Here is a 46,922-nt window from a genome sequence, read left to right as displayed (position 1 = left end):
TTATTATCAGAAAAGAAAAAGTTTATTGCTCGCCTTTGAACTTTGAAATTCATCTCTGGGCTAAAGCCCAGAGGTTTCTTTCAAAGGCTCGCCCTAAACGTGCAGATGATGGAATGAGATGCGCCCCTTCCTGATTGCCGACATGGCCATTTTCCATGACAGCAGGCTTTTTTTCGCGCCCTTGTGCGTCAGGACAGCCTCTGCATTAACCATGCCGACTTTCATGGCTGTCTTGAAATCACCTGTCTTGATAAGCCCGGAAACAAAGCCTGATGCATACGCGTCACCAGCCCCGGTTGTCTCAATAATCTTAACTGGCCGTGACGGGACAAACCATGCTTCCTTCCCGTCATAAGCATAAACGCCGACCTTTCCGTCTGTAATGATGACATACTGCGGGCCGAGCAGATGCAGCCCGCGCAAAAGCATGTGATAATCCGCATTAACAAGGCCAAGGACAAGGTTTGCCTCTTCCTTGTTCAGGACCAGGGCAGTTGTATTGTCAATCACCTTTTTCAGGAAATTCTTTCCCTTGCTTGCAAGGTAATTGCTTGGATTGAAAGCCACTTTAATTCCGTGCTTCTTCGCAAAGTCTGCAAGCTGCTCAAGCGTCCTGTAGGAATCGTTCATCATGCTGGAAAAATAAAACCATTTTGCGCGGAGCACAGGCTTCCTTATTTCAGAAAAATGAAGATGGTCGTTTGCGCCCTTGTAAGTCAGGATTGTCCTGTCATCCTCAATGCTGTCAAGGATAATCGAATATCCCGAGATTTCTGAACCGCGGGTCCCAATGAACTTTACTTTTTCCTTTGCCAGCTCCCTGAGGATCCTGTCGCCACTCTCATCCCTGCCGACTTCCCCGAGGTATCCTGTTTTCAGGCCGAGCCTTGAAAACGAAACTGCAGTGTTTGTGCCGCCGCCGCCAGAAGAGAAGGTAAGGTTCTTGACAATGAGCTTTGCGCCTGCCGGATAGGCAAGGAAGTCTTCCTCGCTGTGGGAAGTCTTGATCTTGATTAATTCAGAGTCCGTGTCGGCAAACACGTCCATTGTGGCTGAGCCGACTGTGATGATGTCGAACATGATATTGTTTCGAGCATTAATTATATAAAAATATGGATTAATTAAGGTGTAGTTACAAGAAAAGTTGATAATTTCGACCCGAGCTTCATTTTTCTCTTTTTTTCCTACTTGTTTTTTATATTAAATTTCAGGTTTAATTGGATTTATTTTCTATAGTGAAATTAATAGCTTTTCGTTACCGTTATAAATGATGAAAACTTACAGAAGATAGCCGGGAACGGCTTAAATTGGACGTCGGTGAATGGATAATTCGGTTCATTTGCCTTCGGATTCTGGAGGAAGAAAATGGCGGGAAAATTTGTAAGGCTCAACCAGGCGGCATTTATCAGCATGGTCAGCTCCTGCCTTGAGACTTACAAAAAGGAAAGCTACGGGGTCCTGCTCGGCCTCAGCTTTAATGGAACAAGCCTTGTCAGGAATTCCGTCAATTACCAAACCGCAACAAGGACTTATGATTATGTTGATGTTGATTCGCACCGCGAAAGAAAAATGAAAAAGGCATTGAAGTACCTTTCAAATCACAAGATGATAGGCGACTTCCATTCGCATTCTGATTTTCCCGACAAGCTCAGCAGGCATGACAGGAAGGACCTTTTGGCGCAGGGAAACAAATGGGTCAGCATACTTTTGGTAATCTGGGACACCAGGAAAAAAACCCCCTGGGCTTACAATAAGAAGGATAAATACCTTTCCGGGAGCGTCAGCAACCGCTTTTTTGTGAAGATGCATGCCTACAAAAACATCGACGGCAAAATAGAAAAGGTCAGGATAGACTGCCCGTATGTCAATAAGTTAAATGAGGCTCATTTCTGAAATTGTGCGCTGCATGGGAGAACAGCGGTGAGAATAGTGGCCTGAGACAGATTATTGATTATTGCTATTGATTATTGCGCAGAATCATCATTGCCAGAGATATAGCCCCTGAAGATTGCATAATCGCGCAGCAGGTTTTTGAGCGGCGAAAGGATTACGCCGGAATAAAGGGCTGCGCTTACAAGAGCCCCCGGAGCAGTGTTTATTGCAAAATGGTCTACCAGGGCATCAATGCTATTGGCTGTATTTTCGTCAAGGATTAATCTTGAAGCCGGCTTAGCGACAATGGGCAAAGACGCGCAGAATGCTGCAACAGCCCAATAGCCAAGGTTTTGCTGCCGTGCATCGTGGTAATCGCCAACCCATTGCTGCATCATCCTGTCCGATTCAACTGACCGGGAAGGCCTGGCCTCGGATTTTCTAAGAAATTTTGGCAGACTGGTAAAAACATGAGAAGGCTTGGATTCTGCCACATGGTCCCTGCTTTGCTGTAATCCCTGCATGGAAAGAAAAAAATGGCTTAATATAAAAGTTTTTGCACGCTGAGAATCAGTGAGTTATATAATGAGTCATATTGGCATATTCTGATATGTTAATCCTAGTCAATTCTGTGCAGCCATTTTTTGCTCATGCCACTGCGGCCTGATATAACTGTGCTCATAGGCATAAGCCCTGATGTCGCCCAGCTTGTCGAGCGCCTGATTGACAAAGGCAAGAGTAAAAGGAATCAATAAAGCCCCCAATACCGCGGATGCTGCATTTGTCGCGCCATCCAAAGTCGCATAAACACCGTCTGGATTGATGAGATGCGCTGCATATTTAACAGCCTGTGGAAGAACTACTGCTGCGAGATGAGAAAGCGCCATAAGCTTGGCCTGATTGACTGCATGGGAATGATTGCTTACACGCTCCATGAAGGAGGGATCGTTAAGCATGGCATCATACATGTTCTGGGCATAGGGAAAAGCGTTACCCAGGTTAGGCAGTGTGGCATTTGCTGTTCTCACTAAATCAGCTATCCCTTCGGGGGAATTCATTTTATCACTATGCTGTTGCACCATAGGGGGGATTGGCAATTCCACAACATTTTTAAAGCGTTGCCTTTTCCACGAGAGTAGCTTAAGGTGATGATTAATGGTCATAAAGATAGGCGGATCCAGGAAAAGGACAAGGCACAAGTTCAAGAAGCATATCAGGAGAAAGGGAAAAATAAGCCTGAGCAAATACTTCCAGACTTTTGAGAATGGCGATTTTGTTTCTATCAAGGCAGAGCCGGCAATCCAGACCGGAAGCTATTATGTAAGGTTCCACGGAAGGAAAGGAAAGATTGTGGGCAAGAGAGGCAGGCACTACCTTGTGCAGGTCATGGACGGCAGTGTTGCCAAAAAGCTGATATTGCACCCAGTGCACCTCTCCAAGATTCAGGTCACAAAGGCGGCTGCAGCCAGCAAATAATTGAGACCCATATTTGAAATAATTGAAGAGATAATAGTTGAATATAGTTCAATGCGAAAAATTGCCAATAAAGCATCCAAGAAGGTGAATGAGAAATGACCAAGCCAGAAATTTTGTCCGAAACCCCAATCAACACAGTAGATTTGAAAAAGGAAATTGAGAATATCAAGAAAAGGGACAAGGAGCTGAACTTCAGAGCAGAGAGGACAGAGGAATACCTTCAGCACATTACCCATCTTACACCACAGAAGGGCAAGGAATTGTATGAAAAGCTGGAAAAGCTTGCGGTGCCGAGAATAAAGGATGCCCATATTCACAAGATAATTGACACCATGCCGGACTCTGCAGAAGCGATGAAGGCAGTATTGCAGGGCTATGTGATAACAGTTTCCCAGGAAAACATAAAAAAGCTGGTCGGCGTGGTTGCGGAATTCTCCGGAAAGAAAAAATAGCTGTTTGCGGGCAGGGCAAAATAATCCAAAATATGCCTATAAATTAACAGCTTGAACTCCGGATTTCAGCATAAACTTTAAATATTACTTAATCCAATGGAATTGTGGGGATGGTAAAGGTCGTTCACAATGGAATTAGTGCAAGATACAAACCAACAACAGAGAGCAATCAAGGAAGAGAATGTGATTGTATTGGATTTCTTGCCAAACGGCTATCCATTTGACTCAAGGCCAAGCCACAAGAAAACCCCGATTGTGCAGGCCATTGGAAAAACCCATTTTGTGCTTCTTGAATTGGTTCCCAAGAAAGATGTATTCCTGCAGCCGTTCAAGGAGGTATACATAGGCGACGGAAAGCGCGACCAGATCCACCATATAATCGGCAGGCTTGCCTTTGACAAGCTTACCCAGACCGCGAGAAGCGAGCTGGAATTTGTAATTGCGGACATTGTCAAGAAGCATGAGAGCAGGTTTGTGGACTTTTTCAACAAGTCAGCGCCACTGACCACAAGGATGCACCAGCTGGAATTGCTGCCCGGCCTGGGAAAAAAGCACATGTGGGAAATAATTGAGAGCAGGGAAGACAAGCCATTCGCGTCATTCGATGACCTGAAAAAAAGGGTTAAATTGATGCCCGACCCTGAAAAAGCAATAATCAAGAGAATCCTGCTTGAGATTGAGGGCGGGGAAAAGCACCACCTTTTTGCGGACAAGTGAACAGGTTAAATTTTTTCTGAATTTTCATTAATCACTTGAAGATATTGCCGGTTTGCATGCTCCAGAAAAGCAAATCAAGCTCGTCCATCGGGATTTTGACCTTTTCTGCAAATTCCAGGAATTTTTTTTCAATGGCAAAGTACTCTTTCCTGGTCATTGCTTTTGGCATTTTGCCTATTGCGCCATAATGCCTGAGGTTTTTGAGTATATGCCTGTCAAGGATGGCAAGATTCCTGTGACCGACATTTCTCAGGAAATGCGAGGCCTCCTTATACCACATCCCCTTTACATTTTTAACAAGGTGCTCCCTGATTTCAGCTGAATTCTTTTTGGCCTTTAATTCCTCCAGCAGCCTTTTGTGGCTTTTCTTCCATTCAAGGAGGTATTCGCCCTTGTGGTTGTGGAACCTTGTCCTTCTGTGCAGATATGCTGACGGGTGAAAATCCTTATTTTGGAAGTCATCCATTTTCAGGCTGGTAACGGCTTCCCAGCACTTATGCGCATTGCTCTGTGGAGTGAGAAGGCAGAAACAGAGCTCATAGAAATACTCACTTTCAGGGACTTTTGCAAATTCCGCAAGCCGTTTCTGGATGCTGGCCTTCCGGGTCCTGTATAAAGCATGAAGCTGCTTCAGCCCGGCCGGGCTTTCCATATTTGCCATATTAATTGGAAAAAATAGGATAATTAAAATTTAACCGTCAATCACTCGCGACCACAGCCGGTCACAGGCCGGCTGCATGCTCGCTCACTTCGTTCGTCGGTTTGCTAAAGCAAACGACTGGTGGAAAATGCAGATTTTATCCCCAAAAGTGTGGAAATCTGCTCCCTGTCAAATCCTATGATGATATTGCTGCCAATCTGGATTACCGGCACGCCAAGCTGGCCTGTTTTCTGTATCATCTCGTCCCTTGCTTTTGCATCCATGGCCACGTTATGGTCTGTAAAGTCCACATTATTCTTCCTGAAAAAATCCTTTGCCAGCATGCACCAATGGCATGTCGGCGTGGAATATATGTCCACCTTTTTTGTCCCGGCTGATTTTGAAGCTCCCTTGCTTGAATCTGGCATGACATTCACCTCGTGTCTTATCGTCCACAATTGCCTTTGTTTATATCCCTTTGTTTATATTGATACTTAAACTTTTTGCAAGTTTACAGCAGGCCGCAATTGCCTGTTAGCTGAAGCAACTCGTGAGAGAGATATAATGATAGTGTAAAAGGCTTAAAAAAAGTGTTTAAGGGTTTAAGGATTTGGCGCGGAAATCCTATCTGAGCCTCTGATGCACCAATGTGTTCAGTTGAAAATCTCGGCTTTCGCCTCGGTCGCCATAGGCTTCGGCATTTATGTGGATTATCAATAGGTCTCGGTGAAAGAATATCGATTTCTGAGCATGCTCAAGAACTGCTCACTTTTTAGGCAGTATCCAAACACGCTGCCTGCTTTAGCAGGCAGTTCTTGACATCCCCGTAAGGGACATCCCCCTGTCAACCTTGTTTGTTTAATGGAAAGCCTGCGCGAATTTATGGCGACGGTATTTTCAACTGAGCAGCACCAATGTTTAGTGTTTTTACTGCAAGGGGTAGACCAAGTATTAAATAATAAGTTAAGCTGTGCACTGATATGATAGCAAACTACCCTTTGTGGCATGAATACCAGGGAAAGGCAAGAAAACACAGGCCGAAACTTAAGGGCAGGGAAAAGGCTGACATTGCAATCATTGGCGGCGGCCTGACCGGGATGTCCAATGCATATTTCCTTTCCAAAGCAGGCTACAAAGTTGTTGTCCTGGAAGCGCATGAAATAGGGGCAGGGGCAACTGGCGCAAGCTCCGGCATATTCTCAATTGGAGGGGGTGGCTATTTCTGGCAGGCTGAAAGGGATTATGGCAGGCAAAGGGCAAAAGCACTGTGGGACCTATCCTTGTATTCCATTAAATTGGCCGAAGAGATTGTCGCCAAGGAAAAGATAAAATGCGACTGGGCAAAGCAGGGTAGCCTGGATTTGGCTGCAAAGCCATCGCACACTAAAATGCTGGAAAAGGAGCATGAGGCAAGAAGGCAGGTTGGCTACTCATGCGACTTCCTTGATGCAAGGCAGGTTAAGGATGAAATCGGCTCGTCAGCGTTCCATGCTGCAATCCAGTCGCCTTATGACAGGTCTGCTGACCCATTGAAATTCCTGCATGGCCTGGCAGATGCCGCCATAAAATCAAAGGCAGTCATCCATGAGCATTCACAAGTCAAAAGCATATATCCGACATCGCACAAGGTCTTCCTGAGGACAGATTTGGGCGAGTTGGACGCAGACCATGTAATAGTTGGCACAGATTCACAGACATACGCCCTCGGCATGGAGCATGATGTTTTGCCGATGACAAGCTATACAGCTGCAACCGAGCCCCTCACAGAAGGAAAAATGCAGGCAATTTTCAAGGAAAAAAGGCAAATGCTGTGGGACAGCTACGATTTCTATGATTACTTCAGGCCAACTGAGGACAACAGGATTGTAGTTGGCAACGGGAATATCTTTGTCGGGCACGGCCATGAGAAGCCAAAGGATTTTGAAGGGCAGGGAAAGGCAGTCCTGCAAAATATCAAGGATAGCTCAAGAAAAATTTTCCCGGAGCTGATGAACGTGGAGTTTACGCATTTCTGGAAAGGCACTGTTGGATTCACAAAAAATGACCTTCCGATTATAGGGCATGACCAGAGGCACAAGAATTTGCTGTATTCCATGGCTTACTCAGGGCACGGACTGGCAATGGCATTCCTGTCAGGCAAGCTTATGCTGGACTACATGAAGCACGGGGACAGCAGGATTTTCAATGCATTCAGAAAGCCGGGAACGCAGGGAAGCATAATCCCCAGGGCAATTATGCAAAAAGCTGTTGACGCTTACTTTGACTACAGGAAATTCACGGAACGATTATAGCCCCGATAAATTTTGTTATTATTGTATTGTTATTATCCCTTTCTATAATCCAATGGCCATTCTAGCCAAAATTACCTGAAGCTTTGCCCGCAGCCGCAGCTGTCAACTGCATTTGGGTTGGTTATCTTGAATCCTGAGCCTTGGAGAGTGTCGACGAAGTCCAGCTTTGAGCCCTTAATCATTTTCAGGCTTTCATTGTCAATTATGATTTTTACGCCGTTTTCCTTCAGCACCTTGTCTTCCTTGGTCTCCTTATTCTCAAATTCCAGGCCGTAGCTGTAGCCGGAACAGCCGCCAGGGACAACGCTTATCCTCAATCCATAATTTTCCTTTTTTTCCTTCATGAAAAGTTCCCTGAGCTTTGCAGCTGCCTGTTTGGTCACAACAAATTCCTTGTTGTTTTCGCCAGGAGCCTCGTCATCTGCAACAACCTTGTTAAGCTCGGACAGCACAAAATCAACCTGCTCGTCTGTCATCCCATGGCCCTTAAAGCCGCCTTCCAGGCTTTCCCAGTATTTGACATGGCACCCCACACAGTGAACGCCATTGGCCTGCAGGACTTCCGCTGTCCTTGGATATTTTGAAATGACATCGCCGATTGTCATGTCTTTTGTAATCTTGACGCCAATGACCTTGCCAGATTTTCTTTGTATAGTCTTTGCCTGCTGTGTTTTTTGTGTCCTTGCCATTTTGCACCTCATTGTAAATAGGATTATAAGATAGGATTATAAAAGTGAAAGCACCTCTTCTACATGGCCTTCAACTTCAACCTTCTTAAATATTTTCTTGATCATGCCATCCTGATCGATTAAAAATGTTGTCCGGTCAATTCCCATGAATTCCCTGCCATGCATTTTCTTTGGGACATAAACCCCATATTTCATGGATATTTCCTTTTCAATATCGCATAACAGGGGGAAATTAAGCTTGAATTCATCCCGGAATTTCTTGTGTGATTCGCAGTTGTCGTGGCTCACACCGAGCACAATTGCCTGCCTTTCCTTGATTGTCCTCATGGCATCCCTGAAAGCGCAGGCCTCCTTGGTGCAGCCAGGGGTATTGTCCCTTGGATAAAAATAGAGCACGACGCTGGATCCAAGATAATCCTCCAGGTGTATTGTGTTTCCGTCTGTATCCTTCAGGATAAAATCCGGGGCTTTGTCGCCTTCCTTCAGCAAAAGTCTCACCTATTTTTTGTGGGCCGCGGCAAAATTAGCTGCAACCTGCTCCCAATTTATCACATTGAAGAATGCCCCAATATATTCTGGCCTCCTGTTCTGGTATTTCAGGTAATATGCATGCTCCCATACATCTATTCCGAGTATAGGCGTTTTGCCCTCGCTCATTGGGTTGTCCTGGTTTGCAGTGCTCATGACCTCAAGCCTGCCGTTGTGCACAACCAGCCATGCCCAGCCAGAGCCAAACCTTGCTGCTGCTGCATTTGAAAATTCCTCCTTGAATTTGTCAAAGCCCCCAAAAGCCTTGTCGATTGCTGCTGCAATTTGCGATGATGGCTTTCCGGCATCCTTTTTCAGCAGTTTCCAGAAAAATGAATGATTGACATGGCCGCCACCATTGTTTCGCACAGCCACCCTTATATTTTCAGGAACCTTGTCCAGGCTCTTTATCAGCTCCTCTGCGCTCATTTTCTCCAGTTCATGGCTGCCCTGGATTGCTGCATTCAGCTTGTCAATGTAAGCCTGGTGGTGCTTGGCGTGATGAATTTTCATTGTTTGCTCGTCTATGAAAGGCTCAAGCGCATTGTATGCGTATCCCAATTCAGGTAAAGTGTGTGCCATTTTGTCCACCTCAAGATTGTTTTGTTATTCGAAAAAAAGATTAAAATTAACAATGGTTTAGTATGGCAAAAATAAATGCTATTCCATATTTAAATGTTGGCTTTAAGGGAGCGCTGTGGAAAATCTCGGCTGGCGCCTCGGTCTTGCCATCGGCTCGCATTCTCTGATTTGGCATGAAGATGCAAATTCCTCTTGCCATCTCCTTTGCATGTGCCTTTGTGAGAATAAAATGCTCGCACAACTGATGGCAAGACTTACATTTTCCACAGCGCCCTTTGCCAATCCAATTACCACTCTTCCGTAAGATATTTAAAGATGAAGGTTATTTCTCCAGGCATGGCAGGGGTTGATGATAGAAATATTGCAAAGCAGGTCCGGTTTGCCCGCTTAGGGAATGCTGATGGCCTTGATAAAAAAGTGGAAGCGCTTTATCCGCATGGTAAAATTGTTGTCACGACCAAAAAAGGCCAGTGGGGCATTAATGTAAGAGACAGCAACCCCGTAGAGTATTTTGTCGAGCCGGATAAAAATGTAGTAAGCGAAAAGGGGATTTCTGCGTTATATATTGATAAAGATGGCGAGCTCCAGGGAATATTCATTGCAGACAATGACAATGTCGATGTAGCCAAGGCAACATCAGGACACCTTTCTGAAAAAATCCTTGAACAGAGGAAATATTTTGCATGGCCTCCGAGATCCATAGGTGAAGGGGTCAGCGGCAACACTATTGGGATGGGCTTGGCGGTTCCTACTGTGGGTGGGCTTGCGTATTCATTATTTGGTACAGAATACGTGCAATCACTTTCAGAAGTTGCACAAGCATTTTACCTCATAGGTGGTGTAATGACAACTGGTGTAGCCCTGTCCATGGGTCCATTAATTTTAAGTGACCCACTCGGCAGGATAGCTGACAGGGCAAGACTAAAAGGATTGCCTGAAGAAGCACGATCGGGCACTTACAAGTATGGTGATGATGCATTGTCATCTGTTAACCTGCACTATGGAATACTCCAGAATGAAAACGAGAGATTCAGGCTGGAGAAATTCTTCAAGGAAGCCGGCTATACGCCGCCGAGAGATTTCACTGTAGAATTTCTGGATGCAATGAGGAGCCTGGAAACAGGGAATGGAAAGCCATTTGCACAGCTTGCCAGGGTTGACCCAAAACTTGGCGGCACTGTCCCAGTTCATGTTGCATTGAATGCTTATGATGCATTTAAAACCACACAGCCCGGAAATTCTTAACCATCATGATTATTTACGTTTATTTCATCTTTATATGTGGCAGCTATCCAATCCTTTCTTCTCAAGATACCTTTGGTGGTATTCCTCGGCGCGGTAGAATGGCTTCGCCGGTTCGATTGAAGTCACAATCGGATTCCTGAACTTTCCGGATTTGCCCAGCCGCGCCCTGATTTCCTCGGCTGTCTTTTTCTGCGATTTATTGTGGTAGAATATAACCGAGTGGTATTGCGTCCCCATGTCCAGCCCCTGCCTGTTCGGCGTTGTTGGGTTGTGGATGGAAAAAAATACTTCAACCAGCTTTGCATAGCTTACAATTTTCGGGTCAAACTTTACTTCAACCGCCTCGGCATGCCCTGTTTTGTCCGTGCAGACATCCTCATATGTCGGGTTTTTCATGGCGCCGCCGCAATAGCCTGATACAGCGTCAATTACGCCGTGGATTTTCCTGAATTCTGATTCAACGCCCCAAAAACAGCCAGCGCCAAAAGTTGCCAAGCTATAATTTTTGTCGTGGTTTCCATCATTAGCTTGTTTCTTTTTTATGGTAGGCATGTCAAACACCCCTGTCAAACACCCTGTTTATTCTTAAACAAAGAAGGATAAATACTTTATGTTTTGGCTTCAAGAATTTTTTTAACTTCGCCATAGACAACTGGGTAAAGGCTGGGGTCAAGCATGTCCATGTGCAAAGAATTCACTCCTGTGCATGCCCCATCGATAAAGGTGATGTTTGCATAGGCGAGGATGCTGCTATTTACAGTGACAACCCCGTCGCCGTCATTTCCTTCCATGTCGCAGCCTTTTCCGATTATTTCATAGATGCTTATGCCGGGCCTCAATGTCAAGTCTTGAATCATTCACAATAGGATAGTCCAGATTCTCGTATTCAAGGCTGATTGGCCAGAGCAATGTGACCTTATTTTCCTGCTGCTCAATGCATCGCCCATTGATTTTTTGGATTACCTCAAGGCTAGGGGCAAAGATTGGATCAAACAAAAGGGCAATGCTTTCATTAATTGAGGAATAATATGACACGCTGACATTTGGCTTTTCCTCCAGGATGGCATAAATCAGCCGTGCATAAGCCTGGGTCCTGCCCTGCACGCCCGAAATATTTTTCTCGGACATTTGAAGCTCAATCTTACCGAGGATGGAAAGGACTGCCAATAATTTTTCCCGGCCAATTGATCCCTTTTCATCAGATGTCAGGTTTGCAACTGAAGAGTTCCTGGCCCGGCTCATTTCCTCCGCAGTTTTGAGGATTGCGCCGGCGTCCCTGCATTTTTCAATTGCCATGGCGTTTGCATCAGCCACGCTTTGGATTTCTTGCGCAGAAGCCATGGATGAAACGCCTATGCTGCAGCTGCCATTCGCAGCTGAAATGCAAAGAAGGGCCTTGGAAATTTCCAAATCAATGTAATCCCGGGAAGAGCCCGTGAAATCATCCAGGAATGCATTTGTTATCAGTGCCCCTGCCTGCCCGGCCTTGCCAAGCCTCTCAAGCAATTCGGCATAGTCATAAAAATCATGGACAGCAAGGGAATTGCTCACTTCCAGGATTTCCCTGCCCATTCCATCATATTTGCCAAGGACAGCCTTGCTTTGGTTGCCCGTGAAAATAAGCGTGTTCAGGAACAATCCCTGCTCAGACACATCAGTAAGCTGTTCTATGGTCTGGTTATGCTGGCTTACAAGATTTGCAGTTTCGCCAGGCAGCTTTGCCGCTTCAAGCGCTGCTGCATTCGCCTTTTCAAGCAAGGAAGAGGACTCGAGTATTTTTGCGGCATTGGCATAATTATGCCTTTCATATTCTGAAATTGATTCATGCACCATTTTTTCATAATCAAATAATGAAGCATTGATTAACACCAAAGACATGGTCAGGCGGGCAGTGTTGGCATTCCTTAAATGCTCAATTGCGCTCCGCGAATTCGCAAATTCAAGGGTTGCATTGTTCAGCTGCCTTGCTATGCCGGCATAGCTTTTCTTGAAAGATTCAATCTGCGCCTGTTCGCCAGGATTTGGGCGGTAATTCACTGTAAAAATCGCTGACCTTTCAATGGGGATTGTAGAGGAAGGGCAGAGCCTTGAAGGGATGTTGCTGCAGACAAGGCTCAGCGTGTAGACAGACTGGCCGTATCCAAGCTTGTCCGCGCCCAGGATGGCAGAGAATATATCCTTATGATGATTGCTGTAATTGAATGTGCCGGCCTGCAGGATTGTATTTTGCGATACGTCCTTAAGGAAGTAGCTGCAATGCGCCCTGCATAGCCAGTAGTTGTCAAGCTGGGATTCAACCTCAAGCTGTGCCTGCTCGCCATGCGCAAGACTGAAGGACTGGTAGGTTGGTGCCAGGCGAATGACCATCTCTTCCTTAAGAAGGAAATTAACCTTGAGGCTGAACATGAAAAGAATGATTATCAGCAAGACAACTCCGGCGGCAACAGAAGATATCAGCAGCCTGCGCCGGTGCTTATTCCTGGCTTTCTGCAGGGCATCCCGGCTGGCTTCAGTGCTTGGCTGGTCTTTTGCTGGCATAATCAAATCCCCGGGCTTTGCCCTCTAAATGCATTTAACAGCATGGATCATATGGCACATTGATTGGGCAGGCAATGACATACATTTGGCAAGTCATCAATGCGAAAATTTTTGTTGGATGCCCTCACTGCCTCTTTTTTGCCAGTTTCTGCATAAACTCATAGACTTCAACAGGCAATGCCATTACCACAGTATTGCTTGCAGTTGGCCCCAGGCCATCCAGGGTCTGCAAAGTTCTCAACTGCATCGCGCCCCTGGACTTGGACATTGTGGTGGCTGCAGCTGCGAGATTTTTTGCTGCTTCCCTGTCGCCTTCGCTCTTGATGATATTGGCCCGCTTTTCCCTTTCTGCAGCTGCCTGCCTGCTCATGATTCTCTTGAGGTCATCGGGGACTTCAATGTCCTGCAACTTGATTACCTGGATGTCAAGCCCCCACTGGTCTGTTTCCTTGTCAACTATTTTCCTTATCTCATCGCCTATTTTCTGCCTTTCCACAAGCACGGTGTCAAGGCTCATCCCGCCAATGACATCCCTTAATGCTGTCTGCGCATACTGCGAAAGTGCGTATTCATAGTCCTGCACCTTTATGATAGCGTCATCCACTTTATGCACCTTGAAGAAAACCACGCCATTCACATGAACAGGAACATTGTCCTTGGTCATCACCTGCTGCTTGTCAATGTCTATCGTCCTGACGCGCATGTCCACGATTACGATTTTCTGGATGACCAGGAATATGATGTTGAATCCCGGCTCCCTTATGCTTGTGAATTTTCCGAGTGTAAAGATAATTGCCTTCTCGAACTGGTTTATGATCCTGATGCCTGACAAGATGTAGATTACAAAGAATACCGTTAAAATAATAAGCCATAGCTCCATTTTCACACCCCCTGATTGCAATATCAGTGATTGCAATATGATAGAGCGATTAAAGGGCAGGCGTTTATATAGTTTTACAAAAATAATTGCCTGGAAATCTATGCCCATAATCTATGCCCGTGCAAAACCGGCCGAAGTGCAGATTATCCAGATTCAAAAAGAAAATAAGGGCATGGAAATGCAAACAACAAAGATTTTTAAACGATAGCCGGATTTCTTGGCATGGTGGTGCTTATGAAAATAAAAAAATTACACATTATGCTGATTGCGCTGATTGCAATTTTTTCAGTTTCTGCAATAGTCATGTTTGGCATTGAAAACAAGGCAAGCAAAACGCCAAGCACGGAAGCTGTGCCGTTAGAAAACAAGGAAGGTGAAACTATGCATGCAACAATTGAAACAAGCATGGGCACAATCAAGGTCAAGCTGGATTCAGCAAAGGCGCCATTGACTGTGAAAAATTTTGCAGATTATGCAACTGCGGGATTTTACGATGGGACAATATTCCACAGGGTCATTCCCGGATTTATGGTCCAGGGCGGCGGGTTCACTGCTGATGGCACGCAGAAGGAGACCAATCCACCGATCAAGAATGAAGCCAAGAATGGTCTCCTCAATAGGCGCGGCACAATTGCAATGGCCAGGACCAATGTGATTGATTCCGCGACCAGCCAGTTCTTTATCAACCTGGCTGACAATGGGTTCCTGAATTACCAGAATGACAATAACTATGGCTATGCTGTGTTTGGTGAAGTTGTTGAAGGGATGGATGTTGTTGACAAAATCGCAGGTGTTGCCACTGGCAGCAATGGGCCTTACCAGGATTGGCCATTGGATGATGTTGTTATTGAGAAGGTTACAGTGGAGTAACAGCGCAATAATTGCACGGGATTAGAATGGGGCTCTGCCCCGGATCTCGGCATACGCCTCGACTTTTGGCATCTGTTCGGCTGTATACGCTCAACTTGAGAGCATTTTTCTCCCTGGAACTTCGAAAAATGCGTTAAGGCATGAACAGCTGAACCTCACATATTTGATGCCAAAAGCAAGTCTCGGGGCAGCGCCAGAGCGGGGAAACCTTTATATAGGGCTTAAAAATCCTAATCCATTGGCAAAAGGGCATATTGATGTTGAGATAGAGGGATTATCATGACTGGTGCAACCAAATTAGTTGGAATAAACGAGCTTCAGAAAGGAAATTATATTGTCATTGATGGCGCTGCATGCAAGGTTGTGGATATCCAGGTCAGCAGGCCTGGAAAGCATGGCCATGCAAAAATCAGGCTGACAGGAGTCGGCCTTTTTGACGACAAGAAAAGGGTCATTGTCGCGCCGGGCCACGAAAATGTGGAAGTGCCGGTGGTTGAGAAGAAGAATGCCCAGATATTGTCAGTCCAGGGTGACGTGGCAAATGTCATGGACATGGAAAGCTATGAAACCTTTGACATGAAAATCCCTGAAGAGCTTAAAGGCGCGGCAGTTGACGGCGCACAGGTTGTTTACTGGATAGTACTGGCTGAAAAGGTCATGAAGCAGGTCAAGGCGGAATAAAATTTCAACCGCAAAGGTGAGGCAAATTGGTCAAATTTCCCGAAGCACAAGCAAGGATTTACAGGAATGTTTTTGTATGCCGCAGATGCAAGCTTAAGCTCAGGTCACCCAACATGAAGATTCTGGCTGGGAAGGTTAAGTGCAAAAAGTGCGGCGGCAGGGCATTGAGGCCTGTCAGGCTGAAATAGTTTGATGTTCACAATGGGTATGCAGACAAACTTGGCAATTGCATTTCTGATTGGAATGCTTATTTTTCTCTGGTTCAAGAGAAAAAAGATAGAATTCCAGAGAATTTTATTCCCGATAATATATTTTATTCTCTACCGCACCAAGATCGGCCTGCCGATGATGGACAGGCTGGCGAAAAAATACCCCAAAACTGTGAGGGCATTGTCCAGCTGGGGGATTTATTTTGGCTTTCTCGGCATGGCTGTCATAACCTTTGAGCTGCTGAGCAGCCTTATCAAGTCCTTGACCCAGCCAGACGCGGCTGCGCCGGTCGCCCTGGTCCTCCCCATTGAGACTGGGCTGAAGGGGATAATTGCCGTTCCCTTTATGCACTGGATTATCTCAATTTTCGTGATTGCCACAGTGCATGAGTTTTCACATGGCGTGGTGGCCCGCCTTTATGGCATGAAGATAAAGTCAAGCGGGTTTGCATTCCTTTCAATCCTTGTGCCTATCATCCCTGCTGCATTTGTGGAGCCGGATGACAAGGAAATGTCAAAAAAGCCCAAAAAGCAGCAGCTTGCAGTATTGGCAGCCGGGCCGTTCAGCAACATGATACTTGCGCTCATCGCATTCCTGATTGTTTCATTTGCCTTTGTCCCGGCCATGGAAAGGATTGTTGTCTATGACGGGCTGAAGATTACTGACATCAATGCAAACAAGGAAGACAGCTCAGTGAAATACCCTGCAGAATTGACAGGGATGAAGAGCGGCGAGATTATAACTTCAATAGATGGGGAGGGAGTGGTCTACACTGTCAATTTTACAAAAGTGATGGATGCAAAAAAGCCAGGCGAAGTTGTCCAGATTGTTACTGACGGCGGCATTTATTATGCCACCCTGCAGCCGCACCCCAAGAATGCTTCAAAAGGCTATCTCGGCATTTCAGGGGAGCAGAGCTATCATGTTGATACCACACTTCCGGTATTGTACCAAAAAAGCTTTCCGGGATTCATTTGGCTTTCAGAGCTATTCATGTGGCTCTTTATACTGAATCTCGGCATAGGCCTGTTCAATTTGGTCCCGATTGGGCCAATTGACGGCGGCAGGATGATGCTGCTTGCCATGGTGCATTATTTCGGCGAGAAAAAAGGCACGCTGTGGTGGAAAAGGCTGAGCATTGGCCTGCTGGCATTGATTCTTGCGCTCATAGCTTTGGCGTTTATCAGATGATAAGATAATAAGGTAGATAATGGATAAATATTTTTTCGGCATCTATGTCTTGATGATTAGAACCACTGTTGAGTCAAAAAGGGCAAGGCTTAAAAATAAAACAGGTTTATCAGATGACTGTTCAATAACTTGGTTATGAGGGGGTAGCTATGGCAAATACCGACAAAAAGCTTGTGATGGCAAATCTTGTTTTGACAGGAGTCATTCTTGTCATGGTGGCAGCGTATGTCATTGATTTCAAACTGCCGGGCGGCAAAGGCTCTGGCGACATTTTTGACCAGCTTACAGCAAAGCTTGATGCCCATAGCGAGCTTTCAAAGTACAAGGGGGCTTTTCCAACTGTGGCCAAAATAACCCAGGCAGACCTGGAATTCGCCAGGCAGAACAACCCTGAATTTTTTAAGGATGCAAAGGTCGGGGACTACTTCCTGACATACCCCGGATTGATTCTTATTTATGACTACGAATCAGGCAGGATTGTCAATATGGTCGAGCAGGAAATGGCGCCTGAAGACCTGGTGGCAAAATTGCTGGCGCATGCGGAACTGGAAGGCTATGCAAACGCAAGCGTGCCGCTGATAACCAGGCTGGATGACCAAACCCTGAGTGCGGCGCAGGCCAATAATCCTGCATTTTTTGGCCAGGCAAGAAGCGGTGATTATTTGGTTGACTGGAATGACCTTTCCGTGATATATGACTACGGCAATGACAGGATAGTCAACTTTGCGGCAAAGCTGGTCATACCTGATGATTTTGTGCAGAAACTGATGGCGCATGCAGAAGTAGCCGGCCACTCCACTATAAATCCAACAATAACAAAGCTGGAACAGGCCATGATTGACCAGGGGAAGCTGAGTTCACCTGATTTTTTTATGAATGCCGGGCCGGGCCAGTATCTCCTGCAATGGCAGGACCTGTATGTCATCTATGATTATGATGCAGATGCAGTAGTTGCATCTTTTATTCCAGCTGCACAGATATGATTGTGCTTGGAGTGATGTAAAGGCATGGCGTCGAGAATGATTCATATTTATGGATAGGAAGATATTGATGATGACCCTTGCATTCTATGCTGCAACGGCCACAGGAACGAAGGCATTTGGACAGAGCGCGGATGAGACACAAGAATTTGGGCCTGAGCCAGTTAGTGCAGCAATGCCTGCTGACACAAATTTCTCTCTTGGAATTATTATTGACCGGCTCAAGGAAGGATTGGATCTGATGGATATGCCAGACAAACAGCCCTTTTTTTACCTGCGCTCCGGCACATCAGAGGTTATTGTCCCTATTTATTCTATTGTTGATGGTAGATTCCTCGAGCTAATTGATGGCCAGGATCCTCAGGGGATTATAGATAAATGGTTCAACGAGGCAAATCAGAGAATTTGGCAACATGCATATCGTGATCATCAACCCGAGATGAAATATCGCATTATGCTTTCCCACCAGGGGATTATTGATACCTTGTTGAAGGAAAGGAATGAAGCCGGAAAATTAGAAACAATGAAGATGATTTCTGTACTTGAGGATACCTATAGACCTTTTGTAATATATTTTACCGGGCATACACTGGTGGAAGATACGAAGAAGGAAACTTTGCTGAAGCGGCAAGGGATTATCTTCAATAAGGGTGAGGGGGCTTTTGACGAAGAGGGTTTTTACGGGACGGCACCGATTAATGGAAATTCAGGAATCCTGCAATATCGACAACCAGTTACGGCTTCAGGACCCAGATGGAGAACATATCCTGAGGAAGTGTATCCCCTTATAGCTCATGAATTAATCCATAATTTTGGGCCTAATAATGATGAAAATGACCAACTGATGGGAGGACAGTATCCTTACCATATCACCAGCAAGGCGGTTGCACAGGACCTTGGAAAAAAGTTTTACACTGATTGGCTCGGGCCGGTGAATCATCAGCGGATTTTTCAGGAAAATCCTCGAAAAAAACAGAATGCTCCTGCCAGACAAAAATTTCTGAAACAGAAGAGATGATGATATCGACCCGGCGGTCAGGATTAGTTCAACTTGATTGACAATTAATTTAGATGATGGGAGTTCAGGGGGTTGGAACGAAGTGAATACCCCCTTAATACACAGCGCTTGTTAACGGGGCGTGGCCGTTAATGGACTCGGCGGGATTTGAACCCGCGGCCTCACCGTTGCGAACGGTGCGCTCTGCTGCTGAGCTACGAGCCCAAGAAAATTTGTCATCTCGGGCAATCTAATCGTTTGCGATTGTTGATATTCCTTCGTCTGGGCTCAGGGAACCTTGCGTTCCCTTTGTTTCTGTGCAATCTTTTTAAAGATTGCCTGACTGAGCCACGAGCCCAAGAAATATTTCCAGAAAAAGAGTGTAGTTGTTTATAAACTTGCCGTTAGAAATTTGATTAGTAAAATGCGGTTTAGTTCGCCCAGTGCCTGTGCCTTCCCAGCAATGCCACAATCTCTGGGTCAATCAGCTTGCTTTCCAATCCCATGGCCTCTGATTTGCCGCCCCTGACTGGCCTGTCCGTTTGCCCCATGATAATTAGCTTTGGGCGGATGAAATCATAGCGCAGCATGTCAATTTTTTCCCGCAGTTCCCTTGCCTCGCCCTGCCATGCAACTGCCAGGTCATCGCTGCCGCGTGCGTATGCATTCATCATGCTTTGCTCGGCAAGGTCGAGGTTGCCCTTGTAGAAATGCAACAGCTCATAGAGGGCCATTATTGGCGCAGACTGCAGGGAGGAAATTTCATACAATGGACCATTGCTGCTGCGCCAGCCTGGACTGCCCTGAGACTGTTCTTGATTAATTTTTTTGGCACTATAGACGGCATCCATATAAACAGCCAGTGGTGGATGTTCGACCCTTCCTTGGTTATATTGCATAAGAGTAAGTACATTCTTTCATTTTAAAAATATTGCCTATTGCAAAGCCTAATTGTTTAACCATGGAAGCTGCTTATGCCGTGCGCCTTCCCGCTGTGCAACAATCCGGATCCTAATTGCAAGATCGGTTTCGTTTAGGTTCAATTCCTCGAAATAAGGCAGACGTGTTTCTTTGCTACTATGCGTGATTAGCATGGGGAGTATGAATTTAGCCCGTAGAAGCTTGAGCTTGCTTTCCAATGTTTCGCGCTCCTTGTGAAGCTCTGAAGCAAGAGGCATGTTGCCGGTTTCACCAGCCCTGTTTAATAATTTGTAAACCAAATCCAGCTGGTCCTGGTATCCATAGGTAATTGTCAGCAGCTCAAGCGGAGTTGCATCCCGCAAATGCTGCTTGTTGAGATTTGCAGGCTCATTCCCATAAGAAGCTAGATTGCTCACTGAAAAATAGTTTTCAAAATCCTGAACCAGGTCCCTGTACCTTTGCTTTGCTGTATAGTATTGCATGAATGAGAGAAGCTGGACAGGTTTTTAACCCTAACTATGAACTTGATGCAGGATCCCCTGCTTTTGCCTGCCTGGACTCCTGAGGCCCGGAGTGCTGTTTTTCAAGATATTCCCTGACTCTGGGGTCCCCTGCCGCCCTGGCCGCATCGCCGAGCTCATAGTAAGTTTTTTCAGCCTCTGTTCCCCAGCTGTACTCGCCTTTTTCTGACTTGATGACATTGATCTTGAATTCCCCAAGCTCAACCCCTTTTCGCAGGTTATAATACACTGCCCTGAGTGTTGCCTTGGGATACACAGCGTCGTAAACCTTGTACAGCTCATAGCCGTATGCTTTTTTCATGACAAAAAGTATCTCTACCAAAGCCTGCCTTATTGCTGATTTTATAGGTCTTCCCCGTGGCATAGGGAGGATTATGTCTTTTTAGTATATATATTTTTCTATAGTGAAAATAAATAAGCAAATGGCATAACTTTATATTCAATTAATTATTTGTGATGCAAATATGAATCTCAAAGAAAAAATCCTTGTTATTTCAATTGCCTTGCTATTCGTGTTTTTTGTACATTATGGTCTGAACACATTCATGAAAGAACCACAGGATGATGATTATTGCAACACCAGCAGTTTCTATGAATACCCCGAGATGATGAGGGACAAGGCATCGCAGCCAGTTGCACTGATTGATTATGGTGCCCTGTCTTGCGGCAACATTAGCACAGAACAATTGTGCAGAAAACTCACTGATCAATATGCATGCGAGCAGACATCTGAAGAAAACAGGCAAAGCGAGCAGGAATGCTATGACAGGAAAGGCATGCCCACTTATACTGTTCAAAGCAATGGATGCAATGTGTACAAGGACTGCAGCTTCTGCAACCTTGACTTTGAGAAAGCAAGGGAGAAATACAATAGGATAGTGTTCATTTCAGCAGGAATAGTTGGAATAGCCGCTATGATTATAGGCGCTGCAATGCTTGCGCTTGAAAGTGTTGGCGCAGGCATTATGGGCGGCGGTGTGCTGACTGTAATCTATGGCACAATAAGGTATTGGGGCAACCTGCCTGATGTTGGAAGATTTGTTGTGCTGGGAATAGCGCTTGCAGTCCTGATCTGGCTCGGATATAAGAAATTGGCAACAGGCAAGGGCCAGGGCAAAAAGAATAAAAAGTAAGGCACGCTTTGCTTCTTTATTATGAAACAAATATTTTTTCTTTCAGGGGAACATGTTGATTTGGCCAGAGAGGAAGTGCTGGCTCTCACTAATAGCACAAAGTATCATGGATATGACAGGATTCTGATAGCAGAGCACAATATGCAGCAATTGGAAAAAAGGCTCGCTTATACCCACATGATTTATGACTTTCTTTTTGAATCAACCCCGAAAAACATTAAAAAAGACATACAGGCATATGATTGGCAAAAAATTTACAGCAGGAATTTCTGCGCAAACATAATTAATTTCTCAGCCTCCCAAAAATTCAATGAAAAGGAGCTTGGCTCACTGATATGGCATAAGCTGAAGAACCCGAAGGTGAAGCTTAAGGATTCCAAGACTGAAATAGCATTTTTCATATTCGACAAAAAGATTTTCTGCGGCAGGTTCAGGGCTGCTGTTACAAAGGACTTCAATGCCAGGAGGCCGCATCTTAGGCCAATACTGCATCCGACTTCCCTGCATCCCAAGCTCGCAAGGGCCTGCGTGAATTTAACCGGCGTTGTTGACAGGAAAGCCAGGATTGCTGACTTAATGTGCGGCAGCGGGGGCATATTGATTGAAATGGGCTTGATGGGATTCAGGCCATTTGGGATGGACAATGACAAATCAGTCCTGTGGAAAGCCAAAATGAACCTGGATTTTTATGGCATAAAGGATTATGATGCCAAATTAGGGGATGCAACCAAGGCCAGGCAGAAGTTTGACCATGTTGTAGTGGATTTGCCTTATGGGAAGAATACAAAAAAGGCAGGCAAGAGCGAGCTGGAAAGATTCTATCTTGCATTCCTGCTGAACCTAAGGAAAATACTGCAGGGCAAGGCAGTAGTGATTTTCCCGGACTTCTCGCGCTACAAGGCACTGCTTAAGAAATCCGGGTTTAAACTGGAGAAGGAATTCACTATCTATATCCATGGCAGTTTAAGCAGGAAGATATGCGTGATTTCATGAGATTAGATTTAGAGTTTGTTAGAAACAAATACTGATCATATCAGCTTATGCTCCTTAAGATAGCTGATAAATTCCTCAGCAGTCCTCAATGCATGCTGGACATCTGCCATTGACAATTCCTTCTCGGCGAGAAAATCGTCGTGCAGCTTCTTAATAAGCTCTAGCTCATGCCTGTTATGGTAGTCCTGCCTTGCAAGCAATTCTGAGAAATCCGTGTCATAGTCATTCTCCTTTTGCCTTATTGCAGTTTCAAGCGCATTATGAATCATGGGGATTGCGGAGGTAATTGCTGTTTTTGTGGATTCGCGCAATAAGTCATGCGGATCGAGCACAGCTTTCTTCTCTTCCACGCCTTCGCCTGTCTCAATCCTGTCCTGCACAACAATCTCGTCTGATTTCTCATCCAGGTAGACTGTGACTTCCTCGTGCCTTTGCTCAGCTGGCTCGCCTTCAATGTAGATGGGCTCATGCCTCTCCATCTTCTCCTTGATTTCATTGGCGAGCATTTCAGCGTTCTGCACTGCCTGGCCAGCCCTTTGCTCAATCATGGCAGTTTCCTCCTCAGGCACTGCGATTTCCCGGCTTATTTCATGGCCTGGCTGCTCCTCGCCAGGGCCTTCAACAACAACATCCAGCACTGTTTCCGGCTTTAGGGCTTCCTCTGCTTCTGCTGTTCCTGCAGCTGGCATTGCTCTTTCAGGAGCTTCTGGCCCAGGCCCGGCAATTGGCTTGGAGTCAATCAGGTGGAATTTATTATAATACAGCCATTCGATTTCCTGTGGCGCATTGAACAGCTCCTCAATTTTCTTGCCCAGCCTGGCAAGCTCCACAGCCTCTGGATTCTCAAGCGGCTTTTTCACAGGCAGGAGCCGAATGTCCTCCTCGTCATACCTGCTTTCATCCTCGTCATAAACAAACCGTGTGTCCTGCCTTTTGATGTCCTCATGGGTAATATCCATCATTTGCGTATTTACAACATAAGTGCTTAGGGGCGCCTGCTTGCCCTCGTGCCCCTGCATTGTGCCCAGGCATGCCTTGACAACAGCGCTAAAATGATTGGTTGGATTGGTTGTCAGGAGAATCCCTGATTTTCGCGCAGGCACCATCCTCTGTACAATGACTGACATTGAGCAGAATTCCTGGCTCAGGCCGTGGCTTGCCCTGAAGGCCACGGCTTTTGCAGTGTATAGCGAGGCCCAGCACGCCTGAATGATCCTGACAAGCATTTTCTCGCCCTTGATATTAAGGAAGTGCATGTGCAGGCCTTTTGCATCCTTCCTTCCCCTGTAGCCGGGAACTGGGTCAGACCTGACAGCAACCAGGGTGTCCCTTGCCTTTGCCTGGATTATATCCATGGCCTTGCTCTTGTCCACATCAAGGGCTTTGTATGCATCAATTATCATGTTCTTGAGGTCTGCAGTCATCTCTGTCTGCACAATCAGCCTCTGTATTTCATTGGCCCTTGCCTGGACTGCTTCCTGGTCATCGGAACGGACATTCTGCATGAGAATCTTGATGTTGTCCTTGATTTTAGTCTTTTCCAGGAATTTGTTGTAGAATTTTGCAGGCACAATAAAGCCATGAGGCACTGGAAATTCATTTGCATACAGTATGGACAGTGCCTGCGACTTCTCCCCCAGCAGGGGGAAGACCCCTTTTTCAACATCCCTGAACCACAGAACATCGCTCTCCATGTGCACTGCTAAAAAAGCATCATTTATAGATTTTACGGTGTGCTTAGTGGTTTTATCGGCAAAAATGCCATTCCATGGTCCAGGCGGCATCTCATCAGGATAATAGTTGTGGTCCGGTACGCGAATAATCAGAAATGAGCGGCACATCCAATGCCCTGGAATTTTTCAGTTGATTGATGACCAGATTCCCTTTACCTTAACCGGTGTGACTTCATCCTTCCTGAGAAGCGCATACTCCAGGGGGCTGGCCAGGTTTTCATGGTCAGTTGAGCTGAAATAGAACGGATACAAAACTTCCTGGCTCAGCACATCTGCGAGATGGAACCTTCTCCTTGCTTCTGCCTTGTCCATAGCATCATCATACAATTCGCCGGAGTACACAAGAATGCTCCTAAGTGTCTTGACTGCCTGGCTGTTGAATTTTTTCATTAACTCCAATGCTGATTCCTTGACAATAGGGTTGCCGCCGCTCGATGTGTCAGTGTCAACATATGCTTCAAGATTGGCGTATAACAGCATCAAATCAGCATTCTTTTTCATCCTGTGAAAATCCATCAGGGGCAGGCTCATTTCATTGTACAGGCCCAGGAAATTCCGCTTGAACGACCTGGCAATGCTGCGCTGCTTTTCAGCTTCTTCCTTATTGCCAAGCATTTCAGCAATGTTGGCTTCCATGTTCTTTTCGCCAAGATATTCAATCCTTTTCTGCGCTGGAACCAGGAAGATGTCCCTCCTGCGCCGCTCATATTCCAGCTGCGCTTCCTTGCTTGCCGGCGCTTCGCCTAATTTTCTCTCAGTTCGGGCATAAGCTATGAAAAGCCCTTTCATATCCCGCGAATGGAGTGGTTCTGCCATTTTATCACATTTGTCCTTATTTTTTTTAAGCCTGCTCTTTTCTGGTTAAACATTTGTTTTAGCTGGATTGCCGCTGTTTAATATCCGGCATCGGGTATTGTTGCAATTTTGAGGTTCAATGCAATTTGGATGCTTAATGTAATTTGAATATAATTAAAGGCGCAAAGGTGGTTGTGGTGGAGAGGGTTGAGAATCGCCCCCTTTGCGCCAATAATTAACATGAGTTTTGCGGGCCATGCAGCTTTGATGGCATGCCCCTAGTGATGGCCTCCGTCACTGTGTGCCGCTTCAGTTGATTCTGTTGCTCCATCGTGGCCTCCTTCGCCATGATCGCTTTGCCCGTGGGATTCCTGATTCGGCCCGTTATGAGGGGATTTGTCTGAATTATCATGCCCTTTAGACACGGCCTCCTTCAGGCTTTTGATTGTCTTATATCCTGAATGATGACTGCCTTTGCCTGCATGCATATGCTGATGGGCTTCTTCGTGCCCTGTGCCGTGGCTTTCAGCGCCATGCTTTTCCCCATTGGTGCCTGCATGAGTGGCTGTTTCCTCCCTCTGTATTTGGTAGACCTGCCTGAAATTGGCCTTTGATGCAATGTCTGTAACTTTTGCTTCATCGTCAATGTATACACAGTCTGAAATTTCAACTCCCATATCCTTCGGAATGCGCTCGAATGTTTCCCTTCTGGACTTGGGGCCCACTTGGTTTGAGCTGAAATATTTTGAAACATAATCATCAAGCGACTTTCCGCCGTCCAGCCGCACAGACTTAAAGGCGGGCTGCAGGCTTTTGTCCATGCCGCTGCTGAATATTGCAATTTCCGCGCCTGACTCCCTCATTTCTTTTAAGGCAGTGTGCGCATCGTCATAAATCTCAAGCTTTATCTTTCCTTTTTCATAGGAATAGGCAGCAACCTCATCCTGCATTTTCTCATATGACGGGTCGCGCCTGTTTTTTGCGCGCAGCTTCTTGCCCAACGCCAATTTAGCCTCGGCTTTTTTCTGCGAAACCCCATTTGCAGTATAGTATTCAACTGCGGCCTTGTCGAAATTGCCTTCAAGCTGCGGTATAAGCCTTTCCTTGTCCGCAATGGTTCCAACAACATCGATTATGTACAGCCGCGGGCCATAAGTGTGAGAGGCCGAGCTGAGTATGGTTGAATTCATCAGCCAATTTTCGCTTTTTACAGGTGATGATGCGATTTCCATTTGTAACCTCATTCTTGGCAAAGATTCCATTCCCATCCCATTCCTGATTAAGATCTTTGACTATGTTTTTTGATCAAGTTTTACCCCATGGCTGCCAATGCCAGTGCATGGCTCCATCCCAAAGGGGAGTTTTCATTGTGCTGGCTGGATTTCCCATAGTACAATTCCGGCAGCTCATTATCGCCGTTCACAACTGAAAGTGTGAGATTGAGATAATGCCTGTGCTTTGCCTCATTGCCCAAGTCCTTGTAGATCTTAGCCAGCCAGGGAAATCCCATTGTCCATTCAGCCTCGTGCCCATTGCTGTAATACTTGTCCCCGATGTACCTGATTACCCCTCTTTCCATAACAAGATGCTTCTCGACATTTGCAAGAATCTGGCCCCTTTGCACATCGTCAACAATATTATAAGGATAAATCAATGAAAGCAGTGCCATATCAGTTTCCTTTGTCACGGATTCCCGCGGCAAAAGAAGGTTGAGGGCTTCCTGCCCGTTTTCAATGAGCGAGTCCGGAACATCAACATATTTGGAGATGGCCTTAAGCCCTGCAACGCATGCGCCTACTGAAGATGCATGCACTTCCTCGTTTTCTTCCCACATCCCGTTGTCCATGTCGTGCCAATACTCAATGGATGCAAGATAATCAGTGAGCTTTTGCAGGATCCTTATGTCATTCTTGTCCCTGATGACCATGATGCCTTTGCCGAGCAGGTCTGCAACCTTGAACAAGAAAGCGCCAACTGCATCATTTTGCTTGTTGCCCCACTCCTCATGGAACTCGGCCAGGTGAATTGGGTCATATCTTGCATGGATATACTGGAAAGAATGCTCTGGCTTGTTGCTTATGGCAAAATCAATTTTGTATTCGTGCTTCAGGAGAATGTCAAACATGGCCGCATAGGTTTTCCTGAGCCCCTCAGTATCATTAATTTCTTCCAGGCCCAAAGTCTCATAGATATTATCCCTCAGCCATGCCTTGTTGTAGCCTGTGCTTACATTTTTTTTTGAGGCCGCAAATAAGCCTGATGGATACTGAAGGTTCTTTAGATTCCTTACAATAACCCTCTTGAGCATGAATCTTGGCAGCCTTACCATGATACCCCCCTCCTGCTGAATTGATAAAACAAAATGAAAAAATAAAGTCGCTGAACGTCACTGCTGATGTCATAACTGTAATCACTGTGTGGTAATATAATTATAACTGGTATTTAAATCTTTCGATTTGTTATTACTTAATAGTACTTAAAATATAGAGAAATCAGGTGTTATTATATAAGAAAATAAATCCCAGAATAGACAAAAATCCCAATTGCGAAACTGATTATTTAGCGCTATATTGCCCTGGCGGCCTGGCGCTCACGGATTCTTGCTGCGCCGATATTTTGCCTTGCCAGTGAAGCTTCATGGGAGATCAATTTTTCGACTTTTTCAAGCCTCTGCTGGTAAATCCTTATGAAAGTGTCAATTGCCTGCATCCCCCGTGCCTGCAACTGGCTGGTTTTCTCAAAGTCATCACGGTGCTTCTTGATAAGCACTTCCATTGATTCAACAGTCCGGGCAAGGCTTGCATGCGCGGCTTTGAAAACAGATTTTGTCCTCTCAAGCAGCCTCACCTCAGAAACGTGCAGTTTTTCCTGCAGAATCTCTGACTGCATGTCCTTGGAAAGGTCTGCCTGGACAGGCGTTCCCTGCATCAGGGCAATTGCCATCCGGTCCAGCTGCTCAAATGCGCGCGAAACGTAATAATAGCTCCTGAGCTGCAGGGAAAGGCTGTCGACAATTTCAGCGCCCTTGTTGAGTATTTCATCCAGTTTTTTGATAAGAGGGTAAAGGTTTTCCTGTTCATAGGCTATGATTCCGGATTTTGACTGGCTAAGCGCCTGAAAAAATTTATTCAGGTCATCCTTGATGTGCACGGCAATTGACAGGGGCGCAGAGTCTTTCTTCAAGGCATCAATGTCCTTGCCATAATTGGCTGCTGTTGACTTCATCATATCGACCCGTTGCCTGAAGTCCTTGACGACATCCCAATTCTTGCCAGCCATGCCTTTGGCATCATTGGCCATCTTGACCATGTTCCCAAGGTCTGTTTTCATTTTTCTGAGGGTGATTTTAGTCCTGTATACCTCATTCCTTAGCTTTCGCTCGAGGCTGAAAAGGTAGGCTCCGCCTTTTGTATAGACTTCAACCGCCTTCAATGCCTCATTTGCGCCTTCCCTGCCCCGCAGCTCCCTGTATTCTTTCTTTTTCTTCTTTATGAAATCCTGGAGGCCGTGTATCTGCTTGCTTTCAGCGCGCTTAAGGTCGTTTTCAGCACGGACTGCCCTGCCCTGCAATGACCTGGCTTTTTTCTCTGCCTCAACCATAATGGGCACGTCCTTGTCCACAACTTTGATTTCCTTCTCGCGCTCATCCTGGAGTTTTTCTTCCTTGTCTTTGATGTCGGTTATGAGGACGCCGATATACCTTCCCCCTTCCGCTGCCAGGTTGGCTGCATTTTCATCGAGATTGCCCCTGGCAGGAATGCTGGACATTCTTGTCTCAATCTGGTAAAGCCTTGTCATATCATCAGCTTCGGATTCTATTGCCTGCATTTCTATCTTTTCAAGCTCCTGTATTGCCTGGGCTGATTCCTCTGCAGCGACAGCAGCGGCAGCCTCATGAGTTGAGGTGCCAATTCCTTCGGCTGTCACACGTGCCTGGTCTGCAGCCGCCTGGGCGCTGCCTTTTGCCAGCCTGTCATTATCATGGCGCATCCTTCTTATCTCTTCCCTGTACGTCTGCACCTCAAGCCTTGCCTTTTTCCTTTGCTGCCTTGCATTGTATCCCCAGCGGTTGAGAATCCCGGATTCTTTGGCAGATGCATAAACTGCTCCGACCACACCTGATCTTTTAAGAATAAATACACCGCCAAACAGTATAATCACTAAAATTCCAACATCGCCTCGCCCGAAGGTGATGTAAGATGAAAAGAATGCGCCCAAGGTCCAGATGAACAATTCCTTGAGGCTAATGCCATTGTTTACGCTTTTTACCCTTCCCAGGAACCCGGCAGCGAATATTCCGCACCAGATATATAGGAAAGTATCGCCACCCATGGTAGCGAGGCTGCTGCGAAAAGAACTGTCCGGACCAAGTGTCCTATCTATAATCGGCAATGGATTTAAGTCAGCTGGATTGATATTGTCCCAAAATGCCATACTGCAGTCAATTGTTGCGGAATTAGTATATATTTATTGTGTTTTTGAACGATAGGAATTTATATCAATAACAATTAGTCAAATGATATTATTATAAGAGAATTAAGGATGGCAAAAGCCATGAAAAAAGTAAAGCAGATTGGCCAGGAATGGGACAGAGTCTACCAGGCATTCCACAGCAACAGGCCCACAAGGAAATCTGTCTGGAATGAAAAGCCCACTCCATTTTTCGGGCGATTTCTGGAATTCCTGAAACACGAGGGCGTCAGGACTGTTTTCGACGCTGGCTGCGGTGATGGTAGAAACCTTGGCCCGTTTCTTGATGCTGGTTTTGCAGTTATAGGAATGGATGCCTCTCGGGCTGCGCTGGAAGCCTGCAAAAAACACTATGGTGGCGACCCCAAGTTAAGGCTTGTTCACGGCGACCTGGCCGGGGCAAAGCTGGGAACAAGTGTTGATGCTGTGATGTGCGACCATGTTTTAACGCATGTGAAAAACATCTCAGCTGCGATGAACTCCTTTTACAGGGTATTGAAGCCGGGAGGATTTGCCCTGCTTGAATTCACATCGCCAAGGGACACAACTTATGGGACTGGAAAAAGGATTTCTAAGAATGAATTTTTGCAGGAAGGGGTGTATTTGCGCTATGATGCGCTTGAGGATGTGTACAGGCACATGAAGAGATTCAAAATTCTGTGCATAACTTCAGAAAGCAAGACTGACCCGCCTCACGGACCTGGTTACATCAGAAAAAAAAGGCACAGGCACCATTCATATTTTGTGCTGGCAAAGAAATAAGCTTGTTGTCAATCACTCGCGACCACGGCCGGTCACAGACCGGCTGCATGCTCGATCACTTCGTTCTCGCCCGGGTCGCTCGTTCAGACCCTGCATTTTCCACTTTCTGGAACGCCTAATGGTTTTCCGCCACCAGCCATGGACTGGTGGAAAATGCAGATTTTAACCGGAATTATTTTTATTTTCTTACGTACTTTGCAATCCTTTCTTCAGGGGTTTCCTCTTCCAGCTCTGGCTGCTTGAGTTCCCCTCCTGTCTTCATTTTTTCAACAGATTTCTTGAACATGTCAATCTGCAGCGGGCTTAATTTGCCGAATTTGATGTAATTAATCTTGATGCTGCGCAGAAAGGCGTTGTCGCGGTAGAATTGCTCAGGAATCTCGAACATCTTCCGCATTTTTGCATCCTTGATGTTGCCCTGCATTTCAGGCTTTTGGCAGTCATAGCACATAGGAAACCTGTTTTTCCAGGTTACGAGAACATAGTTTTTCCTGCATTTGAAGCATTTTTGCTTGAAGAGCCTGGCCATGCAGTGAAAGAAGTTATAAGGAGTATATATAGCTTGTGAAGCTAATTTGTATTTTCAATCTGTTCCACCAAATCAGAGCTGTCCTTGGCTATGATAATTCTTTCACCAACTGCTGATTCATTGCCCTGTGCGACTGATTCAGCCTGGCCGGATTCCGCTGCAGCTGGATTTTCCTGTGCTTGTGCTTCAGCAGCCTGCGCTTCCTCTTTTAGCCTGGCAGCTTCCTCTTCTGCTGCCTTCTTTGCAGCTGCATCCTCATCCATTTTTCTTACCTGCTCAACTGTCCTGCCAAAGTATGGATTTGTCGCATTAAACCTTGCCAGATGTATTGGAGGATTCTTCCCTTCCCAGTCCACTTTCCAAATCTTGATTTTGAAATTGTTCATCCCCTTGCTGTCCCGGAAAAGCTGGAAATACTGCGTTCCGTGGCCATTCAGATAGAACAGCTTGGTGAATGTGCTGTTGACAAGCTGTGGCGACATGAACAGGCTGCTGTAGCTTCCGTCGCTGTTAAACATGAAAACCATTCCAACGCCCACTGTGTCAGATGCATACCTTATCGTGTTGTAGCTTTCAGGTGTTGTATAGCTGACAGCATCCATCCTCCTGACCCCTTGCTGTGTTGGGACGTAAACATCCATGTTTGTGAGATTGACATAAACCATGAGGTCCTGGGCCTGGCAAATGACAGCTTCACTTTGCCTTGTGCAGCCTGCTTCCCCCTGCAAGTAGCTTGGCCATGGTGCAATCCACTGGTTAATTTCCGCGTCAGTCTTCAATGACCTAATCTGGTTATAATATGAGAGCGCGTCTTCGCGTGACATCCCGAACTGGCTTATGTAAGCGTCAACCACTTTTGACTCAGAGTTCAGGTCATCAAACTGCCTGTGCATCCAGGCTCTTTCAAAACTCCAGCTTCCAAAGTGCGCCCAGACCCCTCCCTTGCCAATCATGTCCTCGCTTGTGATAAAGAAGTTTTCAGGCGCATTGCAATGGCTGTATTGAAGCACTTTTTCTGATTCAGAATCTGAGAATCCGTCAGCTGCCAAAACATTTTTTGCCTCTCCTCGGTCCTGCAATACAATAATCTTCCTGAGCAATTGCACAGAATTTGGAGTGTTCTGCTTCTTAGCATCTATTTCCTTGAATGCATTATTGCCGCCGCAGTCCAGCATCCTCAGGATTCCCCTTGCCTCATTGTCGCTTGGAGTCAGCAGGGAACGGCCGAGCCAGTGCAGCTGGGGGTTGTTCTGCGACGAGCCGTCCAGTGTCACTCTCCTGTCTGCTATAAACTTGAACCAATGACCGAAATCCCACCAGCTGTTTATGATTGCGTCAGGCTGTGAATTTTCCTTTATGGCTGTAAGGTCCTCCCACCATTGGTCATTGACATTTGGCAAATAGCTGCTGGCTGTGCCAATGCCGCCCCTTACCGGGCTGACCAGATAATATGCGAACACAAGGAAAATGATAATGCTGATAATTGCCCTGTTAATCTTAACTGCCTTTGACAAAAGGTAGGTAATGGTTTCATGCAGGAATCCAAAGGTTATTCCTATGCCTATGGCAATAGGGGGCACAAGCAAAAGCGTGAACCTGATTCCCGATGTTGCCGCATAGATTGAAGCAGCGACCCATAGGAAAAACATTATGCCGAGCTTGACATCCACCTCTTCCTGGCTTTTGAAGACAAAAATAATGCTGAGCGCAAATGTGAGGCCAAAAAGCAGGAGATAAGTAATAGGAGGCAGGCTGGTACCTTTAGGGGTTACCAGATAATATAGCAAGGCGGCTGAAAGCAGGAAGATGAGCACATTCTTCGCCACATTCTTCAGGTTCTTGTAGATTACGACAATAAAGCCAAGCAGTGCCATGAAGAACCACCATTTTCCGCCTGCCTGAGACACAATTTGCGGTATGGATGCAGCATTAAATTCTGCAACTGTTGTTAGGACATTTGGCCAGATATTTGGATTTGCCGCAACCTTGGCCTTGAGGAACCCGAAAGGCCCCTTATAGATTATGGGCAACTGCTTGAAGCCCGCAATCAATCCCACTGCCAGAAGCGCGACAACTGCGAAAGTTGCCAAAAGAAACACCATCTCCTTTGTTTTCCTGTCATTCAGGAGATTCTTGAAGCTGGGCTTCTTTTCCGAGAAATAATCCCTGAGCGCGGACAATGCATAATTGCCGAGCACTGCGATTGCAATAAAATCAAAGAGATACCACCACCCTATCCATGCAAAGCTGTATGAGCCCACAGCAAGCCCTGCAAGCGCAGCGAAAATGATTTTTTTCCTGATATCCTCCACAGTGAAGGCCTCAAAGGCCAGGAAGATAATCAAGACCGGGAAAAAAACATTGTATACATCTGTGTCTGAGCCAAGGCTTCTTGTCAGGAAAATCGGGTTGACAGATAGCAGTGTACTGCCTGTCAGCGCCGCGAGCGGGCCAAAAAGCTTAAGCATCATCAAATAAACAAGGATTGCCGCGATTATAGCGTATAGAGTCGGGACATAAATCTGCGCCTGCATAAGGGTAATGTCCTTATTGAATATTTTCAGGAAGCTGTAGAGATAATATATAGAGTAAGGATGGAGGGTCTTGGGCAGCACAAGCTTGTTTGGGGCAACTGTGTAGGCATCATAGCAAACGCCATTTTCAATAACGTCGCAGATATGCCCTTTCTCCGCAAGGTTTCTTGCCTGCCTCAGGAAATAATATGAATCAATATCGCCCATGTAAGGATACAGTGTATCGCCTGACTGGTACTGGAAATAATTCTTTATGTCCCCTGATGTCAAAACGACCTGCTGGTCAATCTCTGCTTTGCGCTGCTCGATGAAAGTTTGAAGGTTTTGCGCCACAGCATTGCCAAGAGTGTTCTGGTCTATGCCAGGGTTCTGCTGCCTGATGCTCGCTTCTATCTGGCTTCTGTAAAAGTCATAAACACTGTTCCGTGCCCATGTGTCTGTCACTGCTAGGTTGACTGTGTGGGCGCGCACAAAGATTGTAATAAAAATTGGGATAAGGATTAACAGATAGGGCCAGAATTTTTTTATGTAACTTTTCGCCTTGTCAAGGGATTCCGCATCCATAACTACATCATCAGAGCCATCAGAATCAGCAGAATCAGCAGTGCTGGATTTTCTTGCTTTGGAACTTTTTGAAAAGATATTCTTGATTTTTGAAAAGTCAATTGAGATGTCATCATCATTTTGATCCCCGGCCTCCTGCGATTGCCTGGCCGATTCCCGCTGGCTTTCTTCCTTTGCCTGCTGTTTGCTTTCAGAAATGCCTGCCTGCTTTTTGGAATGCCTTGCCTTTTCGCTTTTCTTCCTGCCGGAGAAAAATCCCTTTATCTTGGAAAAATCTATAGATATCTCATCATCCTCTGAATCTGAGCCTTTCCCCACCATGCAGGGGAAAAAGAGGCAGGGGTTATATAAAGTTAATGGTAGGCTGGGCTGTTTGGGCTGGGCTGTTTGGACCGCAAAACCCATCATCTTTTTATAATTATCAAGATTGCACCCGGCTATGAGGGTCATAGCTGATTTGCACATCCATTCTCCGTACGCAAGGGCAACCTCAAAGGACATCAGTGTAAAAAATCTTGAGAGATATGCCCGAATCAAGGGAGTGGGCCTGATGGGGACTGGCGATTTTACCCACCCGAAATGGCTTGCAGAGTTCAGGGCCCAGTTGAAAGAGGATGGAAGCGGAATCCTGAGGACAGAAAGCGGCTATCCTTTTGTGCTGTCAGCTGAAATCTCCAATATATATTCTGAAGGCGGAAAAGTCAGGAAGATACACAATGTGCTCTTGGCAGGCAGCTTTGAGATTGTTGAGCAGATAAATGAGATGCTTGGAAAAAAAGGCAACCTTCTTTCTGATGGAAGGCCAATTTTTGGGAAGTTCCCGTGCCATGAGCTTGTGGAACAGCTAAAGGGGATTGATGAAAGCATTGAGATAATTCCTGCGCATATATGGACGCCATGGTTTTCCCTCTTTGGCGCAAATTCAGGCTTTGACACAGTCGAGGAATGCTTCAGGGACCAGGCAAGGCATATCCATGCGCTTGAAACCGGCCTTTCGAGCGACCCTGCAATGAACTGGAGGCTGTCACAGCTTGACAAGTACGCGCTGGTGTCAAACAGCGACCTGCATTCATTCTGGCCATGGAGGCTTGGAAGGGAAGCCAATGTTTTCGAAATGAAGGAAATAACCTATGAAGCATTAATCGCATGCTTAAGGACAAAAAAAGGGTTTGTCGAAACAATTGAAGTTGACCCTAATTTCGGGAAATACCATTTCACTGGCCATCGCAGCTGCAATATTGTGATGCATCCGGCTGATGCAATGAAAGCTGGCAATATCTGCCCAAAATGCAGGCGAAAGCTTACAGTGGGAGTGCTGGAAAGGGTGGAACAGCTTGCAGACAGGCAGGAGGGATTTGTGCCCGAAGGCGCAATCCCTTTCAGATCGGTAATCCCACTGTCGGACATACTTGCTGCCCTGCTCGGCAAGGCTGTTGCAACAAAATATGTGTGGCAGGAATACTACAAACTGGTTAGCATTAAGGAAAACAGGAGCGAATATGACATATTGCTGAGTTTGGGAAGGGAAGAACTGGCCAAGCTTGCAGGTGAGGAAACTGCAGATGCAGTCATGGCAAACAGAAATGGCGAGATTGTGATCAGGCCAGGATATGACGGCGTTTATGGCGTGCCGATGCTTGGCCAGAAAAAACCAGGAGATGAAAATAAGGAAACAGGCATTGGCATAAAAGAAGGCAATGAAATAAAAGAAAAAAACAAGGGCCAGACATTCCTGGATGAATACTAATCGCTTGTGTCGCCAGTTTTTCCGCTGATTGCTTATGCTGATTGCTTATGATTCCCTGGCACAACAGATATTGCGAAAACAAATATTGCGAATTTTTTTCACTTACTCAATCTGGAACACTGGCGGCCTGTTCACATTTTCCACTGTAACTGTGCGCATGATGATTGCCGCGTCAGTTCCGTCTGAGGCAATGATGTAAACATCGTGGCTTCCTGCGTCATTATAATTCGTTGTGTAGGAAGCTGAACTCATCCAGCCTTTGTAAGAAACATAAACCTGGTCACCGTCAGGGTCAGTTGCAATCGGGCTGAACTGCACCAACTCGCCTTCCTTGACAATGATGTCTTCAACACCTGTTATGGCCGGTGCCCTGTTCTTCTTGTAGACTGTGAGCTTGAACGCCTTTTCATCGGTCAGTTCCCCATCAGACACGGAAACAATAACAGGGTACTCGCCTTCGTCTTCATAACCAGTCTGCCATTCTCCCAAGGCATTGAAAGGCTTGCTGAATGAGAATGTCAGGGGATCCTTATCAAGGTCAGCTGCATAATAGACTATCCTGACAGCATCGCCTTCCACAGCAACCATGTCTGCCATGTTGCCCAGCACAGGCGGGCGGTTTACATTGGTTACCACAATCCGGACTTCCTGGCTGACTGTGTTCTTGCCGTCATTTGCAGTTATTGTGACAAAGTGCTCGCCTGCATCATTGAAAGTTGTGATATAAGTATCCGTTGCCATCCATCCTGAATAACTCATTGTTATATCATCATTCTCCGGGTCAACCACCAATGGCTTGAGAATTATTGTGCTGCCTTCCTCTATCATGACATCATTGATTTCGCCCATTATTGGCGGCTTGTTTGATGGCCTTACGATTATCCTGACTTTTTGCGTTGTCTGGCTTTCGCCGTCATCAGCTGTGACTGATACAAAATAAGTCCCGACATCGCCCTCATGTGTTTTCCACTTGCCGGTGCTGTCCATTGGCGGGCTGAATGTATATGACAGCGGGTCTCCATCCGGGTCAATTGCCCTCAGGTCAAGCTGGACTGTCTGGCCTTCCACAACATATTTTGTAGGAATGCCATCATCAACCATTATCAGTTCACTGTCTTCATCAGAAGCAATTGGCAAAATAGGCTCAGTCACTGGCACTTCCCCTGTAACTTCGGTTACAGGCTGTTCTTCAGGCACTGTTTCAGCAGGCGTTTCAGTTCCGGCCGGTGTCTCTCCGGTGGCAGGTTCGCCGCCAATTGGCACGGTTACATCTTCTGCTGGCCTGGCAACAGGTGCGCATCCCTTAACATCATTGGTTGGCAAAGGCGCACAGCCGGAAAGTATCAGTAGAACCACACTTAAAATTATTATGCTTGGTAAAATTGAGTTTGTCCCCTTCATTGTGTTTCCCACCAAACGTAAAATAATGTATTTGTTACTATTGTATAATATATAACTAATATATAAACTTTATGGTAGTTACTTTTTTCCATAGAAGGGAGATAAAAGTCATGACTAGATGCCTCTTTGCGGAAAAACTCGCCTGCCCTGGCCGCGCCGCCTAATCAGGCATCAAAAAGTGGACAGCGGCCTTGCCCGAAAAGTTAGTTTGGGCATCAATTTTGCGAAGCCCATTCCAGGAGGGGTTAGGCATTTTTCGGGGTTGCAGAGGAGAAAAATGCAATTCGCGGGAAGCTGCAATGCTGAGCAGATGCCCAAACCGAGCCGGAAGGCGAGTTTTCGGGCAAAGCCATGGACAGCACAAAGTATATAAACGCCATTTAAATTCCAAAAAGCCATGGCATACGAAGTAAAAGACATAAACCTTGCCGAGCAGGGGAAAATGAATATAGAATACGCAGAGAGCCAGATGGGCGCTTTGCTGAAGGTCAAAGACAGGTTTGCAAAGGAAAAGCCGCTGAAGGGGTTAAGGGTTGGCATGGCCCTGCATGTAACCAAGGAAACCGCTGTCCTTGTCAGGACGCTCATTGCTGGCGGGGCGCAGGTTTCCATTACAGGATGCAACCCGCTTTCCACGCAGGATGATGTTGCAGCGGCCTTGGCCATGGAAGGCGTTGAAGTCTATGCATGGAAAGGCGAGACCAAGGAAGAATATTACAGGAACCTGAAGAAAGTGGTTGACTTCAAGCCGCATGTGACAATAGATGACGGCTGCGACCTTGTGACTGAAATCCACACCAAAAGGAAAGAGCTGATCAAGGATATCATTGTTGGATGCGAGGAGACAACCACAGGTGTCATCAGGCTCAAGGCCATGGAAAAGGAGAAAGTCCTGAAGTACCCGATGGTTGCAGTCAATGACAACAAGACAAAGCACCTGTTTGACAATTATTATGGGACCGGGCAGTCAACAATTGACGGAATTCTTAGGGCATCCAACACATTGTTCGCAGGAAAGACGTTTGTTGTTGCCGGATACGGCAGCTGCGGGAAAGGGGTTGCCTTGCGCGCCCAGGGAATGGGCTCAAATGTCATTGTGACAGAAGTCGATAATTTCAGGGCACTCCAGGCAAGGACAGACGGCTACAGGGTCATGCCAATGAAAGAGGCTGCAAAAATAGGGGATATCTTTGTCACCGTGACCGGCAACAAGCACCTGATCACGACCGAGCACATGAAGCTGATGAAGGATGGCGCTATCCTTGCAAACTCCGGCCATTTCGACAATGAGATTGATGTTGACGGCATGGGAAAGATTGCAAGCAAGAAGAGAAGGATAAGGCCATATTTCGATGAATACACAATCAATGGCAAAAGGATTTTCCTTGCCGGCGAGGGCAGGCTTGTCAACCTTGCATGCGCAGAAGGCCATCCTTCTACTGTGATGGCATTGAGCTTTTGCGGCCAGGCCCTGGCTGTTGAATATGGGGTTAAGCTGAAAGGCAAGCTGCCGAACAAGGTCATATCGCTTCCTCCGGAAATTGACGATGAGATTGCCAAGCTGCAGCTCATGACCCTGGGGATAGCCAAGGATGAAATGACTTCAATGCAGAAGAAGTATGCAGATGAATGGAGAGAAGGGACTTAAGCCCTGATAATTTCTTGCCTTATCATTTTTAATTTTCTATTTTTACTTAATTTTCAAAAATATTATTGTATCGCCTGCCTGGGAGTTATTTTTTCAGGGTGAAGGATTACATTCCTGGTCAGGTCAGCCACGCCTTCCCTGCTTCTTATTAGCTGATAGCTGCCGTCGGTGTTTACCATGACTTCAGCCGGCCTGAACCTTGAATTATAATTGGAAGCCATTGACATCCCATATGCGCCTACATTTTTCATTATGATGATGTCGCCAATTTCCGCCCTTGGCAGTTTTATCGGGCGAAGGTCGCCATTCTGCTCCTGCGTAAAGACATCGCCGGACTCGCAAAGCGGCCCGCCAACAATAACTTCACTTTCCTTTGAATTCCTGCCGACGATGAGCATGTCATGATGCGCGCCATACAGCACTGCGCGGGGCATTGCATCAAATCCAAAATCAACAAGATAGAATTTGTTTGCAGGCGTGCTCTTGATGTCACGAATCCTGCCCACAAGATATCCCGACTCGGCCACCAGATACCTGCCTGGCTCGATTTCCGAGTTTATCGGCCGGCCAAAAAAGGCGCTGAGGCGGCGCTCGGTATTGGCAAGCAATTTTCGGTATTTTTGCAGGTTGATTTTCCTGTCCCCCTCCTTGTATGGGACTGGGATGCCGCCTCCTGCGCTGACATATTCAAGGTCACGCACCATTTGCCCATTGGTTATCAGCGATTCCGCCACTCTCTCCAGCTCCCAAAGATTTGTTCCTGTGCCAATATGCATGTGCAGGCCATTGACTCGCAGGCCGTAATCGCTGGCAGTTCGCAGCGCCTTGCTGGCGTCGCCGTACCAGATGCCGTGCTTGCTGTGCTCTCCTCCTGTGTCCACTTTCTTTGTGTGGCCATGCCCGAATCCCGGATTGAGCCTTATGCTGATGTCTTTTATGCCGGGCTGCATCTCTCCGTATTCCTGGATCATGTTGATTGAGCCTGCATTTAAGGTTGCATTCAGCTTTATGACATGCTCAAGGTCATGGGAATTATTCGCGAAAAAGTCAGCGCCAAAGACAACCCTGCGAGGCGACTCTTCATCGCTTAATATCCCGGCAATCTGCGCAATCAGGAGCTCGCCTGCGCTGACAACGTCCACACCCGAGGCGCCTTCATCCATGATTAATTTCAAAACCGCCGGATTGTTGTTCGCCTTGATTGCATATCGGACGGAATCAAAGCCCGCATCATGAAGGGACCGGACCTGCCGGCTAATTGTGCCTGCATCATAGACATATAATGGCGTGTCGAATCTTTCTATAAGTTCACGTACAGAAACAGGCCCTATGAAAAAATCATTTTTTCCATTTGTATTGCGATTGTTTGCCCGCACTTCAATAAGCGTCACCCTAAGTTTTGCATAACGATTGTTCAGTTTTATTTAAAGCTTTCCAATTTTTAGGCAAAGTGAAATAATGCATAGCCGAGGCATGCCCGGCGCAAGTTTTTTATACCTATAAATAATTTTTTGGGAATACTGAAGATTAATTTTTTGGATGGTGGTGATAAGATGGCACAAGATATGCAAATGTGGGCAAACATACTGTTGCTTGTTGGAGGCATAGTCCATGCAGTTCCTCCATTATACAGCTGGCTCAACACTTTTACCGGCGGCATTGCCTGGATACAGATAATTGTGGGCGTGATTTCAGTGATACTTGCCCTGCTGCTTGTATTCAGGAAATAGAAATTTCAGCAAAATTATTTTTTTCTCTTTAGCCCAGTTCAGGGTTTTCGCTGTACAGTTTTGAATAATCCGTAACGCTGGAAATTTGTGTCATTATCTGCTCCGGCCCGTCATTGCCATAGCTTATGAGGAGCTTGTCCAGGTCATGCATGTAATAGTCGCCGTATTCAGGGTTGTTCTCGCCATTGACATAGAATTTCAAAGAGGCGTTAGGTGAATTGCAGAACCTTTCGGACTGCATGGCGAAGCATTCTGAATTCAGGCTCATGCCCAGGCTCCTCAGGAAATGCCCGAAGGTTATTCCAGTTGAGTGTATGTGTATTGTCTTGTCGCCTTCAGGATTGCCCAGGTGAATATGCGTCAAATCATTTTTTTCATGGTACTCTGACACATTAAAAGAAATTCTTTGGCCATTGACATAGACTGCAAAATCCGCATGGATGTGAGTTGGCTCGGGCTCGCCAATGCCTGATATGCCCTGCAATGCTGTTGCATAATCCACCCATGTCTCAATGTTGTGCTGAAGCTCATTGTATTTGTACAAGAGAACCCCTGACAATGCAATAAGCACAATGCAGAAAACCAAAAGCAAAATGCCCACTATTCGCGGCAATCCCTTGCCAGCTTCCCTGGATTCCTTGGCACTTGACTGGTTTTTCCTGGTTTTCGAGGCCATGCTAACTTCCATAAGTGCCTGGCTTAAAAATTTATGCTTTGCCTGAACAGGATTCATAGCAGAGGTATCGGTTAAAATCAGTGTTTAAGACCCAAAGGTTAGATATTTTAAATGAAAGGAGGATTACCTATATTATTATGGCGGAAAAGAAAAAGGACAGTGAAAAAAGGAATCAGCCAGCAAGCAGGTCAATAGCCATGATTTTGGTAATCGGGCTTGTGATACTGGCAATTTCATTCTACACCAGCAGGAACAGGGGAATTTCGCCGGAAGAGGTTTTCCAGGTAAAATCCGAGGCAATTGCGGGCAGTGATGCCTCGCAATTAGCTGCCAGCGCTGAGCTTCCCATGGTCGGCATCCAGAAGGGCGATGTGCCCCCTGACTTTGCCCTCACAGCAGTTGATGGAATTGAGGCCAGCCTCAACAATGGCCACACAGCATATGGCAATCCCGCAGTTGTGTACTTTTGGGCGACCTGGTGCCCTTACTGCAAACAGGATTTTGAGGTGCTCAAGGATATCTATCCCGAATATGACCAGGAAGTGGAGTTTATTGCAATAAACCTGGACCCTGCGGAATCTGAGGATAAAATAAAAAATTATGCTGAAAAGCTTGGCATAGAGGGCATAAGATTTGTCAAGGCAGACCCTGCTGTTGTGGCCGAGTACGGTGTAAAAACAACCACAACAAAATTTGCCATTGGGAGGAGCGGCACGATTTTGTGGACAGGGTCAGGCGCGGCTGATGAAGATGTTTGGCGCATAATTCTTGGTGGGTTAAGGGACTCTGGCTGAGCTCACATTCTTCTTCGGGAATTGTTGTTGAAAGGATATTTTTCACCCTCAACCCCGAAGCATTTGTTGAAGAAGTCGCACCATTTGCACAATGGCTGGGGCACCAGCGGATAAGCTGAAATGTCATCGGTTGCTGTTTTTTTGTGGACCAGGTCAATTTCCTTCTTGGCGTACCTGACAAGGTCCTCATCCACATCCAGGAATTTTTCAACATCCTTCAGAAAATTTATCCCGACCTTGTTCGGAAGCTTGCCGTGCTTCTCATTGTACAGCAATGCATAGATTGCCAGCTGAAGCTTGTACTCCTCGGAAATGTCAAAGCTCTTTGATGTCTTGTAATCAATTATCCTGACATGGTCATCAATGTCCTCTATTGCATCAATGAACCCCTGGACCTTATGCTCTTCAGACACATATTGCTGTTCCGTTGTTGGAGTCAGGCGCCTGAAGGCATCTGCGAGGCCAAACCCCTGAACCATCATTGCCTCAAGCCTGGCAATGAACTGGTTGATCCAGTTCAGGAGCATGAGCATGCTTTCATCAAAATAAAACATCAGTTTTTCCTTTGTCAAGTCGAGCTTGCTGAAATCCTTTTCTTCCTGCCAATGCTTCAGCAAAAGGTCCTGTATCCGCTTCTTCAGCGCCATTTCATAATTTGCCCTGCTGAGATCGGAGGTGTCCAGGTGAAAAAAATTTTCCAGCACTTCGTGCACAACATGGCCACGGACAAGATGGATGCTCGGCTTTGTGGGGAGCTCCTCGATATATTGATAGTAATATTTGCGGGGGCATTGCCTGTACGTGTTGATTGAGCTTGGAGACTGGATTCTGCCCGGCATGAAGTTGATTCCTGAGCCATGCTATATATAATTTATGGTGTTATTATATATAGATAAGCTCAATTTGTCACAACTTTGTAATCACACAAGAAATAAATATCTGAACACGTTTGCACACTAATATTCATTAGAATATGAGTTATGGAGGCGAAAGAAACATGGACAAGAAAGCAGGGGTAGCATTAATCAGTGCAGTAGTCATAGTGGGCATTCTGGTTGTTGCCTTGGTTATGGCAGCGCCAAGAGCAAAGCATGCATGCCAGGACAGCACTGACAATGATGGGGATGGATACACAGACTGGCCCAGTGACCCAGGATGTGCAAACCGGGGAGACAGCAGTGAGCTTAATCCCTCAGTGCAATGCGATGACGGGACAGACAATGATGGAGACGGCGCAGTTGACCTTGCTGACGGAGGATGCTCAGGGCCGACAGACAATGACGAAACAAACTGCGGAGATGGCGTCTGTGAAGGCGGAGAAACATCTGCCACATGCCCTGCTGATTGTGGCTTTCCGGACTCGTGTTCTGACAGCGACGGAGGATTTGCAATTACAGTTTGGGGAACTGTCAGCGGCTATTCAGGAGGAAACCCGTACAATCACAGCGAATATTGCCTGGACAATTCCAGCGTAATGGAGCACTGGTGCAGCGGAACGCAGTATTATAACAATTGGGCCTCATGCGTGACGAACTTCTCATCAATATGTGTGGGCGGCAGATGCGTTTAGTTTTCCATAGCCAATTTTTTTATTTTCTTATTTCTATTTTGGATTGGTAAAAGCACAAAGAAACGAAGCTTTCAATTCTGAAAGCAGGCTTGGCTCTGAAATTATTTGTCGTGATGGTCCGGGCTGCCAAAAAAATGAGGGATTCGAGGGACCAGTATCGAGAATAGTGTGGCCAAAATTGCAATCATGTAATAGCCTATGCCTATTGTCATGCCTATGGCAGCAGAAAACCAGATGCTCGCTGCTGTTGTCAGGTTTGTAATGTTGCCTGTCTTGTCCTTCAGGATTATCCCTGCGCCAAGAAAGCCAATGCCTGTGACAATCTGCGCCGCCACCCTTGCCGGCTCATTTGGGTCAATCATGAGCGACATCATTGTGAAAAGCATTGCGCCGGCTATGACAAAAGTCTGCGTGCTGATTCCTGCCTTTTTTCCGCGGGATTCGCGCTCCATGCCAACAAGAAAGCCAGCTCCCAGGCTAAGCAATAATTTGAAAACGAATTCGCCCTCCGTGTATTCAATCGATATGACCACAACGGCATTTCAGGGACAGCATTATTTATATTTTGTGATACCACTATCAAATAAGAGATATATTCAGGAAAACAAGGCACAACCTTTCCTGCCAAGTTTTATAAATTTGCCATATTTGCATAGGAATGATGAGCATGGATAAGACAATGTACCGGCATACAATTCCGGATTCGGAAAAGGACAGAAGCCCAAAAATTTTTCCCCTTCTGCCTGGCCAGTCCATAGATGAAGTCATAAAGAGGATAGAGTCGGAAATCAAGGATAAGGAAAAGGAAAACAAGGATTATTCCCCTGAAGCAAGCTCAGCCACAGGGATTCCGGAGTATTCGCCAGCCAAAATATTCAACTATGTGCCCCAGGAGATGGCAGGGTATCTTGGCGAGCTGTATGTTGCGCCGGACAACAGTTATGCATTCCAACTGGTTTATGCCCCCCTTCAGGACTACGGCGAGCAAAAATGGCACCAGAAAACTGACCTGCACGGCCGTGGGATTGCAAAACGATGGCATGTGCATTTTTCTGCAGGGGACATGGGCGCACATGCTTACACCACCTTGACAGATGCCAATAAAGTGTTTGACACAGACCACCAGTACAAGCCCCTGAAGCTCGGGGCGTTTATTGACTACCATGAAACGCACCACAGGCCGGAAGAAGGAGAGACCAATCAGACTGCATCTGCCATGCTCAATTTCTCCAATAACCAGGGGATGCAGTATAATTATCTCTATAGATGATAGCAAATCATTGGTTTGATGGGCAATTATTTCATGAGCCAGAGGCCATTTTCTGCAGGTGAAAAAAATGATGTTGCCGCATCTCATGCAGCGCTTCGCCGAGCCTGGCAATCTTCTTTGCCTCGCCTGATGTCATCCTGTTTATGTATTTAAACTGAAGAATGGGAAAGACAAGATGGCTGACAGTATCGATAAAGTCAATCCCGTCGTCTGTTGGATTTTCCAGGGTGTTTTGGTATGAAACATAGGTAACTGCCTTGGGGATGGATGCCAGCAAAAGCCTTTTCAGATAATCCTTTTCCCTTACCTGCATCCCCTCAGGGCAATAAAGGTTGAATGTTTCATTCTTTTTTCCAGCCTGCTCTTCCAGGTAGCGCCAGGAATTCGGCATTCTAACCACATGCGGGCCATGGAAAAACATTTTGGCGTCATCAGCTTCCATGTATGTGTGGCCAGGATAGCCAGGCATTCCTTTCTGCTCCTCATCCCAGAAAATGATTTTCTGCTTTCCATTGTGCAGCATGGCAAGGCCCCGGTTGTCAGGCTTTGCATCCGCATCATCAACAAGGAATGGATAGCCTTCTGTAAATTTCAGAGTGACATCAAAGTTATCCAGGATCGCCTGCTTCACAGAATCCGGCGTCACATTGTCCTGCTCAAGCCGAAGAAGCAGGCTGTCAATAATAGGCATTGGGCCAGGATTGCGGACATCAGGAGTGGACATTGCGCCCTGGTGGAAGCCGTGCGCCCAGTAAGCGAATTCCTGGGTTTCAGGGCTTATGACGAATGCCTCTGAGAGCGGAACTGCATCTGCCTGCAGGGTTGCAAGTGAAGGATTTCCATCAAAATCAATGATTCCCAGGTCATGCGCCTGCGTGAGAAGGCCGCCCATGTCATATTTTTTTATCCTGGCTTCCAGCCTGGACAGGCGAATTGACTCTTTCTGCAGCTCGGCCAAAGGCCTTTGCTTCAATACCAGCACTGAGCCCCAAAATCTGTCCATTGCAATCCACGCAGATTTTGAGCCGGGGTAATAATCCCTTTTCTCAAAGCGCCCGGGCGATTTCCTGATGGCTTCAATGATGGCTTCCTTCCCCTCCTTTCGATATCCAAGGCCGTGCAGGAGAATCCCTGCGCCGGCAAGGCCTTCAGCCGGAGTGTTGCCATAAGCAAGGGTCTCCCTCAGGTAATGGACTGCCTCATCAGGATTTTTCTCCCCAAGCCACACAAGCGCCTCATAAAAATTCTTCATGAGGCTTGAATCAGCAACAGGCTGGATCCCGTAGACACTTTCAGTTCTTCGCTGCTCGTTTTCAAGCATTTTTTCCAGCACGCCCCTTTTTTTCCTGAAAAGCAGGCCCCAGCTATTTTCCCATTTGAGCTGCTGGAACTTTTTGTCGGACTCATTCTGCCTGAGCCATTCCTGCAGTTCCTCGACTGCCTCGTCCATCCTGTCAGACCTTGCCAGGGCAATTGCCATGCGCGGCCTTTTCTGCGGGGAGGAATCATCCAAAGTGAATTTCGCTGAAATGTACAGGTAGTTATCCCTGGCCTCGGCCACCCTTTGAAGAAGCGTATTTACAGCATGGTCCAGGTTCTCTCGCCTGTTCTTTCCCATGGCAAGGCCCGGCCTGTATTCCAGGAGAAAGTTGTCAACGCCCTGCTGTGCATGCCTCGCAAGATATTTTCCAATCTTGTAAAAATCTGAAAATGACCCTGAAAAGTCATTCCATTTTGCTTTTGCCCATGTTGCCAGCCTCGGCCTGGCCGTGTTCCTTATTTCCCGGCCTGCCTCGTAAATTCCCATGGCTGTATAGGCGTTCAGCACATTGAAGAATGCCCCGACAATCCCTAGCTCAGAGCCGGAAGTGTCGTAAGAATTGGACATGTTGTTCAGGAATGCAATAATCCCTGCTTCCCCCAGTGCAAAAGCCGAGGCTGCGGAATAGAACTGCGGTGTTTTGGCATGCTGAATAAATTCACGGATGCCTTGCTGATAAGTTTGCGGCTTGGCCTCCCTGACTCCCCCTGGTTCCGCCATTAGCGCCACATGATGCCAAACATTTATATAGTTTTTTAATGGACAGGATATGTCGGACTAAGTGCGATTAGCCAACAATAGTGATATAAACCAAAACATTATCATCACGTCGAGAGGCTTTATGCCTCTCTTGTTTTTACCAGATTTTTCTTAAAAATCTGCCGCGGAGCTGACCTCAGCTCGCACGGAAGGTAGGGAGACGTTCCTTCGGAAGTCTCCCGAACTGCGTCACAGAACGGAGTCATGGGATT

Annotated in this window: 49 protein-coding genes and 1 tRNA gene; 21 read left to right on the top strand and 29 right to left on the bottom strand. The window is 46.4% G+C overall.

From position 1 onward, the window contains the following. Positions 1 to 93: 93 nt before the first annotated feature. On the bottom strand, positions 94 to 1,080 hold the full coding sequence (locus J4227_07800) for a carbohydrate kinase family protein (protein MBS3110405.1): 987 nt from the start codon (positions 1,078 to 1,080) through the stop codon (positions 94 to 96). Between the two features lie 285 nt (positions 1,081 to 1,365). Between J4227_07800 and J4227_07795 the strand changes: the two genes are divergently transcribed. Further along, complete coding sequence (locus J4227_07795; protein ID MBS3110404.1) at positions 1,366 to 1,893, top strand: Mov34/MPN/PAD-1 family protein; 528 nt, start codon at positions 1,366 to 1,368, stop codon at positions 1,891 to 1,893. 71 nt (positions 1,894 to 1,964) lie between these two features. Here the strand turns inward: J4227_07795 and J4227_07790 are convergent, their stop codons facing one another. Together J4227_07790 and J4227_07785 are read right to left on the bottom strand one after the other, a co-directional pair. Then, positions 1,965 to 2,396, bottom strand: a complete 432-nt coding sequence (locus J4227_07790) for a hypothetical protein (protein MBS3110403.1) — start codon at positions 2,394 to 2,396, stop codon at positions 1,965 to 1,967. Positions 2,397 to 2,495: 99 nt separating this feature from the next. After that, positions 2,496 to 2,954: a hypothetical protein gene (locus J4227_07785; GenBank protein ID MBS3110402.1), complete on the bottom strand. Its 459-nt coding sequence runs from the start codon at positions 2,952 to 2,954 to the stop codon at positions 2,496 to 2,498. A gap of 73 nt (positions 2,955 to 3,027) precedes the next feature. Between J4227_07785 and J4227_07780 the strand changes: the two genes are divergently transcribed. From J4227_07780 to J4227_07770, 3 genes are all read left to right on the top strand, one after another. Further along, on the top strand, positions 3,028 to 3,348 hold the full coding sequence (locus J4227_07780) for a 50S ribosomal protein L21e (GenBank protein MBS3110401.1): 321 nt from the start codon (positions 3,028 to 3,030) through the stop codon (positions 3,346 to 3,348). 95 nt (positions 3,349 to 3,443) lie between these two features. Further along, positions 3,444 to 3,800 carry a hypothetical protein gene (locus J4227_07775; GenBank protein MBS3110400.1) on the top strand — a complete coding sequence of 119 codons (357 nt, stop codon included), beginning with the start codon at positions 3,444 to 3,446 and terminating at the stop codon, positions 3,798 to 3,800. Positions 3,801 to 3,929: 129 nt separating this feature from the next. Then, positions 3,930 to 4,517, top strand: coding sequence for a DUF655 domain-containing protein (locus J4227_07770; GenBank protein ID MBS3110399.1), 588 nt, complete (start codon positions 3,930 to 3,932; stop codon positions 4,515 to 4,517). 31 nt (positions 4,518 to 4,548) lie between these two features. Here J4227_07770 and J4227_07765 read toward each other — a convergent pair whose 3' ends face one another. Then, positions 4,549 to 5,178 (bottom strand): N-glycosylase/DNA lyase, encoded by a 630-nt coding sequence (locus J4227_07765; GenBank protein ID MBS3110398.1) that lies wholly within the window; start codon positions 5,176 to 5,178, stop codon positions 4,549 to 4,551. Between the two features lie 104 nt (positions 5,179 to 5,282). Then, on the bottom strand, positions 5,283 to 5,585 hold the full coding sequence (locus J4227_07760; protein ID MBS3110397.1) for an NrdH-redoxin: 303 nt from the start codon (positions 5,583 to 5,585) through the stop codon (positions 5,283 to 5,285). Positions 5,586 to 6,137: 552 nt separating this feature from the next. Here J4227_07760 and J4227_07755 point away from each other — a divergent pair. After that, the gene (locus J4227_07755) at positions 6,138 to 7,448 is read left to right on the top strand and encodes an FAD-binding oxidoreductase (protein MBS3110396.1); all 1,311 of its coding nucleotides are present in this window, start codon (positions 6,138 to 6,140) and stop codon (positions 7,446 to 7,448) included. 71 nt (positions 7,449 to 7,519) lie between these two features. On the opposite strand, the gene J4227_07750 is transcribed toward J4227_07755, so the two are convergent. From J4227_07750 to J4227_07740, 3 genes are all read right to left on the bottom strand, one after another. Beyond that, positions 7,520 to 7,924: an iron-sulfur cluster assembly accessory protein gene (locus J4227_07750; GenBank protein ID MBS3110395.1), complete on the bottom strand. Its 405-nt coding sequence runs from the start codon at positions 7,922 to 7,924 to the stop codon at positions 7,520 to 7,522. A gap of 249 nt (positions 7,925 to 8,173) precedes the next feature. Next, entirely contained in the window at positions 8,174 to 8,626 is a 453-nt protein-coding gene (gene bcp, locus J4227_07745; GenBank protein MBS3110394.1) for a thioredoxin-dependent thiol peroxidase, read from the bottom strand. Positions 8,627 to 8,635: 9 nt separating this feature from the next. Continuing rightward, entirely contained in the window at positions 8,636 to 9,247 is a 612-nt protein-coding gene (locus J4227_07740; protein ID MBS3110393.1) for a superoxide dismutase, read from the bottom strand. Positions 9,248 to 9,583: 336 nt separating this feature from the next. On the opposite strand from J4227_07740, the gene J4227_07735 reads away from it, so the two are divergent. Then, positions 9,584 to 10,492, top strand: a complete 909-nt coding sequence (locus tag J4227_07735; GenBank protein MBS3110392.1) for a hypothetical protein — start codon at positions 9,584 to 9,586, stop codon at positions 10,490 to 10,492. Between the two features lie 30 nt (positions 10,493 to 10,522). Here the strand turns inward: J4227_07735 and msrA are convergent, their stop codons facing one another. From msrA to J4227_07715, 4 genes are all read right to left on the bottom strand, one after another. Then, on the bottom strand, positions 10,523 to 11,044 hold the full coding sequence (gene msrA / locus J4227_07730; protein MBS3110391.1) for a peptide-methionine (S)-S-oxide reductase MsrA: 522 nt from the start codon (positions 11,042 to 11,044) through the stop codon (positions 10,523 to 10,525). 56 nt (positions 11,045 to 11,100) lie between these two features. After that, positions 11,101 to 11,349, bottom strand: coding sequence for a hypothetical protein (locus J4227_07725; protein MBS3110390.1), 249 nt, complete (start codon positions 11,347 to 11,349; stop codon positions 11,101 to 11,103). Beyond that, a complete protein-coding gene (locus tag J4227_07720) occupies positions 11,306 to 13,030 on the bottom strand; it encodes a hypothetical protein (protein ID MBS3110389.1) in 1,725 nt (574 codons plus the stop codon). Before J4227_07720 ends, J4227_07725 begins: the two co-directional genes overlap by 44 nt. Positions 13,031 to 13,154: 124 nt before the next feature. Beyond that, positions 13,155 to 13,910 (bottom strand): SPFH domain-containing protein, encoded by a 756-nt coding sequence (locus J4227_07715; GenBank protein MBS3110388.1) that lies wholly within the window; start codon positions 13,908 to 13,910, stop codon positions 13,155 to 13,157. 381 nt (positions 13,911 to 14,291) lie between these two features. On the opposite strand from J4227_07715, the gene J4227_07710 reads away from it, so the two are divergent. The 6 genes from J4227_07710 (at position 14,292) to J4227_07685 (ending at position 18,860) form a co-directional block, all read left to right on the top strand. Next, positions 14,292 to 14,780 (top strand): peptidyl-prolyl cis-trans isomerase, encoded by a 489-nt coding sequence (locus tag J4227_07710; GenBank protein MBS3110387.1) that lies wholly within the window; start codon positions 14,292 to 14,294, stop codon positions 14,778 to 14,780. 279 nt (positions 14,781 to 15,059) lie between these two features. Next, entirely contained in the window at positions 15,060 to 15,461 is a 402-nt protein-coding gene (locus tag J4227_07705; protein MBS3110386.1) for a translation initiation factor IF-5A, read from the top strand. Between the two features lie 26 nt (positions 15,462 to 15,487). Further along, complete coding sequence (gene rpl40e, locus J4227_07700; GenBank protein ID MBS3110385.1) at positions 15,488 to 15,649, top strand: 50S ribosomal protein L40e; 162 nt, start codon at positions 15,488 to 15,490, stop codon at positions 15,647 to 15,649. Between the two features lie 4 nt (positions 15,650 to 15,653). Continuing rightward, positions 15,654 to 16,862: a site-2 protease family protein gene (locus J4227_07695; protein ID MBS3110384.1), complete on the top strand. Its 1,209-nt coding sequence runs from the start codon at positions 15,654 to 15,656 to the stop codon at positions 16,860 to 16,862. A gap of 149 nt (positions 16,863 to 17,011) precedes the next feature. Then, the gene (locus tag J4227_07690) at positions 17,012 to 17,845 is read left to right on the top strand and encodes a hypothetical protein (GenBank protein ID MBS3110383.1); all 834 of its coding nucleotides are present in this window, start codon (positions 17,012 to 17,014) and stop codon (positions 17,843 to 17,845) included. A 49-nt stretch (positions 17,846 to 17,894) separates the two neighbouring features. Continuing rightward, positions 17,895 to 18,860, top strand: coding sequence for a hypothetical protein (locus tag J4227_07685; GenBank protein ID MBS3110382.1), 966 nt, complete (start codon positions 17,895 to 17,897; stop codon positions 18,858 to 18,860). Positions 18,861 to 18,992: 132 nt separating this feature from the next. Here the strand turns inward: J4227_07685 and J4227_07680 are convergent. From J4227_07680 to J4227_07665, 4 genes are all read right to left on the bottom strand, one after another. Further along, positions 18,993 to 19,064: transfer RNA gene (locus J4227_07680), tRNA-Ala, on the bottom strand. Positions 19,065 to 19,270: 206 nt separating this feature from the next. Then, positions 19,271 to 19,738: a hypothetical protein gene (locus tag J4227_07675; GenBank protein ID MBS3110381.1), complete on the bottom strand. Its 468-nt coding sequence runs from the start codon at positions 19,736 to 19,738 to the stop codon at positions 19,271 to 19,273. 48 nt (positions 19,739 to 19,786) lie between these two features. Continuing rightward, entirely contained in the window at positions 19,787 to 20,242 is a 456-nt protein-coding gene (locus J4227_07670; protein MBS3110380.1) for a hypothetical protein, read from the bottom strand. 34 nt (positions 20,243 to 20,276) lie between these two features. Continuing rightward, positions 20,277 to 20,645: a hypothetical protein gene (locus tag J4227_07665; protein ID MBS3110379.1), complete on the bottom strand. Its 369-nt coding sequence runs from the start codon at positions 20,643 to 20,645 to the stop codon at positions 20,277 to 20,279. A 100-nt stretch (positions 20,646 to 20,745) separates the two neighbouring features. Between J4227_07665 and J4227_07660 the strand changes: the two genes are divergently transcribed. Together J4227_07660 and J4227_07655 are read left to right on the top strand one after the other, a co-directional pair. After that, the gene (locus tag J4227_07660) at positions 20,746 to 21,414 is read left to right on the top strand and encodes a hypothetical protein (protein ID MBS3110378.1); all 669 of its coding nucleotides are present in this window, start codon (positions 20,746 to 20,748) and stop codon (positions 21,412 to 21,414) included. Between the two features lie 21 nt (positions 21,415 to 21,435). Continuing rightward, positions 21,436 to 22,407 carry a hypothetical protein gene (locus tag J4227_07655; protein ID MBS3110377.1) on the top strand — a complete coding sequence of 324 codons (972 nt, stop codon included), beginning with the start codon at positions 21,436 to 21,438 and terminating at the stop codon, positions 22,405 to 22,407. Between the two features lie 35 nt (positions 22,408 to 22,442). Here the strand turns inward: J4227_07655 and J4227_07650 are convergent, their stop codons facing one another. From J4227_07650 to J4227_07630, 5 genes are all read right to left on the bottom strand, one after another. Continuing rightward, positions 22,443 to 24,101 carry a PEP/pyruvate-binding domain-containing protein gene (locus tag J4227_07650; protein ID MBS3110376.1) on the bottom strand — a complete coding sequence of 553 codons (1,659 nt, stop codon included), beginning with the start codon at positions 24,099 to 24,101 and terminating at the stop codon, positions 22,443 to 22,445. Positions 24,102 to 24,266: 165 nt separating this feature from the next. Continuing rightward, positions 24,267 to 24,956: a hypothetical protein gene (locus J4227_07645; protein MBS3110375.1), complete on the bottom strand. Its 690-nt coding sequence runs from the start codon at positions 24,954 to 24,956 to the stop codon at positions 24,267 to 24,269. 257 nt (positions 24,957 to 25,213) lie between these two features. Then, positions 25,214 to 26,167, bottom strand: a complete 954-nt coding sequence (locus tag J4227_07640) for an HAD hydrolase-like protein (protein ID MBS3110374.1) — start codon at positions 26,165 to 26,167, stop codon at positions 25,214 to 25,216. An 80-nt stretch (positions 26,168 to 26,247) separates the two neighbouring features. Beyond that, positions 26,248 to 27,264 (bottom strand): glycoside hydrolase family 15, encoded by a 1,017-nt coding sequence (locus tag J4227_07635; protein ID MBS3110373.1) that lies wholly within the window; start codon positions 27,262 to 27,264, stop codon positions 26,248 to 26,250. A 236-nt stretch (positions 27,265 to 27,500) separates the two neighbouring features. Further along, positions 27,501 to 29,369 (bottom strand): hypothetical protein, encoded by a 1,869-nt coding sequence (locus tag J4227_07630; GenBank protein MBS3110372.1) that lies wholly within the window; start codon positions 29,367 to 29,369, stop codon positions 27,501 to 27,503. A gap of 120 nt (positions 29,370 to 29,489) precedes the next feature. Here J4227_07630 and J4227_07625 point away from each other — a divergent pair, with 120 nt between their 5' ends. Then, positions 29,490 to 30,167, top strand: coding sequence for a class I SAM-dependent methyltransferase (locus J4227_07625; GenBank protein ID MBS3110371.1), 678 nt, complete (start codon positions 29,490 to 29,492; stop codon positions 30,165 to 30,167). A gap of 178 nt (positions 30,168 to 30,345) precedes the next feature. On the opposite strand, the gene J4227_07620 is transcribed toward J4227_07625, so the two are convergent. Both J4227_07620 and J4227_07615 read right to left on the bottom strand, forming a co-directional pair. Next, the gene (locus J4227_07620; protein ID MBS3110370.1) at positions 30,346 to 30,696 is read right to left on the bottom strand and encodes a hypothetical protein; all 351 of its coding nucleotides are present in this window, start codon (positions 30,694 to 30,696) and stop codon (positions 30,346 to 30,348) included. Between the two features lie 41 nt (positions 30,697 to 30,737). Continuing rightward, positions 30,738 to 34,115: a hypothetical protein gene (locus J4227_07615; protein ID MBS3110369.1), complete on the bottom strand. Its 3,378-nt coding sequence runs from the start codon at positions 34,113 to 34,115 to the stop codon at positions 30,738 to 30,740. 118 nt (positions 34,116 to 34,233) lie between these two features. On the opposite strand from J4227_07615, the gene J4227_07610 reads away from it, so the two are divergent. Beyond that, positions 34,234 to 35,541, top strand: a complete 1,308-nt coding sequence (locus J4227_07610; protein ID MBS3110368.1) for a DNA helicase UvrD — start codon at positions 34,234 to 34,236, stop codon at positions 35,539 to 35,541. A 102-nt stretch (positions 35,542 to 35,643) separates the two neighbouring features. On the opposite strand, the gene J4227_07605 is transcribed toward J4227_07610, so the two are convergent. After that, positions 35,644 to 36,942 (bottom strand): hypothetical protein, encoded by a 1,299-nt coding sequence (locus J4227_07605; GenBank protein ID MBS3110367.1) that lies wholly within the window; start codon positions 36,940 to 36,942, stop codon positions 35,644 to 35,646. Between the two features lie 397 nt (positions 36,943 to 37,339). Between J4227_07605 and J4227_07600 the strand changes: the two genes are divergently transcribed. Continuing rightward, positions 37,340 to 38,590 (top strand): adenosylhomocysteinase, encoded by a 1,251-nt coding sequence (locus tag J4227_07600; GenBank protein MBS3110366.1) that lies wholly within the window; start codon positions 37,340 to 37,342, stop codon positions 38,588 to 38,590. Positions 38,591 to 38,652: 62 nt separating this feature from the next. Here the strand turns inward: J4227_07600 and lysA are convergent, their stop codons facing one another. Further along, positions 38,653 to 39,981: a diaminopimelate decarboxylase gene (lysA, locus tag J4227_07595; protein MBS3110365.1), complete on the bottom strand. Its 1,329-nt coding sequence runs from the start codon at positions 39,979 to 39,981 to the stop codon at positions 38,653 to 38,655. Between the two features lie 162 nt (positions 39,982 to 40,143). Between lysA and J4227_07590 the strand changes: the two genes are divergently transcribed. After that, positions 40,144 to 40,320 carry a hypothetical protein gene (locus J4227_07590; GenBank protein MBS3110364.1) on the top strand — a complete coding sequence of 59 codons (177 nt, stop codon included), beginning with the start codon at positions 40,144 to 40,146 and terminating at the stop codon, positions 40,318 to 40,320. A 28-nt stretch (positions 40,321 to 40,348) separates the two neighbouring features. On the opposite strand, the gene J4227_07585 is transcribed toward J4227_07590, so the two are convergent. After that, positions 40,349 to 40,996 carry a hypothetical protein gene (locus tag J4227_07585; protein MBS3110363.1) on the bottom strand — a complete coding sequence of 216 codons (648 nt, stop codon included), beginning with the start codon at positions 40,994 to 40,996 and terminating at the stop codon, positions 40,349 to 40,351. A 137-nt stretch (positions 40,997 to 41,133) separates the two neighbouring features. Here J4227_07585 and J4227_07580 point away from each other — a divergent pair, with 137 nt between their 5' ends. Further along, positions 41,134 to 41,790 (top strand): TlpA family protein disulfide reductase, encoded by a 657-nt coding sequence (locus J4227_07580; GenBank protein MBS3110362.1) that lies wholly within the window; start codon positions 41,134 to 41,136, stop codon positions 41,788 to 41,790. Positions 41,791 to 41,792: 2 nt separating this feature from the next. On the opposite strand, the gene J4227_07575 is transcribed toward J4227_07580, so the two are convergent. Next, positions 41,793 to 42,629 carry a PD-(D/E)XK nuclease family protein gene (locus J4227_07575; protein ID MBS3110361.1) on the bottom strand — a complete coding sequence of 279 codons (837 nt, stop codon included), beginning with the start codon at positions 42,627 to 42,629 and terminating at the stop codon, positions 41,793 to 41,795. Positions 42,630 to 42,787: 158 nt separating this feature from the next. Between J4227_07575 and J4227_07570 the strand changes: the two genes are divergently transcribed. Then, positions 42,788 to 43,360, top strand: a complete 573-nt coding sequence (locus J4227_07570; protein ID MBS3110360.1) for a hypothetical protein — start codon at positions 42,788 to 42,790, stop codon at positions 43,358 to 43,360. Between the two features lie 101 nt (positions 43,361 to 43,461). On the opposite strand, the gene J4227_07565 is transcribed toward J4227_07570, so the two are convergent. Then, positions 43,462 to 43,893 (bottom strand): MgtC/SapB family protein, encoded by a 432-nt coding sequence (locus tag J4227_07565; GenBank protein MBS3110359.1) that lies wholly within the window; start codon positions 43,891 to 43,893, stop codon positions 43,462 to 43,464. Between the two features lie 128 nt (positions 43,894 to 44,021). Here J4227_07565 and J4227_07560 point away from each other — a divergent pair, with 128 nt between their 5' ends. Continuing rightward, on the top strand, positions 44,022 to 44,630 hold the full coding sequence (locus tag J4227_07560) for a hypothetical protein (protein MBS3110358.1): 609 nt from the start codon (positions 44,022 to 44,024) through the stop codon (positions 44,628 to 44,630). 31 nt (positions 44,631 to 44,661) lie between these two features. Here J4227_07560 and J4227_07555 read toward each other — a convergent pair whose 3' ends face one another. Further along, positions 44,662 to 46,671 (bottom strand): hypothetical protein, encoded by a 2,010-nt coding sequence (locus J4227_07555; protein MBS3110357.1) that lies wholly within the window; start codon positions 46,669 to 46,671, stop codon positions 44,662 to 44,664. Positions 46,672 to 46,922 lie beyond the last annotated feature (251 nt).

Source organism: Candidatus Woesearchaeota archaeon (assembly GCA_018303405.1).
In the GTDB taxonomy this organism is placed as follows: Archaea; Nanobdellota; Nanobdellia; order Woesearchaeales; family JABMPP01; genus JAGVYD01.
Note: the sequence above shows the minus strand (reverse complement) of the source record. Positions and strands in the feature narration are given on the sequence as shown.

Bases quoted from the DNA above. Each gene is read 5' to 3' on its own strand.
- J4227_07800 (MBS3110405.1), bottom strand. From the start codon at position 1,080: ATGTTCGACATCATCACAGTCGGCTCAGCCACAATGGACGTGTTTGCC.
- J4227_07795 (MBS3110404.1), top strand. From the start codon at position 1,366: ATGGCGGGAAAATTTGTAAGGCTCAACCAGGCGGCATTTATCAGCATG.
- J4227_07790 (MBS3110403.1), bottom strand. From the start codon at position 2,396: ATGCAGGGATTACAGCAAAGCAGGGACCATGTGGCAGAATCCAAGCCT.
- J4227_07785 (MBS3110402.1), bottom strand. From the start codon at position 2,954: ATGGTGCAACAGCATAGTGATAAAATGAATTCCCCCGAAGGGATAGCT.
- J4227_07780 (MBS3110401.1), top strand. From the start codon at position 3,028: ATGGTCATAAAGATAGGCGGATCCAGGAAAAGGACAAGGCACAAGTTC.
- J4227_07775 (MBS3110400.1), top strand. From the start codon at position 3,444: ATGACCAAGCCAGAAATTTTGTCCGAAACCCCAATCAACACAGTAGAT.
- J4227_07770 (MBS3110399.1), top strand. From the start codon at position 3,930: ATGGAATTAGTGCAAGATACAAACCAACAACAGAGAGCAATCAAGGAA.
- J4227_07765 (MBS3110398.1), bottom strand. From the start codon at position 5,178: ATGGCAAATATGGAAAGCCCGGCCGGGCTGAAGCAGCTTCATGCTTTA.
- J4227_07760 (MBS3110397.1), bottom strand. From the start codon at position 5,585: ATGCCAGATTCAAGCAAGGGAGCTTCAAAATCAGCCGGGACAAAAAAG.
- J4227_07755 (MBS3110396.1), top strand. From the start codon at position 6,138: ATGATAGCAAACTACCCTTTGTGGCATGAATACCAGGGAAAGGCAAGA.
- J4227_07750 (MBS3110395.1), bottom strand. From the start codon at position 7,924: ATGACAGACGAGCAGGTTGATTTTGTGCTGTCCGAGCTTAACAAGGTT.
- J4227_07740 (MBS3110393.1), bottom strand. From the start codon at position 9,247: ATGGCACACACTTTACCTGAATTGGGATACGCATACAATGCGCTTGAG.
- J4227_07735 (MBS3110392.1), top strand. From the start codon at position 9,584: ATGGCAGGGGTTGATGATAGAAATATTGCAAAGCAGGTCCGGTTTGCC.
- msrA (MBS3110391.1), bottom strand. From the start codon at position 11,044: ATGCCTACCATAAAAAAGAAACAAGCTAATGATGGAAACCACGACAAA.
- J4227_07725 (MBS3110390.1), bottom strand. From the start codon at position 11,349: ATGATTCAAGACTTGACATTGAGGCCCGGCATAAGCATCTATGAAATA.
- J4227_07720 (MBS3110389.1), bottom strand. From the start codon at position 13,030: ATGCCAGCAAAAGACCAGCCAAGCACTGAAGCCAGCCGGGATGCCCTG.
- J4227_07715 (MBS3110388.1), bottom strand. From the start codon at position 13,910: ATGGAGCTATGGCTTATTATTTTAACGGTATTCTTTGTAATCTACATC.
- J4227_07710 (MBS3110387.1), top strand. From the start codon at position 14,292: ATGCATGCAACAATTGAAACAAGCATGGGCACAATCAAGGTCAAGCTG.
- J4227_07705 (MBS3110386.1), top strand. From the start codon at position 15,060: ATGACTGGTGCAACCAAATTAGTTGGAATAAACGAGCTTCAGAAAGGA.
- J4227_07695 (MBS3110384.1), top strand. From the start codon at position 15,654: ATGTTCACAATGGGTATGCAGACAAACTTGGCAATTGCATTTCTGATT.
- J4227_07690 (MBS3110383.1), top strand. From the start codon at position 17,012: ATGGCAAATACCGACAAAAAGCTTGTGATGGCAAATCTTGTTTTGACA.
- J4227_07685 (MBS3110382.1), top strand. From the start codon at position 17,895: ATGGATAGGAAGATATTGATGATGACCCTTGCATTCTATGCTGCAACG.
- J4227_07675 (MBS3110381.1), bottom strand. From the start codon at position 19,738: ATGCAATATAACCAAGGAAGGGTCGAACATCCACCACTGGCTGTTTAT.
- J4227_07670 (MBS3110380.1), bottom strand. From the start codon at position 20,242: ATGCAATACTATACAGCAAAGCAAAGGTACAGGGACCTGGTTCAGGAT.
- J4227_07665 (MBS3110379.1), bottom strand. From the start codon at position 20,645: ATGCCACGGGGAAGACCTATAAAATCAGCAATAAGGCAGGCTTTGGTA.
- J4227_07660 (MBS3110378.1), top strand. From the start codon at position 20,746: ATGAATCTCAAAGAAAAAATCCTTGTTATTTCAATTGCCTTGCTATTC.
- J4227_07655 (MBS3110377.1), top strand. From the start codon at position 21,436: ATGAAACAAATATTTTTTCTTTCAGGGGAACATGTTGATTTGGCCAGA.
- J4227_07650 (MBS3110376.1), bottom strand. From the start codon at position 24,101: ATGGAGAGCGATGTTCTGTGGTTCAGGGATGTTGAAAAAGGGGTCTTC.
- J4227_07645 (MBS3110375.1), bottom strand. From the start codon at position 24,956: ATGGCAGAACCACTCCATTCGCGGGATATGAAAGGGCTTTTCATAGCT.
- J4227_07640 (MBS3110374.1), bottom strand. From the start codon at position 26,167: ATGGAAATCGCATCATCACCTGTAAAAAGCGAAAATTGGCTGATGAAT.
- J4227_07635 (MBS3110373.1), bottom strand. From the start codon at position 27,264: ATGGTAAGGCTGCCAAGATTCATGCTCAAGAGGGTTATTGTAAGGAAT.
- J4227_07630 (MBS3110372.1), bottom strand. From the start codon at position 29,369: ATGGCATTTTGGGACAATATCAATCCAGCTGACTTAAATCCATTGCCG.
- J4227_07625 (MBS3110371.1), top strand. From the start codon at position 29,490: ATGAAAAAAGTAAAGCAGATTGGCCAGGAATGGGACAGAGTCTACCAG.
- J4227_07620 (MBS3110370.1), bottom strand. From the start codon at position 30,696: ATGGCCAGGCTCTTCAAGCAAAAATGCTTCAAATGCAGGAAAAACTAT.
- J4227_07615 (MBS3110369.1), bottom strand. From the start codon at position 34,115: ATGGTGGGGAAAGGCTCAGATTCAGAGGATGATGAGATATCTATAGAT.
- J4227_07610 (MBS3110368.1), top strand. From the start codon at position 34,234: ATGAGGGTCATAGCTGATTTGCACATCCATTCTCCGTACGCAAGGGCA.
- J4227_07605 (MBS3110367.1), bottom strand. From the start codon at position 36,942: ATGAAGGGGACAAACTCAATTTTACCAAGCATAATAATTTTAAGTGTG.
- J4227_07600 (MBS3110366.1), top strand. From the start codon at position 37,340: ATGGCATACGAAGTAAAAGACATAAACCTTGCCGAGCAGGGGAAAATG.
- J4227_07590 (MBS3110364.1), top strand. From the start codon at position 40,144: ATGGCACAAGATATGCAAATGTGGGCAAACATACTGTTGCTTGTTGGA.
- J4227_07585 (MBS3110363.1), bottom strand. From the start codon at position 40,996: ATGGCCTCGAAAACCAGGAAAAACCAGTCAAGTGCCAAGGAATCCAGG.
- J4227_07580 (MBS3110362.1), top strand. From the start codon at position 41,134: ATGGCGGAAAAGAAAAAGGACAGTGAAAAAAGGAATCAGCCAGCAAGC.
- J4227_07575 (MBS3110361.1), bottom strand. From the start codon at position 42,629: ATGCCGGGCAGAATCCAGTCTCCAAGCTCAATCAACACGTACAGGCAA.
- J4227_07570 (MBS3110360.1), top strand. From the start codon at position 42,788: ATGGACAAGAAAGCAGGGGTAGCATTAATCAGTGCAGTAGTCATAGTG.
- J4227_07560 (MBS3110358.1), top strand. From the start codon at position 44,022: ATGAGCATGGATAAGACAATGTACCGGCATACAATTCCGGATTCGGAA.
- J4227_07555 (MBS3110357.1), bottom strand. From the start codon at position 46,671: ATGGCGGAACCAGGGGGAGTCAGGGAGGCCAAGCCGCAAACTTATCAG.